The 57,671-nt window shown below is 60.7% G+C and carries 47 protein-coding genes, 1 tRNA gene and 2 pseudogenes (1 of these 50 running past the window's edge); 34 read left to right on the forward strand and 16 right to left on the reverse strand.

From position 1 onward, the window contains the following. Nucleotides 1-56 precede the first annotated feature (56 nt). The gene (locus tag BW14_RS08655) at nt 57-890 is read left to right on the forward strand and encodes an ABC transporter ATP-binding protein (protein WP_140490282.1); all 834 of its coding nucleotides are present in this window, start codon (nt 57-59) and stop codon (nt 888-890) included. Nucleotides 891-1,191: 301 nt separating this feature from the next. Here BW14_RS08655 and BW14_RS08665 read toward each other — a convergent pair whose 3' ends face one another. Next, the gene (locus BW14_RS08665) at nt 1,192-2,514 is read right to left on the reverse strand and encodes an O-acetylhomoserine aminocarboxypropyltransferase/cysteine synthase family protein (protein WP_140490284.1); all 1,323 of its coding nucleotides are present in this window, start codon (nt 2,512-2,514) and stop codon (nt 1,192-1,194) included. A gap of 436 nt (nt 2,515-2,950) precedes the next feature. Here BW14_RS08665 and BW14_RS08670 point away from each other — a divergent pair, with 436 nt between their 5' ends. The 4 genes from BW14_RS08670 to BW14_RS08685 all read left to right on the forward strand — a co-directional run bounded on the left by BW14_RS08670 (nt 2,951) and on the right by BW14_RS08685 (nt 7,065). Next, the gene (locus tag BW14_RS08670) at nt 2,951-4,324 is read left to right on the forward strand and encodes a M20/M25/M40 family metallo-hydrolase (RefSeq protein WP_181162358.1); all 1,374 of its coding nucleotides are present in this window, start codon (nt 2,951-2,953) and stop codon (nt 4,322-4,324) included. Between the two features lie 77 nt (nt 4,325-4,401). Next, the gene (metK, locus tag BW14_RS08675) at nt 4,402-5,595 is read left to right on the forward strand and encodes a methionine adenosyltransferase (RefSeq protein ID WP_140490287.1); all 1,194 of its coding nucleotides are present in this window, start codon (nt 4,402-4,404) and stop codon (nt 5,593-5,595) included. Then, complete coding sequence (locus BW14_RS08680) at nt 5,592-6,332, forward strand: methyltransferase domain-containing protein (protein ID WP_140490289.1); 741 nt, start codon at nt 5,592-5,594, stop codon at nt 6,330-6,332. Before metK ends, BW14_RS08680 begins: the two co-directional genes overlap by 4 nt. Nucleotides 6,333-6,336: 4 nt before the next feature. Next, nucleotides 6,337-7,065 (forward strand): bifunctional 2-polyprenyl-6-hydroxyphenol methylase/3-demethylubiquinol 3-O-methyltransferase UbiG, encoded by a 729-nt coding sequence (locus BW14_RS08685; RefSeq protein WP_140490291.1) that lies wholly within the window; start codon nt 6,337-6,339, stop codon nt 7,063-7,065. A 128-nt stretch (nt 7,066-7,193) separates the two neighbouring features. Here BW14_RS08685 and BW14_RS08690 read toward each other — a convergent pair whose 3' ends face one another. From BW14_RS08690 to BW14_RS08720, 7 genes are all read right to left on the reverse strand, one after another. Further along, a complete protein-coding gene (locus tag BW14_RS08690; RefSeq protein ID WP_140490293.1) occupies nt 7,194-8,075 on the reverse strand; it encodes a MetQ/NlpA family ABC transporter substrate-binding protein in 882 nt (293 codons plus the stop codon). Further along, nucleotides 8,065-8,742: a methionine ABC transporter permease gene (locus BW14_RS08695; RefSeq protein ID WP_044090042.1), complete on the reverse strand. Its 678-nt coding sequence runs from the start codon at nt 8,740-8,742 to the stop codon at nt 8,065-8,067. The genes BW14_RS08690 and BW14_RS08695 overlap by 11 nt, the downstream gene beginning before the upstream one ends. Then, the gene (locus tag BW14_RS08700; protein ID WP_181162359.1) at nt 8,739-9,875 is read right to left on the reverse strand and encodes a methionine ABC transporter ATP-binding protein; all 1,137 of its coding nucleotides are present in this window, start codon (nt 9,873-9,875) and stop codon (nt 8,739-8,741) included. The genes BW14_RS08695 and BW14_RS08700 overlap by 4 nt, the downstream gene beginning before the upstream one ends. 160 nt (nt 9,876-10,035) lie before the next feature. Next, the gene (locus BW14_RS08705; RefSeq protein WP_044090041.1) at nt 10,036-10,479 is read right to left on the reverse strand and encodes a GNAT family N-acetyltransferase; all 444 of its coding nucleotides are present in this window, start codon (nt 10,477-10,479) and stop codon (nt 10,036-10,038) included. A gap of 57 nt (nt 10,480-10,536) precedes the next feature. Further along, the gene (locus BW14_RS08710; RefSeq protein ID WP_140490295.1) at nt 10,537-11,562 is read right to left on the reverse strand and encodes a D-2-hydroxyacid dehydrogenase; all 1,026 of its coding nucleotides are present in this window, start codon (nt 11,560-11,562) and stop codon (nt 10,537-10,539) included. Between the two features lie 84 nt (nt 11,563-11,646). Beyond that, nucleotides 11,647-12,840, reverse strand: coding sequence for an aminotransferase class I/II-fold pyridoxal phosphate-dependent enzyme (locus BW14_RS08715; RefSeq protein WP_181162360.1), 1,194 nt, complete (start codon nt 12,838-12,840; stop codon nt 11,647-11,649). Between the two features lie 70 nt (nt 12,841-12,910). After that, nucleotides 12,911-13,999, reverse strand: a complete 1,089-nt coding sequence (locus BW14_RS08720; RefSeq protein WP_181162361.1) for an Ldh family oxidoreductase — start codon at nt 13,997-13,999, stop codon at nt 12,911-12,913. A 424-nt stretch (nt 14,000-14,423) separates the two neighbouring features. On the opposite strand from BW14_RS08720, the gene BW14_RS08725 reads away from it, so the two are divergent. The 16 genes from BW14_RS08725 (at nt 14,424) to BW14_RS08800 (ending at nt 32,945) form a co-directional block, all read left to right on the forward strand. Continuing rightward, entirely contained in the window at nt 14,424-15,182 is a 759-nt protein-coding gene (locus BW14_RS08725; RefSeq protein ID WP_140490302.1) for an amino acid ABC transporter ATP-binding protein, read from the forward strand. A gap of 85 nt (nt 15,183-15,267) precedes the next feature. Beyond that, entirely contained in the window at nt 15,268-16,101 is an 834-nt protein-coding gene (locus tag BW14_RS08730; RefSeq protein WP_140490304.1) for a transporter substrate-binding domain-containing protein, read from the forward strand. Between the two features lie 116 nt (nt 16,102-16,217). Then, entirely contained in the window at nt 16,218-16,880 is a 663-nt protein-coding gene (locus tag BW14_RS08735) for an amino acid ABC transporter permease (RefSeq protein ID WP_140490306.1), read from the forward strand. Between the two features lie 51 nt (nt 16,881-16,931). Continuing rightward, the gene (locus BW14_RS08740) at nt 16,932-17,180 is read left to right on the forward strand and encodes a mycoredoxin (RefSeq protein WP_044090036.1); all 249 of its coding nucleotides are present in this window, start codon (nt 16,932-16,934) and stop codon (nt 17,178-17,180) included. 143 nt (nt 17,181-17,323) lie between these two features. Beyond that, entirely contained in the window at nt 17,324-18,505 is a 1,182-nt protein-coding gene (locus BW14_RS08745; protein WP_140490308.1) for an amidohydrolase, read from the forward strand. 259 nt (nt 18,506-18,764) lie between these two features. Beyond that, nucleotides 18,765-20,471, forward strand: coding sequence for an ABC transporter substrate-binding protein (locus tag BW14_RS08750; protein WP_140490310.1), 1,707 nt, complete (start codon nt 18,765-18,767; stop codon nt 20,469-20,471). Between the two features lie 152 nt (nt 20,472-20,623). Next, nucleotides 20,624-21,589, forward strand: a complete 966-nt coding sequence (locus tag BW14_RS08755) for an ABC transporter permease (RefSeq protein WP_140490312.1) — start codon at nt 20,624-20,626, stop codon at nt 21,587-21,589. Then, complete coding sequence (locus tag BW14_RS08760) at nt 21,586-22,470, forward strand: ABC transporter permease (RefSeq protein ID WP_140490314.1); 885 nt, start codon at nt 21,586-21,588, stop codon at nt 22,468-22,470. The genes BW14_RS08755 and BW14_RS08760 overlap by 4 nt, the downstream gene beginning before the upstream one ends. Then, nucleotides 22,467-24,116, forward strand: coding sequence for an ABC transporter ATP-binding protein (locus tag BW14_RS08765; protein ID WP_140490316.1), 1,650 nt, complete (start codon nt 22,467-22,469; stop codon nt 24,114-24,116). Before BW14_RS08760 ends, BW14_RS08765 begins: the two co-directional genes overlap by 4 nt. Nucleotides 24,117-24,277: 161 nt before the next feature. Further along, a complete protein-coding gene (locus tag BW14_RS08770) occupies nt 24,278-25,714 on the forward strand; it encodes an FAD-binding oxidoreductase (RefSeq protein ID WP_181162362.1) in 1,437 nt (478 codons plus the stop codon). Next, nucleotides 25,711-26,934 (forward strand): PLP-dependent aminotransferase family protein, encoded by a 1,224-nt coding sequence (locus BW14_RS08775; RefSeq protein ID WP_140490321.1) that lies wholly within the window; start codon nt 25,711-25,713, stop codon nt 26,932-26,934. The genes BW14_RS08770 and BW14_RS08775 overlap by 4 nt, the downstream gene beginning before the upstream one ends. Before the next feature lie 271 nt (nt 26,935-27,205). Beyond that, nucleotides 27,206-28,039 (forward strand): DUF1684 domain-containing protein, encoded by an 834-nt coding sequence (locus tag BW14_RS08780; RefSeq protein ID WP_044090030.1) that lies wholly within the window; start codon nt 27,206-27,208, stop codon nt 28,037-28,039. Between the two features lie 76 nt (nt 28,040-28,115). Continuing rightward, nucleotides 28,116-29,564: a lanthionine synthetase LanC family protein gene (locus BW14_RS08785; RefSeq protein ID WP_044090029.1), complete on the forward strand. Its 1,449-nt coding sequence runs from the start codon at nt 28,116-28,118 to the stop codon at nt 29,562-29,564. Nucleotides 29,565-29,720: 156 nt separating this feature from the next. Then, nucleotides 29,721-30,944, forward strand: a complete 1,224-nt coding sequence (locus BW14_RS08790; protein ID WP_052382027.1) for an iron-containing alcohol dehydrogenase — start codon at nt 29,721-29,723, stop codon at nt 30,942-30,944. Between the two features lie 114 nt (nt 30,945-31,058). Then, nucleotides 31,059-31,943, forward strand: a complete 885-nt coding sequence (locus BW14_RS08795) for a GNAT family N-acetyltransferase (protein WP_052382028.1) — start codon at nt 31,059-31,061, stop codon at nt 31,941-31,943. 114 nt (nt 31,944-32,057) lie between these two features. After that, nucleotides 32,058-32,945 carry an SPFH domain-containing protein gene (locus BW14_RS08800; protein ID WP_375138441.1) on the forward strand — a complete coding sequence of 296 codons (888 nt, stop codon included), beginning with the start codon at nt 32,058-32,060 and terminating at the stop codon, nt 32,943-32,945. A 330-nt stretch (nt 32,946-33,275) separates the two neighbouring features. Here the strand turns inward: BW14_RS08800 and BW14_RS08805 are convergent, their stop codons facing one another. After that, nucleotides 33,276-34,118 (reverse strand): patatin family protein, encoded by an 843-nt coding sequence (locus BW14_RS08805; protein ID WP_181161785.1) that lies wholly within the window; start codon nt 34,116-34,118, stop codon nt 33,276-33,278. Between the two features lie 339 nt (nt 34,119-34,457). After that, nucleotides 34,458-35,252, reverse strand: coding sequence for a glutamate racemase (gene murI / locus BW14_RS08810; RefSeq protein ID WP_044090025.1), 795 nt, complete (start codon nt 35,250-35,252; stop codon nt 34,458-34,460). A 159-nt stretch (nt 35,253-35,411) separates the two neighbouring features. Between murI and dapF the strand changes: the two genes are divergently transcribed. Next, nucleotides 35,412-36,308, forward strand: a complete 897-nt coding sequence (gene dapF / locus BW14_RS08815; protein WP_044090024.1) for a diaminopimelate epimerase — start codon at nt 35,412-35,414, stop codon at nt 36,306-36,308. A 134-nt stretch (nt 36,309-36,442) separates the two neighbouring features. Here dapF and BW14_RS08820 read toward each other — a convergent pair. Beyond that, nucleotides 36,443-37,122: pseudogene (locus BW14_RS08820) on the reverse strand (vitamin K epoxide reductase family protein). Nucleotides 37,123-37,293: 171 nt separating this feature from the next. On the opposite strand from BW14_RS08820, the gene BW14_RS08825 reads away from it, so the two are divergent. The 6 genes and pseudogenes from BW14_RS08825 to BW14_RS08855 all read left to right on the forward strand — a co-directional run bounded on the left by BW14_RS08825 (nt 37,294) and on the right by BW14_RS08855 (nt 45,813). Next, nucleotides 37,294-38,187 carry a PHP domain-containing protein gene (locus BW14_RS08825; RefSeq protein WP_081886541.1) on the forward strand — a complete coding sequence of 298 codons (894 nt, stop codon included), beginning with the start codon at nt 37,294-37,296 and terminating at the stop codon, nt 38,185-38,187. A 724-nt stretch (nt 38,188-38,911) separates the two neighbouring features. Further along, a pseudogene (locus BW14_RS08835) lies at nt 38,912-40,260 on the forward strand (ABC transporter substrate-binding protein). A 310-nt stretch (nt 40,261-40,570) separates the two neighbouring features. Next, nucleotides 40,571-41,515 (forward strand): carbohydrate ABC transporter permease, encoded by a 945-nt coding sequence (locus tag BW14_RS08840; RefSeq protein WP_181161792.1) that lies wholly within the window; start codon nt 40,571-40,573, stop codon nt 41,513-41,515. A 1-nt stretch (nt 41,516) separates the two neighbouring features. Next, complete coding sequence (locus BW14_RS08845) at nt 41,517-42,527, forward strand: carbohydrate ABC transporter permease (RefSeq protein ID WP_140490327.1); 1,011 nt, start codon at nt 41,517-41,519, stop codon at nt 42,525-42,527. A gap of 95 nt (nt 42,528-42,622) precedes the next feature. Continuing rightward, the gene (locus BW14_RS08850; protein ID WP_140490329.1) at nt 42,623-44,710 is read left to right on the forward strand and encodes a beta-galactosidase; all 2,088 of its coding nucleotides are present in this window, start codon (nt 42,623-42,625) and stop codon (nt 44,708-44,710) included. Between the two features lie 44 nt (nt 44,711-44,754). Then, a complete protein-coding gene (locus BW14_RS08855; protein ID WP_140490333.1) occupies nt 44,755-45,813 on the forward strand; it encodes a LacI family DNA-binding transcriptional regulator in 1,059 nt (352 codons plus the stop codon). An 8-nt stretch (nt 45,814-45,821) separates the two neighbouring features. Here BW14_RS08855 and BW14_RS08860 read toward each other — a convergent pair whose 3' ends face one another. Further along, nucleotides 45,822-46,046: a DUF3107 domain-containing protein gene (locus BW14_RS08860; RefSeq protein ID WP_140490335.1), complete on the reverse strand. Its 225-nt coding sequence runs from the start codon at nt 46,044-46,046 to the stop codon at nt 45,822-45,824. 83 nt (nt 46,047-46,129) lie between these two features. Continuing rightward, nucleotides 46,130-47,842, reverse strand: a complete 1,713-nt coding sequence (locus BW14_RS08865) for a phosphotransferase (protein WP_140490337.1) — start codon at nt 47,840-47,842, stop codon at nt 46,130-46,132. Between the two features lie 183 nt (nt 47,843-48,025). Here BW14_RS08865 and BW14_RS08870 point away from each other — a divergent pair, with 183 nt between their 5' ends. Further along, nucleotides 48,026-49,606: an ATP-dependent helicase gene (locus tag BW14_RS08870; protein WP_140490339.1), complete on the forward strand. Its 1,581-nt coding sequence runs from the start codon at nt 48,026-48,028 to the stop codon at nt 49,604-49,606. A gap of 46 nt (nt 49,607-49,652) precedes the next feature. Here the strand turns inward: BW14_RS08870 and BW14_RS08875 are convergent, their stop codons facing one another. Beyond that, nucleotides 49,653-51,458 (reverse strand): zinc-dependent metalloprotease, encoded by a 1,806-nt coding sequence (locus tag BW14_RS08875; RefSeq protein WP_044090011.1) that lies wholly within the window; start codon nt 51,456-51,458, stop codon nt 49,653-49,655. A gap of 185 nt (nt 51,459-51,643) precedes the next feature. Between BW14_RS08875 and BW14_RS08880 the strand changes: the two genes are divergently transcribed. From BW14_RS08880 to BW14_RS08890, 3 genes are all read left to right on the forward strand, one after another. Beyond that, nucleotides 51,644-52,495, forward strand: coding sequence for a S16 family serine protease (locus BW14_RS08880; protein WP_044090010.1), 852 nt, complete (start codon nt 51,644-51,646; stop codon nt 52,493-52,495). Nucleotides 52,496-52,573: 78 nt separating this feature from the next. Further along, nucleotides 52,574-52,990, forward strand: a complete 417-nt coding sequence (locus BW14_RS08885; protein ID WP_044090009.1) for a DUF3052 domain-containing protein — start codon at nt 52,574-52,576, stop codon at nt 52,988-52,990. A 1,426-nt stretch (nt 52,991-54,416) separates the two neighbouring features. After that, a tRNA-Val gene (locus BW14_RS08890) sits at nt 54,417-54,490 on the forward strand. A 323-nt stretch (nt 54,491-54,813) separates the two neighbouring features. Here BW14_RS08890 and BW14_RS08895 read toward each other — a convergent pair. Further along, the gene (locus tag BW14_RS08895) at nt 54,814-55,116 is read right to left on the reverse strand and encodes a HigA family addiction module antitoxin (protein WP_044090008.1); all 303 of its coding nucleotides are present in this window, start codon (nt 55,114-55,116) and stop codon (nt 54,814-54,816) included. After that, the gene (locus BW14_RS08900; protein WP_044090007.1) at nt 55,088-55,363 is read right to left on the reverse strand and encodes a type II toxin-antitoxin system RelE/ParE family toxin; all 276 of its coding nucleotides are present in this window, start codon (nt 55,361-55,363) and stop codon (nt 55,088-55,090) included. Before BW14_RS08900 ends, BW14_RS08895 begins: the two co-directional genes overlap by 29 nt. 373 nt (nt 55,364-55,736) lie before the next feature. Here BW14_RS08900 and BW14_RS08905 point away from each other — a divergent pair, with 373 nt between their 5' ends. Further along, on the forward strand, nt 55,737-57,554 hold the full coding sequence (locus BW14_RS08905) for a DivIVA domain-containing protein (RefSeq protein ID WP_140464065.1): 1,818 nt from the start codon (nt 55,737-55,739) through the stop codon (nt 57,552-57,554). Further along, on the forward strand, nt 57,551-57,671 hold the 5' end (the start) of the coding sequence (gene dxr / locus BW14_RS08910; protein ID WP_140464063.1) for a 1-deoxy-D-xylulose-5-phosphate reductoisomerase. It continues 1,070 nt past the right edge of the window; the window shows 121 of its 1,191 coding nt (coding positions 1-121); it begins with the start codon at nt 57,551-57,553; the stop codon falls past the right edge of the window. Before BW14_RS08905 ends, dxr begins: the two co-directional genes overlap by 4 nt.

Consider the following 57,671-nt stretch of genomic DNA (forward strand, 5'->3'; position numbering starts at 1 on the left):
AAACTTGTTGAATTCATCCGCGGCCGTGTGCTGCGTTGGCAGAAGGGACTGGTGAAATGAGCGCTGCAACGGCGACCGAAACTCAGGGGCTCCCCGGGGCTCCGTCGGATACGACGAACGGCACTGCGCCGCTGATTTCCATCTCGCATGTCGAACGTGATTTCGTCGGCGATGACGGCAGCGTCACGACAGCGCTGTCCGACGTGAATCTCGATATCCGCAAAGGCGAGCTGATCTCCATCATCGGCCCTTCCGGCTGCGGCAAGACCACGCTGCTGCGTTTGATTTCCGGATTGGACAAGCCGCAGCGTGGCGAAGTGTCGTTCAAGGGCCGTCGGATTGAGGGGCCGAACCCCGAGCGTGGCTATGTCTTCCAGCAGGGCAGCCTGTTCCCTTGGCTGACCGTGGAGGAGAACATCGCGTTCGGACTCAAGGCTCAGGGCAAGTACAAGGAGCACAAGGACGAGGTCGCCGAATACATCGCCAAAGTAGGCCTGCAAGGATTCGAGAAATCGTATCCGCACCAGATTTCCGGCGGCATGGCGCAGCGCGTGGCCATCGCACGCGCTCTGATCGACCATCCCGAAGTGCTGCTGCTCGACGAGCCGATGGGCGCGTTGGACTCGTTCACCCGCGCCGACCTGCAGGACCGGCTCCTCGATCTGTGGGAGAAGTACCACATGACGATGATCCTGGTGACGCACGATGTGGACGAGGCCATCTACCTCGGCAACCGTGTGGTCATCATGACGCCGCGGCCGGGCCGTATCAAGGAGATCGTGCCGATTGAGCTGGCCCAGCGCGACCGTGTATCCGACGATTTCACCGCATACCGCAAGCAGCTGCTCACCAAGCTGCATTTCAACGTGCACGCCGCCCACAACGACTGATTCCCATTCGGCACTTACTTCGGCTCCCCTCCATTCGATATGGAGGGGAGCCGAAGCCGTATCGGAACAAAGTCCGTAAGCATATGGAAAAGGCGACCCATGCAGGTCGCCTTTTCCATATCGCCTGGTATGCCGCGTCAGCAATTCGTCATATTATGGCTCCCCTTGTCAGGGGAGCTGTCGGCAAAGCCGACTGAGGGGTAGTCGAACATACGTTACAGCTGTCTGAACAAAGCTGGTGACTACCCCTCAGTCCCTACGGGGCCAGCTCCCCTGAGGGGAGCCGAAACAAGTACAGGAATCAGGCATAGACTTTCTGGAACGCCTGTTCCAGGTCGGCGATGATGTCGTCCGGATTCTCCAGGCCTATCGACAGGCGGATGGTGGTGGCGTCCACGCCGTTGATGGTGCGCGCCTCCTGCGTGAACTCGCGGTGCGTGGTGTTCACCGGATCGACGATCAGCGAACGGGCGTCGCCGATATTCGCCAGATAGCTGAACAGTCTCACACCGTTGATGAATGCGGCGGTCTGCTCGGCACCGCCCTCAAGCTCGAAGGACAGCACCGATCCGATGCCCAGCGGATAATGCTCGGCGACCAGATCCGCCTGTGCGCTGGAGGGCAGGGCGGAATAATTCACTTTGGTGACATGCGGCTGTTGCGACAGATACTTCGCCACTGCGGTGGCGGACGCCGTCTCCTTCGATACGCGCTCGCTGAGCGTCTCCAGGCCGATCAACTGCAGATACGCCTCGAACGGGCCCAAAACCGCACCGGTCAGACGCAGGTACTTCAACCGCAGACGGCGGATGAACGCCAGCGGCCCGGCCGCTTCGATGAAGCTGCGCGGAGTGCGGCCCGCCGCCTCGCCGAGGATGTACTCAGGCGTGGTGAATTGCGGATATCGGCCGTTCGCCCAATCGAACGAGTCGCCGGAGGTCACCACACCGCCGATGGCGTTGCCGTGGCCGCTCAGTGCCTTGGTGGTGGAATACACGACGATATCAGCGCCATGTTCGAGCGGGCGATAGAGATACGGTGTCGGCAGCGTATTGTCGATGATGAGCGGGATGCCATGGCGATGTGCCAGTTCGGCCAGCGCCTCGACGTCGGTGATCACTGTGGTGGGGTTGGATACCGATTCAGCGAAGATCGCCTTGACGTCGGTGTCGCCGGTGCCGTTCGGATCGCCGATCAGCGATTCGATGTGGTCGGTATCATTGATGTCCTCCACGAAGTCCGTATGCACGCCGAACTGCGGCAGCAAGGTACGCAGCGAGTCGAACGTGCCGCCATATACATCGTAGGGTGCGATGATGCGTCCGCCGCCTTCAGCCGCGTTCAGGATCGCATAGGTGATCGCAGCCATGCCGGAGGCGACCGCCACCGCCTCTTTGGCGCCGTCGAGCTCGGCGATCCTCTTCTCCAGGAACGACACCGTGGGATTGGAGACCCGGGAGTACAGGAATCCGGGAATGTCACCGTTGGCCACATCATGGCCGCGCTGTGAATTCTCCAACCAGAACGCCGCGTTCGAATAGATGACCGGCGTCACGGAATCGGCGTTGGAGCCGGGATCGAATCCCGCATGCACCTGCGATGTCGCGAATTGATGATCAGACATGAAACCCCTTCTTTGCAATGGTCGTACCGACGAATTCGGCAAGTACGTAGACGCTTCCCGACATCCCCGGCCGGAAAGCCATGGCACACAATCTAGCAGCTTCCAAGGTATGCCGTTCCGAGTCTCCAATCGGTAAAACTTATGATGTCATCAATGAAATGATTATGGACGTCATCGCTGTGTGATTGGCCTATATCCATTGCTTATGGCGCACGCATGGGCGCTGCTTATAGCGCGTGCGGAGAGCTGCGCCGTCAGCGTTGCAATCATGCCGAATGTGAGCCGATTCTATATTTCTCTTATACCTTCATGTCCGAGGACACGGGGAATCCGTCGTTTGACGCGGCTACGGAACAGCCCATACGATGCAATCAATTCAGCGTCTCGCATGTCTCGGGGAAGCACATGCGGGCGGACTCGTGGAAGGGAATATGCCGTGACGGCAATCAACGAATCGAATGTCATCGCAACCGCAGCCGGAGATGAGGCCATCGGTTTTCTTCAGGACCTGATCCGCTTCGATACGCGCAACAACGGTGACGGCACCTGCAACGAGCGTCCGGCGGCCGATTGGGCGGCGGAACGGCTGCGCGAGGCGGGCATCGAGTCGACCATCATCGAAAGCGCCCCAGGGCGGGCGATTCTCGTGGCTGAAATCCCGGGTGAGGACGCCACGCTGCCGACACTGCTGGTGCATGGGCATCTTGACACCGTGCCGGCCAATCCCGATGATTGGTCGGTCGATCCGCTTTCCGGGCTGATCGCCCCCGATGAGGCGGGCGTCGAATGCGTCTGGGGCCGCGGCGCCGTGGATATGAAGGACATGGTGGCGATGTCGCTTGCCGCCATCCGTGCGCTGGCCAAGCGTGGGGTCAGGCCCCGTCGCAATGTGCGATTCGTATTGCTTCCCGACGAGGAGGCCGGCGGGCATATCGGTTCGGATTGGGTGGCCGAGCACCGCCCGGACATCTTCGCAAACATCGGATATGTCATCAGCGAGACCGGAGGCTTCTCCGACTATGTCAACGGCAGGCGCGTCTACTATGTGCAAGTCGGTGAAAAAGGCACGCAATGGTTCAGGCTCGAGGCGCAGGGCACCCAGTCCCATGGGTCGCAGATCAACCATGACAATGCCGTGGTGCGCGTCGCCGAAGCCGCAGTGCGCGTCGCCGAATACGAGTGGCCCGTCGAACTCAGCCCGGTGACACGCGCGTTGTTGGACGGTCTGAGTGAGGTCAATGGTCGTACGGCCGATGCCAATGCGGCAGACGCCTCCTATGTGCCTGCCGACATCCAGCGGTTGGTGCAGTCGGCCGGGGCGACCACGCCGTGGGTGGCATCTTCGTTACGTAATACGTTCAATGTCAGCTCCATCGACGCCGGAAGCACGGTCAACATCGTGCCGGCCAAAGCGACGGCACTGGTGGATGGCCGCGCGCTGCCCGGTCAGGAGGATCTTCTGGTCGACACCCTGAAACGACTCGCCGGACCGGACATCACCGTCACCCCGATCCACCGCAGCAGCGGGTACCTCACCGAGCCGGATGCCGAGCTGTTCACCGGCATCACCGCGGTATTGCATGATCTGGACCCCGATGCCGTGGTGCTGCCGTTCCTCTCGTCCGGCGGCACCGACAGCAAGGAAGTCAAGCAGGTCAGCCCCGAGGCTCAGGCGTGTGGGTTCATGCCATTGCAGGTGCCCGAGGGATTCAGCTATATCGCCCAATTCCATGGCATCGACGAGCGCGTGCCGGTGCAGGCGCTGCGCTTCGGCGAGCAGGCCCTGGAACGTTTCATCGCGGAATTCTAGTCAAATCCGTCGCAATCATCATCCGTGCGCACATACAGGCGCAACTACGACAACCACAACACAGAAGGGAACACACCATGACCAGACTGCTCACCTCCGAATCGGTGACCGAAGGGCACCCTGACAAGGTCTGCGACATCATCTCGGATTCCATCCTCGACGCCTATCTGACACTCGATCCTGATTCGCGCGTCGCTGTGGAGACCTCCGCCAAAGACGGCCTCGTCGTCGTGGAGGGTGAGGTGTCCGCGCCCCGCACGCTGGACCATGTGGCCATCGTGCGCAAAGCCATCGCCGACATCGGTTACACGGATGCCGCCAGCGGTCTCGACCCCGAAGGCGCAGGCGTGATCAACAACATCCGGCCCCGTGAATTCGACAGCAACGACGGCGGCGCATGGGGCAACTACGGCGATGACAAGCAGATCAGCAAGGAGGAGGCCTACAACACGTTCGGCGGCGATCAGGGACTGATGGTCGGCTATGCGTCCGACGACACGAAAGCGTTGCTGCCGCTGCCGATCTACGCCGCCAGCCGTCTGGCCGAGCGCCTCGCCTACGTACGCAAGAACGGCATCATCCCGCTGCTGCGCCCCGACGGCAAGACGCTGGTCTCCGTGGAATACGCGAACGACGACATCACCGATCCCCGTGCAATCCGCCATATCCTGATCTCCACCCAGCACTCCGACAGGATCGCCGTCGAGGACGTGAGGGAGCAGGTGCGCAAGGAGGTGCTCGAACCGGTGCTCGCCACTTTGGATGTCGACGCCTCCGAGGCGGAAGTGGTCATCAACCGTTCGCCGTTCATCAACGGCGGCCCCAAGGCGGACGCCGGTCTGACCGGGCGCAAGATCATCGTCGACACCTATGGCGGCATCGCCGGCCACGGTGGCGGAGCGTTCTCCGGCAAGGACCCGCGCAAGCCCGACCGCTCCGCCGCTTATGCCGCGCGCTGGGCGGCGAAGAACATCGTCGCCGCCGGCCTCGCGCGCCGCGCGCAGGTTCAGCTCGGGTACTTCAACCGTGTGGCCAAGCCCATCACCATCGACGTGGAGACGTTCGGCACCGAGACCGTGGATCGCGAGAAGATCCAGCGCGCGGTTGCCGCCACCTTCGATTTCCGCCAGCTGGCCATCATCGACGAGCTTGACCTGCGTCGTCCTATCTACCGCAAGACCGCGGCATACGGGCACTTCGGCCGCGATGACGCCGACTTTACGTGGGAGCGCACCGACAAGGTGGAGGAACTTCAGAGGAACATCAAATGACCGATGCGTTCAGACACGAGTACTTCGACGACTTCGAACGCGATCATCCGAACATCTTCGCGGCGAAGCTTGGCCTGCTCCGAACGGCGATCACGCTCGACGGTACGCGGGATATCGGCTATACGGTGTCGGTGGGAGCCGGCACCGGTTCATACGAGACCGCCCTGCGAAGCGATGGCCTCGTCGTCGATCGCATCATAGAACCGTCCGCGAACCTTGCCGCCGAGGCTCGCGGACGCGGATTCGACGTCACCGAGGCGCTCGCCCAGGATGTGCCGTTCTCCGATGAGTCGATTGACACGATCTTCTACAACGGCAGCGCCTTCGGATTCATCGACGAAGCCACCCTGCGCGACCTGTTCCGAGCCCACTGGCGGCAGCTCAAACCGGGCGGCGTGCTCGCCCTGCTCGACGTGCCGCCCGCCAGCGCGCTGGGACTTGCGGTGCAGGCGTCATTCCACATCACAGGGGAGTCGTATATCGACGAAGTGCTGCGGTCCAGCTGGTACAGCGCCGACACCCCGCACAAGGAGTATTGGCGCACCACGGAGGAATACCGTGCGTTCCTCGAGGACGGCGGTTTCACCCGATTCTTCACCTGGCAGACCCTGCGCAGACATCTGATCTACCAGAACGACGCCGTCGAACCGGTCGTCGAAGGGTACCAGGAAGGCAGCTACGTGGCCTTGGTGGCACGTAAAGACATCGAATCAGACCATCACATCGATCGGAGGTAACACCATGGGAGAACCATTCATCGACCGATATCAGGACAACGGACGGATTCTGGACGAGACGTGGCAGGCCCGCCCGAACATCTACGAATCACGGCTGCGTCTGCTGCATCGCGCGTTGACCACCAAGGAGCCGGGCAAGATCCTGTCCATAGGCATCGGATCAGGCATCTTCGAGACGCTGCTGCGCGAGCGCTACGGCATCACAGTGGCGGAGGCCGTGGAGCCTTCCGCAAGCCTCGGTGCAGAGGCGAAGGCCAAAGGGATCAACGTTGTGCAGAGCACCGCCCAGGAATACGACTATGCGGGCGCCCCCTACGACACCATCGTCTACAACGGGTCAAGCTTCGGCTTCATCCCGGACGACGAGATCGAGGCGACGTTCTCCCGCAACCGTGAGGCGCTCGCCGAAGGGGGGCGCCTGGTGCTCACCGATGTACCGGAGGAGAGCGCGCTCGGCATCCTCCTGCAGTTCGCCCAGAAGTATGAGATAAACCGCAACGATCTTGACGATCTGCTGGCGGGGACCACGTTCTTCAACCTTGATACGCATGCCTATAAGCCGAATTGGCATCCGATCAGCTGGTATGCCGCATTGCTGGAACGCATCGGATATCACGATCTCCGGTTCTTCCAGACCGTGCTCGCCAATCCTCCCTATCAGAAGGACACCGTCGAGGATCCGATCGAGGGGTACACCAAGGGCAACTACGTGGCCATCGTGGCCGAACGCTGAACCATTTTGGCTCCCCTTGTCAGGGGAGCTGTCGGCGAAGCCGACTGAGGGGTAGTCTGCAAAATACAGTTACACTACGCAGAAAAGCCTCTCCGTAAGGAGAGGCTTTTCTGTGCAGTTGTTGACCATCACCACGTCGGGATTTCAGCGCCCTTGGACTCGTTCTCCATGAGCTCGCGGACATTGTCCTGATGATAGGCCTTGATGATGTCCTTGTAGGCCTGATTGTCCTTATCCTTGGTGCGGGCCACGATGACGTTGATCCACGGCTTGTTGACATCCTTCGTGGGGTCGGGGTCGATCTTGAAGATGGAGTCCTTCTCGGGGCTCTTGCCGTAATCGACCACAGCGTTGGCATTGGCGATGCCGGCTGCCGCATCGTCTAGCGAGCTCATGATCATGTTGCGGTCAGTGGGCACGATCTCGATGTTCTTCGGATTGCTGGTGATGTCTTCCTGTGCCGGGTAGACGCCCTTGGCCGGGTCGTTCTTGTCAGGGTCGACCTTGATGACGCCTGCTTCCTGCAGCACGATCGGTGCGCGGCCTCCATTGGTCACATCGTTGGGGATGAGGACCTTGTCGCCCTTCTTCAGTTCGGAGACTTTCTTGATCTTGTTCGAATAGATGTTCAACGGGCTGATGTATGCCTCGCCGATCACCGTGAAGTCATAGCCCTTCTCTTTGATCTCACCGTTCAGGAACGCGTAATGCTGCTGCGCGCTCAGATCGACGTCGCCGGCTTCAAGGGCCTGGTTGCCGAGCACGGCGCTTTTCATGGCAACGGTCTTGACCCTGACCTTGGATCCCTCGGATTCCAGGTTCTTGTTGACCTGGTCCCATAGCGGGTCATCGGTCGATGTGGTCAACGCGACCTTGACGGTGGTGACGCCGGAAGCAGAGGACGATCCGCATGCAGCTGCCGTAAGCAGCACACCCATTGCGGAGACGATGGCGAGTCCTGTCCGGATGCCGGCGAACACGCGTGAGCGAGTCGATGGTTTAATGTTCATTCTTCCTCCCAACTAAGGTTCCAATGGTTTGGATGATGGTGATGAAAATCAGCAGGGCAATGACCGCCGCGACCGTAACGTCGAGCTGGTTGCGCTCGAATCCGTAACGGTTCGCGTAATCGCCGAGGCCTCCGGCTCCGATGGCGCCGATGACGGCGATTTCGGAGTTGAAGCTGATGCAGGTGATCGTGGTCACTCGCGCCAGCCCCGCGATGCTCTCGCGCAGGTACACGTGCCAGATGATTGACAGTGGCCCGAAGCCCATGGATTGCGCCGATTCGATGAGCGTCGGGTTCAGCCCGTTGAACACGGATTCGACCTGACGAGAGAAGAACGGCGTGATGCCCACGATCAGCGGGAAGATCGCGCCTTCCACACCAATGGCCGTGCCGGCGATGAGACGGGTCAGCGGGAACAGCAACGCGATCATGATGACGAACGGAATCGAACGGCACAGGTTGACGAGCTTGTCGAGGAATTCGAATACAGGCCGGTTCTCCAGCAGACCGCCCTTCTTCGTCACGGCGAGCACCAGGCCGAAGAAGATGCCGAAGACGAACCAGAACGGTGATGCGATGAAGAACATCTGCAACGTCTCGATCAGCGACTCGACGAAGACGTCGGGGTTCTCCATCACATGCGGGAACAAAGTCTCGAGAACACTCATCGTGCATCCTCCTTGTCATGGTCGTGGTTCGCGGCCGTGGCCTCGACCGCGGTAGTCTCGTCGGCGTCGCTTTCTGCTGCCGCCACGTCACCGGGTTCGATCAATGTGGTGCGGATGCCTTTGCCTTTCAGGAACTCGAGCGCCTGATCGATCTGCTCGTCGCTGCCCTTGTATGTGGCGACGATGCTGCCCAGTGGGTAGCCGTCGACGATGTCGAGCGAAGCGAACAGGATATTGACGGTCAGGCCGTAGCGCGTCGAAATGATCGACACGAGTCCTTCCGAGACGGTCTTGTCCACGTACTGCATATGGATCAATCGCTCGCCCGGTGCAGCGGCAAGCAGCGGCGAACGCTTGGCGATGAGCTCGTAGATGCGGCTCAGGCCAGTCGAATTCGAGACGAATCGACGGGTCAGGTCGGCCTGCGGATCCGAGAACACGTCGAACGAGTCCCCTTGTTCGACGATCGTGCCTTTGTCGATGACGGCGACATCCGTGCAGATCTGCTTGACCACATCCATCTGATGCGTGACCACGATGATGGTCAGATGAAGCTGCCGGTTCAGACGTTCCACCAGTTCGAGGATCGTCTTGGTGGTGTCCGGGTCAAGTGCGCTTGTCGCCTCATCCAGCAACAGAATTCGCGGATGGTTGGCCAGCGCGCGGGCGATGGCCACGCGCTGCTGCTGGCCGCCGGACAGCTGCGACGGATAGGACCGCGCATGGCTTTCCAGTCCGACGAGCTGCAGCAGCTCCTTGACACGGGCCTTTTTCTGTTCGCGGCTGAGACGCGACTTGCGCAACGGCAATGCGACGTTGTTCTCCACGGTCCGCGACGGCATGAGGTTGTACTGCTGGAACACCATGCCGATGGATTTGCGCAGTTCGCGCAGCTCAGCCGGTTTGAGCTTGGGAACATCCTTGCCCAATACGGTGAGTTGGCCGCCGGTGATGGGTTCCAGGCCGTTGAGGCATCGGACCAACGTGGACTTGCCTGCACCGCTCAGTCCGATGATGCCGAAGATGGAGCCTTCCCGGATGGTCAGGCTGACATCCTTGAGCGCCGTGTACGGACCGTTTGCCGTGTTGTAGGTCTTGCTGAGATTGTTGATCTCGATGATGGTGTCCGCCATCTGGCAATGTCCCTTCTGTCTGGCTGATCGCTGTTTCCGGATGGCATGTCCGGGCAACATATGCGAGCCTAACCGATGGGACAAGGTGACTTGGCCTGTTCTTTATCGGTGTTGGTTATGGCCGGTTACAGGCGAGGGTGCGCATACGGACTGCGGAACTTCACAGATCGTGGTCGAAGTAGATCACGTCGGGGCGGGTGTTCCAGCCCTGCTTCTTCCAGAATTCCTGTCCTTCGATGTTGTCGGCCACCACCAGGATGCCGATTTTGACGATGCCGATGGCCTTGAACACATCGTAGATGCGGTTGATCAGCGTGGTGCCGATGCCGTGGCCGCGCCACTGTTCATCGACCGCCACGTGATACAGGTAGCCTTTGCGGCCGTCCGTGGCGCCCAGCGCGGTGGCGATCACCTTGCCTTCCGGATCGGTGGCCACGAAACAGGAATCCGGATTCTTGGACAGCAGCAGCGCGATGCCGCCATACGTGTTGTTCAACGATTGCAGATGCATGCCGGGAGTGTGCTCCCAGAGCGCATAGGCCTCCTCGTAATCCTCGGGTGCCATGCGGCGGATGTGGACGTGCTCGTCCTGCCAAGTAGCCATAGTGTGTCCTCTCTGTCGAAGGTGTTGCATGCCGTTGCCGTAATGATATGGCGTTGCCTATCTGGTGTGAGCCAGATTGTCATATGGTGCGATTTCGTGTGGGCTGGTGCCGCCATTGAGGATCGCCAGGGCGTCGTCCAATGATTGGCAGACCATGTTCTTGACCGCCACGTCGGTGAAGAATGCGATATGCGGGGTGATGACGACGTTCGGCATGGCGTTGAGAGCATCATAGTACGGGTGCCCGGTCGGTTGGTCGGCGGGCAGGGTGTGGCCGAATAGCGTCGCCTCGCCTTCGAGCACGTCGATTGCAGCCCCGGCGATCACATGATTGTCGAGCGCATCGATGAGCGCCGGGGTGTCGACCACGCCGCCGCGCGAATTGTTCACGAAATACGCGGTCGGTTTCATTTGCGCGAATCGGGAGGCGTCCATGAGATGCCGTGTGCTCGCGTCGAGATACGTGTGCATGGTGATTACGTCGGCCCGCGCCAGCAGCTCGTCCTTGCTCACCCAGGTGAGGATGCCGTCCAGCTCATGGTTCGGGGCGATGTCGTTGCCGAGCACCTGCGCGCCGAGCGCATGGAAGATGCGCGCCACTGTGGAGCCGATGCGGCCGACGCCGATGATGCCGACTGTCAGTTCGCTGATCTCCCGTGAGATCAGGCCCTTGACCGAGAAATCATGGTTGGTGGCGCGTTCGTCGAACTGCGGTACATGGCGGATGAGTCGCATGATATGCGTGAGCGTCAGTTCGGCGACGGCGCTGGGGGAGTAGGACGGCACGTTGGTGACGCGGATGCCGTTCTCTGCTGCCGTCTTGAGGTCGATGGTGTCGTATCCGGCGGAGCGGATCGCGATCTGGCGGATACCGTAGGCGCTCAGGCGGCGGTAGAAATCCGGGTCGTTGCTTGGCGCGCTGCGCTGCTTGTAGGAGATGCCGTCGAATCCTTCGACGGTGTGCAGCGTATCCTCATGCAGCTCGAACGGGAAGCATTCCACATGGACGTCGTGTTCGGCGGCCCACTGCTCGGCGAACGGACGCTCCTCGTCAATGCAGTGATAGAACGCGATGGAAGTCATGGCGGTGGCCTTTCTAATGGATTGGGTTGGTGCGAACGGAATGATGCGCCATTGACGATGCGACGGGTGCATGCGCATGCGAGGTCAATGCGATTGCCTGAATGCGCTGATGCGTCTGACGGCCTCATGCAGCGTATCGAGTCCTGCGGCATAGCTGAATCGGACATACCGTGATGGCCCGCTGGCGAACGCCTCGCCCGGGATGCCTGCGACCTTCGCCTCTCTCGCCAATAGTCGGGCATAGTCATAGCCGGTGCCCTCATAGTCTTCGGGGATACGCACGTACAGGTAGAACGCGCCGGAAGGCCTGGCCATCGAGAATCCGAGCTCGGTGAGCGCATGCACCAGATAATCACGGCGCTCGCGGTATTCCCCGACCATGAGATCGATTGATGTGTCGCCTTGTTCGTAGGCGGCCTGCGCGGCGTCCATGGTGAAGGTGGCCGCCGTGGACACATGAATCTGGTGGACCTTGGCCAGTTGCGCGGACAAGGTGTGCGGTGCGGCGAAGAACCCAAGTCGCCAGCCGGTCATCGCATAGCTTTTCGACGTGCTGTCCACCACGACGGTGCGGTCGGGCGCGAACTGCGCGATGGAGGGTGCCGGGCGGGTCTCGTAGCTGACCTCTGCGTACACTTCGTCGCTGAGCACCGTCACGTCATACCGCTCCAAGACCTCGGCAAGCGCTTGCAGCTGGCTGGCGGACAGCGTCACACCGGTGGGATTGTTCGGCGAATTGATGACCAGCACCGTGTCGCGTCCCTTGAGGGAGTCCAGGGTGCGTTCCAACGCGTCCGGCGTGAGTATGAAACCGGTGCCGCTGGTGTCGATCGCCACCGATTCGGTGCCGGTGAGTCTGGCCATGCTCTCGTACAGGCCGAACGCCGGCGTGGGATACACCAGTACCGCGCCAGGGTGCAGCAAGGCGGTCAAGGCGCTGCTGATCGCCTCGCTGGCGCCTTCGGTGACGACGATGTCAGCAGTGTCGAAGTGCAGGTTGCGGCGGCGTGCAAGATAGTCGGCGATGGCCTGACGTAGGCCGGGTGTACCGGCGTTCGGCGCGTAATGCGTACGATTGCGCGCAAGGCTCGCCGCTGCCGCATCCTTGATGAAATCAGGGGTCGCGAAATCCGGTTCGCCCAATGTGAGTTTCAGTATTCCCGGAATATCGGATACTTCGGCATCGAACGATCGGATGACCGATGTCGTGAGATTGGAAAGCTGGGGGATGACGGCGTCTGTCGGATTGAACTGGTGCGACGGTGATGGCTGATTCACTGGTGACTGCCTTGCTGGGTTCATGGGTGGTGGATAGTGTGTTCGTTGCGATGATTGGTTGTATCGGCGTTCATCGGTGTTCGCTGAGTGCGATGGCGGGCGGTGCCGCGACGCCGGTGCGCTCGCCGATCTTCGCCAGTTGCCGGAATGTGGCCTCATCGACCGTCACCGTGGTGGTGTTGATTCGGGAAGCCGCGTTTTCCTTGTCTCCCGGAACCAGCACGTCGTGTCCGTCCACCGATGGCATGGACCGGAGTCGGTGCGACAGCTCGGCGACACGGTTGCCGACCAGCGGGGCGCCGCCGAACGCCTCCAAGCTGATGGCGGCGAAACAATGGCAGATGTGCTGTCCCCGCATATCGAGGGACAGCAGCCCGCCGGAAAGGATGCCGGTGAATGTTTCGACCATCAGTGCCAGGCCGTATCCCTTATAACCGGCATTCGTCTCACCGGCTCCGCCCAGCGGCGTCAGACCGCCGATCCGCGGAGTCGCCTTGATATTGTCCATCACGTCGGCGGAATCGTGGTTGATGCGGCCCTGCCCGTCTACGGCCCAATCGCCTTCAATGGGCTGGCCGAGCTTGACCAGCACCTCGATCTTGCCAAGGGACACTGTGCTGGTGGCGGCGTCATAGACCAGCTGGTCCTCGCCTTGCCCCACTGCGAACGCTATGGGATTGCTGCCCAGCGCCGGCAGGCCGGCATGAGTCGGTACGGTGAGCGGATTGCTGTTGGTGCTGGCCAGGCCAATCAGGCCCTGATCGGCCGCCATGCGCGCATAGAAACCGGCGGTGCCGAAATGATTGGAGTCGCGGACGGCGACGATGCCGATGCCATGGCTCTGGGCTTTGGAGATCGCAAGCTCCATCGCAGCGCGCGAGATGAGCTGTCCCATGCCGCTGTGGCCATCCAATACGGCGCATGCTTTCACATCACTGACCACAGTGGTGTGCGCATGCGGGTCGATCATGCCATGGCGCAGCTTGTGATCGTACATGGCAAGACGCTGCACGCCGTGCGAACTGATGCCCCGGCGGTCGGCATCGATAAGCGTATCGGCGATGAACGAGGCGTCTGCGTCACTGAAGCCGCGCGCCACGAAGACCCGCGAAAGGAAGGTGCGCAGAGTCTCGATGCTGATCTGGACGTATTCGGTCACGATGGGTCAGTCGCCTCCCTGATTCTTCGGACGTTTCCGCTGTCTGCATTCGTCCGGCTCGTTGCCTCCGGATCCGCTGTGCCGAAAACAGGTCGGGCGGGGGAATGACGTGCGGACACTGTGCATGAACCTAGCACGGTGCGAGGCGTATGACAGTGGCGTGGCAATCGGGAAAACCGATAGCGCGTTACAAACCACGGCTGTACCGGACGCGACACCGGGCGCGGCCCATCCCATTCCCGTGATTTCGGCGCAGGGCGGAATATGAGGGGATGGGTTTTCCGGTCCGGATACCATATGGAATCCGCGTGGATAGCACCTCATAGGTAATGCCTATAGCAATGCCGACGTATCGGCATTGCGCCCGAGGTATCGTAGTCCGTGCGTAACGGAAAGTACGGCACAGGAACATGAGAGGAAACCGATGATCGAGATCAGGGGAGTACGTAAGAGCTTCGACGGCACCGTCGTGCTGGATGGGCTCGATCTTGACATCCCCCGCAAAAGCGTCGTGACGGTGATCGGTCCCTCCGGTTCGGGTAAATCTACACTGCTGCGGATCCTTGATTTTCTGGAAAGGGCGGATGCCGGCACCGTGGATTTCGGAGATGGTCCGGTCGATCTGACCAGCACCAAAGCGTCCGACATTCGTGCGGTGCGTGCTCGGATCGGGTTCGTATTCCAGAACTACAACCTGTTCCTCAACAAAACCGCATTGCAGAACGTCGCCGAGCCGCTGATCTATGCCAAGGGCGTCAAGCCGGCGGAAGCACGTAGGATCGCCGCCGAACAGCTTGACCGGGTGGGTCTTGCGGATTTCGCAGATCGTCACCCCAGCACGCTGTCCGGAGGCCAGCAGCAGCGCGTGGGCATCGCCCGCGCGGTGGCGCTGAACCCGGAGCTGCTGGTGCTCGACGAGCCGACATCCGCGTTGGACCCCGAAATGGTCTCCGGTGTGCTTGAGGTCATCAAGCAGCTGGGCCGTGACGGCATGACTATGCTGATGGTGACCCATGAGATGCGCTTCGCCTATGAGGCTTCGGACAAGGTGGTGTTCATCGAACATGGACATGTGGTCGAGCAGGGGGATCCCAAGCGGATCTTTGAGCACCCCCAGCAGCAGCGGACCGCCGAGTTCCTGTCGTCCACCAACAATGTGCTGGTGATTCCGGCAGCGCAGTGAGGCCGAGATTCCGATTGACGCCGACTACGTCGATCAATGTATACGCAATGATGTATCCGCAATGACAAGAAGAGAGGAAATTGTCATGTCCACCAATCATGTGATTCGCAAGGCCGTGGCCTTGCTGTCCGGCGTCGCCGTGCTGTTCTCGCTGGCCGCCTGCGGTTCGTCTTCCGCCGGTTCCGCTGACAGCGGCTCCACCAGCGCCAGCGCCCTGGAGCAGGTCAAGCAGGCCGGCAAGATCGTCTTCGCCACCGAAGGCACCTACGCACCGTTCAGCTACCACGATTCCGAGACCAACGAGCTGACCGGCTACGACGTCGAAGTGGCCAAGGCCATCGCCAAGGAAGTCGGCGTCAAGGCCGAATTTGCCGAAGGCAGCTTCGATTCGCTGCTCGCCGGCGTGGACGCCAAGAAGTACGATACCGTGGCCGACCAGATCAGCGCCACCGACGAGCGCAAGGCCAAGTATGACTTCACCGAACCGTACACCTATTCCTATGGTGTGGTGGTGACCACCAAGGACAACCCGAAGGGTGTCAAGTCGTTCGATGACGTCAAGGGCCTCAAGGCCGCGGAGACCGGCACCTCCAACTGGAACAAGACCGCCCAGGAGAAGGGCGCCACCATCGTGCAGGTCAACGACTTCGGCCAGGCCGTAGATGCGCTGACCACCGGTCGCGCCGATGTGACCCTGAACGACGGTCTCGCCGTGCTCGACTACCTCAAGCAGAAGCCCGACGCGAACATCAAGATCGCCGCCAAGACCGAGAAGACGCCGGCCGCACAGCTGCCGTTCCGCAAGGGCAGCGACGATCTGGTCAAGGCCGTTGATGACGCCATCGCCAAGCTGCAGAAGGACGGTACGCTGACGAAGATCTCCGAGAAGTACTTCGGCGAGGACTTCTCCCAGGAGTGATGCATCGCTTCCAACCGCTGTTCCGGCTCCCTTCGCTCTGAAGGGGGCCGCCGGCATGAGCCGGCCCGGTGAACGGCGACAAGCGGGATACCCGACCAATACGCAAAGGATGATCAATGGACGCACGAGTATGGGGAATAGTCGTTGATTCCTTCACCAAGCTGCTGATTCCCGGCATCACCGTGACCATTCCGCTCACGTTGATATCGTTCGCCATCGGATTGCTTCTGGCGATTCTCGTGGCGCTGGTCCGCGTGGCCAAAGTGCCGGTGGCATCGCAGATCGCATGGGTCTATGTCTGGGTGTTCCGAGGCACGCCGTTGCTGGTGCAGCTGTTCGTGATCTTCTTCGGCCTGCCGTCCGTGGGCATCACGATTCCCGCACTGCCGTCCGCAGTGATTGCATTCTCGCTGAACGTGGGTGCGTATGCGTCCGAGACCTTGCGCGGCGCGATTCTCGCCGTGCCCAAGGGGCAGCTTGAGGCCGGTCTGGCCGCCAATATGCCGTATGTGACCATCATGCGGCGCATCATCCTGCCGCAGGCGTTCCGTTCGGCGTTCCCGGCATTGTTCAATTCGTTCATCGCGTTGGTGAAGGACACCTCATTGGCCGCGAACATCACTGTGGTGGAGATGTTTATGTCCGCCCAGCGCGTAGTGGCGATCTATTACGAGCCGCTGGCGCTGTACATTGAGGTGGGTCTCATCTACCTGCTGTTCTGCACCGTGCTGACATGGTTGCAGAACTACTGCGAGAAGAAGCTCAACGAACACTTCTGATATATCATCGGATACCGTTCACGACGATTACGAAACAAAGGAGAAGCTCAAATGGCCATTGACGTCTATGGGGCAAGCTGGTGCGGCGACTGCCATCGCGCAAAGCAGGCTCTGAACGATTTCGGAGCGCCGTTCAACTGGCATGACATCGAAACCGAGGAGGGTGCCAAGGATCGTGCCGTGGCCATCAGCGGCCAGCAGCACATTCCCGTCGTCGTCTATTCCGACGGCGCGTTCCAGGTGGAGCCTTCCGCTCTGGACATCAAGCACAAGCTCGAGGAGCTTGGCGAACTCAAGTGATTCGGCGTTCGCCGGATCGCGGCCGCTGCACTTCGGCTCCCCTGAAACAGGGGAGCCGAACGCATAGATGGGCATCATGCCCAAGGCAGGCGGTTGCAGGCAATCGATCAACCCACAGGGTCATGACTGGATAGAGGGTACCCATGGCCGACAACACATTGCAGCAGGAACTGGAAACCTATTACCGCTGGTTCCACCAACATCCCGAACCTTCATACGGGGAAGTCGAAACCACCACGCGCATCGCGGCCATTCTCGCCGATCACGGCATCGAGATTCTCGATACCGGCCTGAAGACCGGTCTGGTCGCAAAGGTCACAGGACAGGGGCGGCAAGCGGGTACCGGCCATGTGGTGGCGGTGCGCGGAGACATCGACGCGCTGCCGATCGTGGAAAACACCGGTCTGCCGTATGCCTCGCTCAACAAGGGGTATCTGCATGGATGCGGCCATGACTACAATCTCACGGTCGCCTTGGGGGCGGCGCTGCTGCTCAACGCGCGTCGGGAGGAATTCGCCGGCGAAGTCAAGGTCATCTTCCAGCCGGCCGAGGAGGTGGGAGCCACCAAGGAAACCCCTACCGGTGCGGTGACCGTGCTCAACACCGGTGCTCTGGATGACGTGGAGGCGTATTTCGGCACCCATGACACGAACATCGGAGAGCCTGGCGAGGTGCTCATCTCCGCCGGTCCCGACAGTGGTGCGGTCGACAAGTTCCGCATCACCATCCATGGCAAAGGCACGCATGCGGCACGGCCCAACGGCGGAGCCAGTCCCATCCGCGTGGCCGCCGCGCTGATCGAGGGCATCCAATCCATCGCCGGACAGGACGTCAACCCGATTCATCCGAGAGTCGTCACCGTCACCAACGTCGAAGCGGGAAACACGTGGAACGTGGTGCCGGACACCGCGTTCCTGCAAGGAACGGCGCGCACGTCATATCCAGAGGACCGCACGGTCATCCATGACCGCCTGCAGGCCTTGGTGCAGGGCATATCGGCGGCTTATGGCGTCACCGGCGATTTCACATGGGAATTCGGCGCGCCATCGGTGATTAACGACGCCGAATGGGCGGCATTGGCCACCGATACCGCCACAGAGCTCGGCCTGACCGTCAAACCATCCAAGCCCACGCTTGGCGGCGAGGACTTCTCCTACTATCAGGCCCAGGCGCCCGGCGTGTTCATCCACTTGGGCGTCGGCAACGCCGACCGTCCTATGCACGGCCCGACGTTCTATGCGAAGACCGATGCCATCGCAGCCGGCGCCGATCTGCTGGCCACTGTGGCCGAACGTGCGCTGCAACGGCTGGGCGGCGACAACTGACGGCCGGCGATTGAGGGATCGAGCGCCGTTGCTGCCGTAAGGATGGCGGTCACGCGGCCGGTCATGCGAAGTGCCCTTCACCATATATAGGTGAAGGGCACTTCGCATGTTTTGAGCGGCATATAGATAACGCATATAGGCACGAGGGTGTGCGAACTGCCGGAATACTGTACGGTTGTCGCTAACGGCGGACGCATGGGGATGCGTAGGGCCGGGGCCGGATGGCCTGAACCATCGCAATATCAGGGGGAATTATCTTATGGGGGACAATCGTATCTCGAGGCGGGCAGGCGTTGGCCGATCCAAAGCCGCACGAACCAAAGCTGTGGCGCTGGCGGTCGCAGGACTGCTGGTCTTCTCCGGCTGTGGTAGCGCCGCAAACGCGGCGACGAATGGCGCCGAGGAGACGGCCGGCGATCCGGTCTCGGGTGGCACTTTGCGCATCGCCGAACCGACTGAGATCCTTAACTGCATCGACCCGTTCCAGACATCATGGACCGCATCACGTACGCTGGTGCGCCAGTTCGCGGAATCCCTGACCGATCAGGATCCGAAGACCGGCGAGATCAAGCCGTGGCTCGCCACCGACTGGACGCTCAGCGAGGATGGCAAGACCTATACGTTCAATCTCAAGCACGACGTGACCTTCTCCAACGGGGAGACATTCAACGCAGGCGCCGTGGTGAAGAACTTCGAAACCGATCTGCAAGGCGTCAAGGAAGGCTGGGGCACCGCCGGCGGCAACTACATCCAAGGCCTCGAATCCGTGAACAAGGTGGATGACGACACTGTAGAGTTCCATTTCTCCAAGTTCAATGCCGCGTTCCTGCAGGCCACGGCCACCACCACGTTGGCGATCATCGCGCCTGCCTCGCTCGATCAGACTCCGCAGCAGCGCTGCCACGGCGAGAACCTGTATGGCACCGGTCCGTTCGTGCTGGAGCAGTGGGACATCACCAGCAAGACCACGTTCACCAAGCGCAAGGGGTACACGACACCCTCACCGTTCGAAAAGAGGCAGAAGGGCGACGCCTACCTCGACCGTATCGAAGTCTCATATATTCCCGAAACTTCCGTACGCACCGGAAACTTCGTCGGCGGACAGACCGACCTGATCCTCGCCTCGTCGGCGGTGCCGATCCTCGAGAACGACGCAAACCAGATCAAGGCGGCCGGCGGGCGCATCGAAACCCGGGCCTTCCCGGGCACCTCATACGACATCTATCCGAACACGCGCACCGAGGGACGTCCGCTGACGGACATCAACGTGCGCAAGGCGGTGTCACTGGCGATCGACCGCACCTCGTATGCGCAGACGATCTTCCGCAAGGACTACCCACTGGTGCAAGGCGTGCTCGGCGCCACGACACCGAGCTTCCAAGCCACGCCCGAAGCGGTGAAGTACGATCCGGAGCAGGCCGGCAAACTGCTGGACAAGGCCGGCTGGAAGCTCAAGGATGACGGCTACCGGTACAAGGACGGCAAGAAGCTGACCTTGATATGGCTGGACTACAACAAGAACGCCGGCCAGGATCTTCTGGTCGACCAGTTCCGCCAAGTCGGCATCGACCTGCAGATCGAAATCGGCACCTATGCGGATTCGGTGAACAAGGAGAAGACCAACGATTACGACCTGTCGATGCTCTGGACCTACACGCGAAGCGACCCTTCGGCCATCGGCAATCTGATTGATATCCGCAGCGAGAAGGGCAACCGCGGCGGATGGAACATCGCCGATGACGAGCAGCGTGCCAAACTCAACGAACTGTTCGATGCCGGCATCGCCGAACGCGACACCGCGAAACGCACCAAGATCTATCAGGAACTGCAGCAGTATCTCGCCGACCAGTACCTCCAGATTCCGTTCTACGAGCGCACCGGCGACCTCGCCCTCGCCAAGAACGTGCACGGCGTGCGCTACACCGCCGAGTCCTTCATCTCCCTGTACGACACCTGGCTGAGCTAGTACCCTGCATCAGAATTCGTTGATTTATTGACGGCTCCCCTTGTCGGGGGGCTGTCCCGCGAAGCGGGACTGAAGGGCAGTGAATTCGTCAACGAACTTCTGGCGAAAGATATTGGCCGGCATACCGCATATAACACCCGGATTGGAACAATATGAAAGATCAACTTCTCTATATCGCCGGCAGGGTGGTGCAGGCGGTGGTGGTGCTGTGGGCCTCCTATACGGTGACCTTCATCATCCTGAACCTCCTGCCAGCAAACCCCATCGACCTGATCCTGCACGCCAGAGGCATCCCCGACGGTACCATCAGCGGACCCGAGCTGGAAGCGGTCAAACATCAGTACGGCCTGGACCAGACACCATTGCAGCAGTACTTCACCATGCTGGTCAACGCCTTGCACGGCGATTTCGGCACCTCATACATGCAGGGGCTTCCGGTCAGCCAGCTCATCGCCCAGCGTCTGTCAAACACGCTGGTCATCAGCGGACTGTCCATCGTGGTGTCGTTCATTGGTGCGTTCCTGCTGGCCTTCTTCGCCGCGTACACCAGGCATGACTGGATCCGCAACCTCATCAACATGCTGCCCACGCTCGGCGTGTCCGTGCCATCGTTCTGGATCGGTCTGCTGCTCATGCAGGTGTTCAGCTTCGGACTCGGACTGCTGCCGGCAGTGGGAACCGAAGGCTGGCAGACCCTGATATTGCCGACTATCACCATGTCCATCCCCATGATGGCGTTGCTTTCCCGACTGCTCATCACCGGCTTCGAGGAAGTGCTGCATGAGGAGTTCATCACCACTGCGAAAGCGCATGGTCTGAACTACCGCACCATCATCGTCACCCATGTGCTGCGCAACGGCGCATTGCCCGCGTTCACCATGCTCGGTCTGGTCGTCGGGCATACGGTGACCGGCGCGATCGTCGCCGAAACCGTGTTCTCCCGCCAAGGCGTGGGCATGCTGGTGCAGCAGTCCGTGGAAAACCAGGACATCCCGGTGGTGCAAGGCGTGGTCTTGCTCGCGGCCGCAGCGTTCGTCGTCATCAATCTCATCGTGGATCTGATCTACCCCGTGCTCGATCCGCGCATTTCGCACATTCGCAAAGGAGGGGCACAATGAGCATCAGCATCACGGAGGCGCCGGTATTGGGCGTCGCCATACCGCAGCCCAGACACCATGTGGCCAATCGCATCACCGGCTTCATCACCAAACGGTTCTTCGTCGTATTGTCGTCGGTCTTCCTGGCCTTCGTCATCGTCTCGTCGGCTTTCCCCCAGTTGTTCACGCGGATAGATCCGTATAAGACCAATCCCGCGGACAAGCTGCTCGCGCCTTCGGCCGAGCATTGGTTCGGCACCGATCAGGTGGGGCGTGACCTGTTCACCCGCGTGCTCTACGGCGGCAGGGCCACCATCCTGGCGAGTCTCGTATCGCTGTCCATCGCATTCTTCGGCGGCCTTCTGCTGGGCGTCATCGCCGGCTATTTCGGCGGAGTGCTAGACGCCCTCTTCATGCGCGGGGTGGATGTGCTGCTGTCCATTCCTGGATTGCTGCTGGCCATCACCATCGTCACCGCCATCGGGTTCGGCACCACTCCGGTCGCCATAGCCATTGGCATCGGCATCCTGCCCGGATTCGCGCGCACCACACGGTCCCAGGTGCTCAAAGTGCGGGAACGGTCGTATATCGAAGCGGCGAAAGTCAACGGAGTGCCGGTGGCCTCCATTGTGTTCAGGCATGTGATCCCCAATGCCATCGGACCGGTGTCCGTGCTGGCGTTGCTTGAATTCGGCAGCGTGATCATGGCGGTCGCCACGTTGAGCTTCCTTGGATTCGGTGCGAGACCGCCGGCTGCGGAATGGGGTTCGCTCATCAACGACGGCCGCAGCTATCTCGTCACCAGCCCGTGGGTGCCGCTGCTGCCCGGCCTGACCGTGGTGCTCACGGTGCTGTCCATCACCGTCATCGCACAATCATTGAAGAAGAAAGGCAACCTATGAGCGAGGCAACAACAGGCGAACTGGTCGGCGAGATCTCACACCTGAGCGTCACCTACCATGCGCATGGGCGAGCCCATACGGCCGTGGATGACATCTCATTGCAGCTGAAGGCAGGCCGCACGCTGGCCATCGTGGGCGAATCGGGGTCCGGGAAATCCACAGTGGTCAAAGCATTGCTGGGCATCCTTCCTGCGAGCGCGGAAGTGACCGGATCCCTCAACCTTCTCGGGCATGCGCTCGAGCATGCCGGGCCGAAGGAATGGGCCCAGGTGCGTGGCCGCATCGTTGGATTCGTACCGCAGGACCCCCAGAGCAACCTCGATCCGACCATGCGTATCGGCGAGCAGGTCGCACAGATCGTCCGTCTGCACCATAGCGGCCTCGACAGGAAAGCGCAGCAGGCTCGTGTCCTTGACCTGTTGGAGGAGGTGGGCATCGATGAACCCGCCTTGCGCGCACGCCAGTACCCCTATGAGCTGTCCGGCGGATTGAAGCAGCGTGTGCTGATCGCGCAGGCATTGGCCAGCGATCCCGAGGTGATCGTGGCCGACGAGCCCACCAGTGCGCTTGACGTCACCGTGCAGAAGAAGATCCTCGACGTCCTCGAGACATTGGGCAAGGCGCGCAACATCGCCACCCTGATGGTGACCCATGATCTGGCTGTGGTGTCGGACCGGGCCGATGACGTGCTGGTTATGCACAACGGCGAGCTCGTGGAAACCGGCGAAACCGGACATGTGCTTGGGAATCCGGGGAGAACCTACACCAAGGCGTTGCTCGCTGCATCGCCGTCATTCCGCAGTGAGGACGTCCCGACGAAAACCGGCCGTGAGCATCTGACCGACGGAGCCGCACCGGAACCTGAGGCTGCGGTCCGATGGAAGGACGTCACCAAGACTTACCGCACCGGGTATACGCCGGCGGGGGTGTTCAAGGCGGTCGATGGCGTTACGCTCACTGCCCGCAAAGGTGAGACCCTGGCGATCGTCGGCGAATCCGGATCCGGAAAGACCACGCTGCTGCGACTGGCTTTGGCTCTCACCTCGCCCACCAACGGTTCTGTGGAAGTCAACGGAAACGACCTTTCCACGCTGCGTGGAGCAAGGTTGCGCAACGCGAGAAGGGATTTCCAGCTCGTACAGCAGAATCCCTTCGATTCGCTCGACCCGAAATACTCCATCGCCGATTGCATCAGCGAGCCGTTGAAGGCCTTCCATGTGGGAGATGGCCGTTCGCGCGCCAACCGAGTGCGTGAACTGCTGGACCTGGTCGCACTGCCGCAATCCGTGCTGACCGCGAAACCCACGGAGCTTTCCGGCGGTCAATGCCAGCGCGTGGCCATCGCCCGCGCCCTCGCCGTCGAACCCAAGGTGCTGTTCCTCGATGAGCCGGTGTCCGCGCTGGATGTCATCGTCCAGGCGCAGATCGTCGATCTGCTCGCGACGCTGCAACAGGATCTGAAACTCACCTATGTGTTCGTCTCCCATGATCTGGCGGTGGTGTCCAATATCGCCGACCGTATCGCCGTCATCGGCAAAGGCCATCTCGTCGAGGAGGGTGCGGCGTCTCACGTGCTGCATCATCCCACGGCGGACTATACGCGCAAACTGCTGGCCGCGATACCGGGCGGGCGGCTCGGGCGCTGATTATCGCGGATTCCAGGCGTGGAATCCGGGTGTGGATTCCAGTGTGCTCGGTAACGGCGTGGGAAACGGCGAGGCGGACCGGAAAGGGCGGTCGCCTCGACTCGGACCAGATCGATTCCATCGGGCATCGTGCCTTCATTATGGATGTATTGGGGAACATCATGACGAATATCCAAGAGCAAGTGATTCAGGCAGCGGAGACTGCCGATCTCCTGGCATTCGATTCGAAAAGAGTCGTGGAGCTTCTGGCTGAAATACTGCCGGAGGGGCAATTGGTCGTCGATCCCGCGCGGATTGACGCCATCCAGCGGCGTTCTCGGCAGGATGGCGTGGGGGAAATCTACGCCGTCGCGCTGCCGGACAGCGTCGAAGGTGTCAGCGCCGTGCTCCGCTTGGCATCATCGCTTGGCGTGCCGGTGTATACCAGGGGCGAGGGCTCCGGTATCGGCGGCCTGTCCACGCCATCACAGCCGGGTATCCTGCTGCTGACCGCCAATCTCAAGCGCATTGTGGACTTTGATGCGGTCAGCCGCACCATAACCGTTCAGGCTGGAGTGGTCACGGCGGACATCAACCGGTATCTGGAGGGGAGCGGACTGTTCTATGCACCGGATCCCGCCAGCGCCGGTTTCTCCAGCATCGGCGGCAACATCGCTACGAACGCAGGGGGATTCCACTGCGTCAAATACGGCACCACCCGCCAGTCGCTGCTGTCATTGAAGGTGGTGCTGGCGGACGGTTCCGTCATCGACACCGGGCATGGCGTGGCGAAGAATGTGGCCGGGCTGGACCTGACTTCGCTGTTCACCGGCTCGGAAGGCCTGTTGGGCGTCGTGGTCGAGGCCACTCTCAAGCTTCTCCCCAAGCCGATTTCGACGTCGGCGGTAATCGCGTTCCTCGATGATCTGTCCGAAGTGGGCGAAGCGGTCGACGCGGTGCAGGGCGTCGCCGTGCAGGTGTCCACGTTTGACCTGATGGGCGTGCCGTACATACAGACGTATCCGGATGCCTACATCCCCGCCGTGGGTGATGCGCAATGGATGCTGGTCGTCGAAACCGATGGGCTGGCGAGCGCGCAGGAACGCGATCTGGTGTGCGAAGCGTTGCGCGGCACGGGTGCCAGCGTCATCTCCCCAAGCGAGGATGAGGTCGCCTCATTCTTGGAACTGCGCACCAGCGGACGGGCCATCCCGCCCTCTGATCATCCACGTTGGCTGGTGGAGGTGGATGCCGCGGTTCCCCTTTCGGTTGCCGCCAGGTATCTGCGGGACATCGAATCGGAGGCCGTGAACCATCAGTCGCAGGGTGTGGGGTTCTCGCTGGCGGCGCATATCGGCGACGGCAACGTTCACGCCGTGTTCCTTGCGAGACGGAGGGAAGGGGAGAGTGAGCCCCCGGCGGTGCTGTCCGAAATACGCCGTCGGCTGCTGATCCGTGCGCTCGAACTTGGTGGCACCATCACGGGCGAGCATGGCATAGGCCTGGGGCTGAAGGACTATCTTCCCCTACAGCTGGGCGCGCGCAATCTGGAACTGCAGCGGGCCATCAAGCACACGCTCGATCCCCAAGGCATTCTCAACCCGGGGAAGTGGCTATGAGCGTGTATGCAGCATATTCGCATATCGCCAACAATCTGGGCGCGCCGCCGTTCCTTCCGCTGAATCGGGACCACGTGGGTGATACGCCTCTGGTCAATCTGACCGGAGGCGTGCCTGCAACCGACATACTGCCCTATGAGTCGTATAGTCAAGCAGTCGGGCGGGTGCTGGGCAATCCCGCCACCGCGTTCTCCTCGGTGTCGTATGTCTCGCCGTTCGGCATCCAGGAGCTACGCGAACATGTGGCGCATTGGCGAGGGGTTCCGGTGGAGAATGTATTGGTCACCAATGGCGCGATGAACGGCATATTCCTCGCAGCGCAGACACTGATCGACCCCGGGGACACCGTGTTGGTGGAGAGTCCTACTTTTCCGTTCGCGCTCAACATCTTCCGCAGGGCCGGGGCGCGTCTGGAAAGCATCGCACTGCATGCGGGCGGCATCGATCTGGACGAGCTTGAGCAGCGGTTGCGCGAAGGCAGACGGTACAAACTGTTCTACACGATTCCCGATTTCCAGAACCCTGCCGGGACCCTCACCTCAGCCGAGCACAAGGGCAGACTGCTTGCGCTCGCCGATCGATACGGATTCGCGGTGATCGCGGACAATCCATACCGAGAGTTGTGGTTCGACCATGAGCCGGACGGTTTCCCGGATGACTACCGCCACGCGGAACGGTATTCGCCGCTCTACGAAATCGGCACGTTCTCGAAGACGCTGGGGCCTGGATGGCGTGTAGGGTGGACGATCGCCTCAAGCGACGCGGTACGGCGAATGAGTGTCATCCGCGCCTGCGTGGACGGCAACAGCACGGCACTCGGACAGTATGCCATCTCCAGTCTGCTGCAGGAGCCGTATTGGTTTGATCGATTGCTTGAGACTGAACGTGCTCTCTACCGTGGCCGTGCACAGGCATTGGTTTCGGCGTTGCGAACCGGATTCGGCGATGCCGTTGCGTTCGACGAACCTCGAGGCGGGTTCTTCCTCTGGCTGGGATTGCCTCAAGGCATACGGATTGATGATCCGCATGTGCAAGACGCTCTGGCGCGCCAGAATGTGCTGGTGACCCGAGGCGATTCGTTCGCTCCGGAACAACCGGGCCGGGACCCTGCGCATCGCGATTATGCGGACCATGTGCGGATCGGATTCTCCGCGCTGCCCGAACGGGATCTGCGCGAGGGTGCGGACCGTTTGGTTGCGGCATTGATTGGTCTGGCGTAGCTGTTTCCCGGCGGTTTCGCGAGGGGCTTCACGTGTGTGAAGCCCCTCGTTGTGTTTGCTGCCAGGCGACTGCTGCGCATGACATATGCTGGCTGGCTGCCGGCATTCGGCAGTGTAACAGAGCATAAGTTTTTCATATGGCGTCGTGGTGTTTTCCTGGTGAAGTATGGCGTAGAGTACAAACCATCAGAAGTTGGGGCTTCTGATTCTCTCAACAATCATCCGGCATCTCCATGAAGAGCATTGCCAAACGAGAAGGGGAACTCATTCCATGAGCACATACCAGCAGATCGAGGAGCTTGGCGACGACCAGTTCGTCCAAGAGTGGCGCCAGTGGCACCAGGACAAGGACGAACGGTTCGCCTCGGAATACGGTTTTCTGTCCATCACCAGCCTCAATTGGCTGAAGGACGGCAATACCATCGAAGTCTCGGACTTCCCGGGGTCATGGTCACAGGCCGGTGACACGGTCACCTACACGCCAGCCGCAGGCAAAGTCGTCACCGTCAACAACCTTCCGTTGGGCGGTCCTCGCGGGTTCATCACGGAACCTGCCGAGGACGCGAATGTGGTTGTCGTGGTCTACCGCGACGTGCATGCCGAACTCATCAAGCGACTCGGTGGCCCAAACCAATACGCCGTGCGCGTGCGCAACCCGCAGGCGGCCAAGCGCGTGAACTTCAAGGGCACTCCGGCCTTCGAGCCAAGCAAACGCTGGGTGGTTCCCGCAACCTACAAGCCATACACCGAAGTCAGCGATGTGACCGTGGACGCCTCGCTCGACTACCTCAACCATGTGGAGCAGGCCATCGGCGAGTTGGAATTCGAACTTGAGGGCAAGCCGCAGCGGCTCGTCGTGTTCCAAGGTCATGGGGATGGCCAGGGACTCGTACTGTTCCGCGACGGAACCTCCGGCAAGGAAAGCTATGGCGGCGCCAGGGTGCTGACGTTTGACGTGAGCGAACCGGAGAGCATTGACCATATCGACTTCAACCGCGCCACCAACCTGCCATGCGCCTACAGCGAATACGCCACCTGCCCGCTGGCTCCGGCATCGAACAGGCTCGACGTGGCGGTGACCGCGGGGGAGAAGCTGCCGGCGTAGCACGATTTCTAAACGGAATCCGCATCGTTTGCCAAAACTGAACTTACACAACGATCACAATCTTGGGGGAAGATTCATGACCGAACAACAACATAACGAACCGCAACACAGCGAACCGGCACTGACCATCGCGAATCTCAGGCCCACCTATGACGGCAAGCCGTTCCCGGGCAGCGAACTGCCCACCATCGAACAGGCGGTAGCGGAAGCGCAGCAGTACGTGGACCGCTCATGGAAGGAGGACGGCAGCTTCGTCACCTGGCCGGAACACGAGGAATGGGGAGCCAATTACGGCCCGCTTTCCCTGTACACCGGCGCAGCGGGCGTCGCCTGGTTCCAACTGGCGAAGCTGAACAGCGAACTCGCCGAAGACGGCGATCTCGACCGACTGAACAAGGCGCTCTCGTATCTGGAGACGCATTGGAGCATCCTGACCGAGCCCGACCATGAATTCATCTCGGTCGACCCGGACACCGGATACTGCGGCGGGCTTGCAGGCATCGCCGCAGTGGTGGCTGAAGCGGCGGCCCGTTACGAACGTTGGCGTCTGTTGGCGGTGAACATCGCCGACGCGCTCGCTGAACGGTATCGTCCCGGTGAAGGATGGACCGGCCTGTCGCCGCTCTGGGGCGATGCCGGAATCCTCAACGCGCTGCTTGCCATCGGCAAAGCGCTCGGCGAACAGCGTTACACCGATGTCGCCGTTCAGGCGGGCGAGGACCTGCTCGCCAAGGAGATCCGTGACGACGACGGTTCGCATTGGCCATACATGCATCTGCATGACATGAGCGAGCGATACGCCTCATTCCCGGATAAGGCCATGATCGACGGATTCCTCGAAGGCGGCGACGGCATCGCCCTGGCGTTCTCGAACCTTGCGCTGGCCACCGGCCGCGATGATTTCAAAGAAGCCGCGTTGCGTGCATTGGACACCGTCAAGACCAAGGCCATCGTGGTGGGGGACAGTGCCATCTCACGCAACCTCAACGAATCCGGTCAGGCGCGTTTCGGCCTGTGCTCCGGCTCCTCCGGATACATCCGCATCTACACGGCGGTGGCCCGCATCAGCGATGACCCCGCAGACACAATCGGCTGGGCACGTCGATTCGGACGCGGACTCATCCGCAGCGGTGTTCCCGGTCGTCTCGCCCAGGACAACTACTGGCTGCTGTCCCAATGCTGCGGCGGTGCCGCGGTATTGGAGGCGTTCACCGCATTGTGGTTGGAAACCGGCGAAGAGCTGTGGTTCCAAGCCGCAAGCGCACAGGCCGACGATCTGCTGATCCGCTCCTGGTCCGACAAGCTCGGACGCCGCTGGTACACGGAATCCTACGCGCTGCGCGATGTGGGACGTCTGAAGGCGGAAGTCGGCTATCAGGTCGGTGCTGCAGGCGTGGCCTTGAGCCTGATTCACTTCCATCAGGCCAAGCGCAGCCATGACGACGGCGTGCACTTCTCCACGCCGCGTCTGCCCGACGAGCCATACGTCACCAATGACGACGGCTTCCCGTTCGCCGGCGTGTGACCGCCAGTACCACGCGACAATCCGAATCATCATCCATCGCCGTAATCCAGCGGCATCCATCACTGCAACCGCAGTCCTGCACAGTCAGGCGCCGTCATTTCTCGACGGGCGCATCATCGACATCATCGATACATACTCATTCGCAAAGGAACCATCATGTCCAACAATCCCGCAGACCAGCAGTACACCACCCGAATCGCCGACCTTCCCGGCACTGAAGTCGTCTTCGGTGTCGGAGCCGAGGAGAAGCTGCCATACCTGCTGAAGAAGAACCATGTGAAGTCACTGCTGTTCGTATACAGCGGCGACTACGTCAACGAGCTCGGCATCCGGCAGAAGGTGCTCGACACCGCCAAGGAACTGGGAATCAGCGTCATCGAAAACGGCGAAGTGCAGGTCAACCCCCGGCTGGAGCTGGTGCACACGCTCATCGAACAGGCACGCGAACATGACGTGGACTTCGTCATCGCCGCAGGCGGCGGCAGCGCATTCGACACCGGCAAGGCCGTGGCCCTCGGCAAGAACTATGACGGCGACGTCTGGGATTTCTACACCCATAAGCGTACGGAGCCGGAACACCAGGTGCTCGGAGTCGGCACCATCTCCACCATCCCCGGCACCAGCTCCGAAGTCTCCTTCGCTTCGGTGATCACCAACGGTCACATCAAGGGCGGGGCCGCTCCCATCGCCATCAAGCCGACCTTCACCATCATCAACCCCGAATACTCGCGCACCGCGCCATACCGGTACCTTGCGGCGGCCACCGTCGACATGATCGTGCACAACCTCGAGAAGTACTTCACGCCGAATGCGCCGCTCGCGCTCGTCGACCAGCTTGAGGAGAACGTGTTCCGAGCCGAATACGACGCGGCCATCCGGTTCGCCAAGAATCCGGAAAGCCTGCAGGCGCGTACCGATCTGCACTGGCTGTCCGCATACGTCAACCCGCAGCTGCGCTCGGCCGATGCCACCGGCCCGCGGTACTCCATCCATGAAGGCGTGATCCACGCCATCGAGCACGCGCTGAGCGGCGTCTACGATATCATCCACGGCGAAGGCAACGCGGCGGTGCTGATCGCGCTGGTGCGGTATGAAGCGAGCCGCAATCCCGAGAAATTCGCCAAACTCGCGGTACGAGTCTTCGGTGCCGACCCTTATCTCAATACCGAAGAAGAGAACGCGCTGCTGCTGGCGGACAAGCTCGAGGATCTCATCGTGAACCACCTGCACGTGCCGATCCGTCTGTCCGAACAGGGCGTGCCCAACGACGATTTCGAGGAGGTGCTCGACCAGATCGGCGGCGGCATCGGATATCCGCTGGGTCACTACACCAACCTGAGCCGTGAGGACGTCAAGGCGCTGCTCAAGAGCGCATACTGACAGGGGTGTCGGGCCTGCGGCGGTCGTCGCGGGCCCGGGCTGACCGTCGAAAGCCGACAACGGCAACAAGACCAAGACAGATCCAGACAACCAAGCCAACGAGGAGCGAGCATCATGGCCGCATCGCAGCTGCAGACCGAAGACGGCATCATCATCCGCGAAGCCGAGCCACATGAATATGACACGGTGGGCGAAGTGCTGTATCGCGCGTATTCCAGTGTGATCGACGTGTCCGAACGGTATGAGCGGGACATGCGTGACATCGCCGGCCATGCCAAGGCATGGCACATCTGGGTCGCCGATGACACGCGTGCACATCGTCTGCTGGGCGTGGTGCTCACCCCGTTGTCGGCATTCGGCCCTGCCGACCAGCTATGGCATTTCCATCAAGGTGAGCGCATGTTCCGTCTGCTCGCCGTCGATCCGGACGCCCGCCGGCGTGGGCTCGGACATCGGCTTGTGGATTTCGCGGTCGCGCAGATCGGCGGGCTTGGCTTCTCCACAGTGGGTATCAACTCCGGACTGAATCTCACCCAGGCCGTTCACCTGTATCTCCACTATGGTTTCGTGCGTCGTCCGGAACGGGAGCTGATGCTGTACGGGCCGGGCAGGGTGTTGGAGCTCACCTATGACATCCCGGCGGACCTGGTCCGTCATGACGCGCGCGTGGACGAGTTCGAACGACGGCGTGGGGAGCCGGCCGTCCCCGATACCGTGGGGTCCATCCCGGCGTTCCTCCGCCGTGTCGGCGGTTTCATCGAGCGAGACCGCATCGTATCCGAGCGCCAGGCCATCGATTCGTATGTTAAATCGTTGTCTATTGATTTCGATGCGGACGACCAGCCGGTGGCATTCGTCCGCGTCAAGGGGGACGAGGAGGAGCGTTTGGTCGCCGATGCCGCCAAGCGCTACGGCATCCCGGTGTTCCACTATGTCGGAGCGGGCCCGCTGGCCGGGCGGACCTTGCCGCATGAGACGGGCGTGGTGCTTCTCCGGTAGCCGGCCGACTGATAGGATGGTGACTGTCAGGTCGACGGCATAATGGTATGCCGCGCAGAAACCTTGTACGAAAGGGGGCTGTGCATGACCATCGCAGCCATGTTGGGAGGAAGCATGCTGTTGCTGCTGATTGTATTGATAGTCATCATCGCATTGCTGTTCGCCGCGATTTTCGTGGTGCCGCAGCAGCAGGCGTATATCATCGAACGATTCGGCAAATTCCAGAAGGTGCAGTTCGCCGGCATCCACATGCGCATTCCATTCGTTGACCGCATCGCCATGAAGACGAACATGCGCGTCAACCAGCTCAATGTGCAATTGGAGACCAAGACGCTCGACAACGTGTTCGTCACTGTGGTGGCCTCCACGCAGTTCCGCGTCAACCCGAATGATGTGGCCACCGCGTACTACGAGTTGCGTGATCCTGCCGGACAGCTGCGCAGCTACATGGAGGACGCGCTGCGCTCAGCCATCCCGGCGCTGAGCCTGGATGATGCGTTCGCCCGCAAGGATGATGTGGCATTCGACGTGCAGAAGACCGTGGGCAACGAGATGAGCCGCTTCGGTTTCACCGTGGTCAAGACCCTGATCACGGCGATCGACCCGAGTGCTCAGGTCAAGAACGCGATGGACTCCATCAACGCCGCGCAGCGTGAAAAGGAAGCCACCCGCCAGCGCGCCGAGGCCCAGCGCATCCAGATCGAGACCCAAGCCGCCGCCGAGGCCGAGAAGACCCGCCTGCAGGGTGAAGGTCAGGCCAACTACCGTCGTGAGATCGCCAACGGTATCGTCGACCAAATCAAGAGTCTGCAGGCAGTGGGCATGAACATCAACGACGTGAACAACGTCGTGCTGTTCAACCAATACCTCGATGTGATGCGTTCGCTGTCCGAATCCAACAACGCCAAGACCGTGGTGCTGCCCGCCTCCACGCCCGGCGGCTACCAGGATCTCTACGAGCAGGTCACCAAGGCCATGCTCACCGCCTCCGGAACCAGATAACCCGGTATGTACAGCTGATTCGCATCAGCTGTGCGATCAGGGCATCGGGCATCGCCTGTTAGGCTCCCCTTGTCAGGGGAGCTGTCGGCGCAGTCGACTGAGGGGTAGTCCCGTGCTTGTTATTGGTTCTGTGAACTTTGGCATCGCCTGTTTGGCTCCCCTTGTCAGGGGAGCTGTCGGCGCAGTCGACTGAGGGGTAGTCCGCGACTACATACCAAAGTTGGAGTGGCAGAGTCTGTGTATTCGCTGATATGCCTGTTTGCCTGACTGTCAGCCAGGTCGGTGATTGGGGTTCCGGACGGATATGTGGATGGAATTCGAGGTGTTCTCCTATTTGCCGAGGAACTCCGGAATCGTCTCGGCTGCGGCATAGCCCTTGCGGTACATCATTTCCAGACCTTCGAAGTTCTTCTTCAGCGTATTGAGGCCGTACAACTCTTCGGGGGCGAGGATGAGTACGCGTCCCTCGGCCTCGTATCGTTTGGCCAGTTCGATCTCATCGTTGTAGGTCCGGTAGCGCTCGCGAAGCCGCTCGGCCGCCGCCGGATACGTGCGCTCCAGAATGCGTGCCGGCGCCAGATCCTTGCGCTGCTGGCGCACCTCATCGCGCAGACGGGAAAGGATAAGAACCACGCGATCATAGCCATCGTCCAGTGCCTTCTGTACCGGTACCGGGTCGGCGATGCCGCCATCGAAGTATGGCACACCATCCACCACATACGGTTCGCACGCCACCGGCACCGCGGACGATGCCTTGACGACGTCGAAGTCGTCGAAGTGAATGCGTGATTTATCGAAGTACTTCGCAGAACCGTCCTCGGCATTGCATGCCACCACGGTGAATCCGGTGGGGTTCGCCTCAAAAGCCTCGAAATCCACCGGATACTCGCCGTCGTGATTGCTCAATGTGCCGTAAATGTAGTCGAGATTGGCGAAATTATGGTTCTTGAAGAAGCTCTCGGCGCTCGCGTATTCCTTGCGGAATGCGTATTTGGTATAGAACGTGTGATTGCGTCCATGCTGGCGGGCGATGAACGAGGTCATGTTCGCGGCTCCAGCCGATACGCCGTAGCACATGTCCACGTCGATGCCGTCCTCAAGCATGCGGTCCATCACGCCGCAACCGAAAATCGCGCGGAATCCGCCGCCCACGTCGATCATCGCGGTTTTCATAGCTTTATTCCTCCCCTGAAAAGCCCCTATCGATATTCATAACCAATTTCAGAGCTTACGCGGTTTTGTCGGACAATTGGATAGGCATTGAAAGGCACATTGCATGGTTATCGCTAGGCCTCCAGTCGTTTCGCCAGCCTACATCGTGCAGCGAACTCTCCACGATGTAGGGAAACCCCATCATGTAGGGAAAACCCCATGATGTAGGGAAAATCCCATGATGCAGGGATAAGAAATGGCGGAATTCCGCCATTTCTGTATTTTGCATCCCTACACGGTGGGAATTTCCCTACACGGTGGGAATTTCCCTACACGGTGGGAAACCGACTGCATTGCGAGTCAGCGGGTCAGCAAGGAGTGCGAGAGTGCGGCGATTCGTTCGGAGGGATCGGAATTGGCGAGCTTCACGCCGCCGGCCGCGCCTTCGGGGGCCAGTGCGCCCAGTGATTCCAGCACGACGCGCAGATGCCGCACCGTGCCTTCGTTGCCGTCGATGATCGCAGCGCGATCCGGCAGCAATTCACGGAAATAGTCGCGGTAGAACACGAAATGCGTGCAACCCAGCACCACCGAATCGATACGGTTCAGATCATACCGGTCGAAGTAATGGTGCAGCGTATCCATCACCAGCTGATGATTGTCCAGTTGCCCGGATTCCACGATCTCCACCAAATCGGGGCAGGGCTCCTTGAATATCTCGTTGTCCGAGTCGAAACGCTCCATCAGCTTGGCGAATTTCCGTTCGCGCAAGGTCAGTGGAGTCGCGGCGACGATCACGCGCTGGGGGATATGATGCGGATCCGAAGGCACGTCGCCTCTGTCGCAGGCCACCTTCAGTGCCGGCTCCATGCCGATGATCGGGATATCGTATTGTTCGCGCAGGTCATTCACTGCGGCGGAAGTCGCGGTATTGCAGGCGATGACCACCGCCTTGACACCCTGGACGACAAACCGCTCCATGATAGCGAAGCTCAGCGCCCTCACCTGTTCGGGTGTTTTCGTGCCATATGGCGCATTGGCGGAATCACCGAAGTACAGTACCTGTTCGTCCGGCATGTCCTTCACAATCTGACGGACGACCGAAATGCCGCCAAGCCCGGAATCGAATACGCCGATCGGCGCCGAGGAGCTCATGACACAATCCTTCCCGATGAATGGACTCGATGGGCCAAGGCATGGTGTCGCGGATTCCGCAGACCTCGGAGCGAACCGGAGTGCACCGGAGTGCACCGGAGTGCACCGGAATGGAATCGGCACTGTCGCCTTGCCATTACCAGAGTACTCTTAACAGACATGAGTTTTCCGAACCGAGTAACCAAAGCACACGCCACCGGCAATGATTTCGTGGTGTATCTTGACCGGTCCGGCGAATATGAGCCCACTGCCGACGAAGTGCGATTCCTGTGCGACCGCCACTTCGGCATTGGCGGCGACGGCCTGATTCGTCTGACGCGGCCCGATCACGTATCCGACCTCACCGATGAGCAACTCTCCCGAACCCTCGCAGGAGGCGCCCGCTGGTTCATGGATTATCGCAATGCGGATGGTTCCCTGGCGGAGATGTGCGGCAATGGCACGCGCGCCATCACACTGTTCGCCCAACGCGAAGGCGTCGCCGACTCCACCGAGCCGTTCCGCCTGGGCACTCGTGCCGGCGTCAAGATTCTCACACCGAAGGGCAATATGAAGCCCTATGGGGCTGACGTGTTCCAAGTCGACATGGGGGAGTGGGCGATTGGTGCTTTGGATGCTTACGAAGTGACCATCCCCGGTACTCCGGGTTCGGCGCGCGGCACGTTCGTGGACATGGGCAATCCGCACGTCGTGGCGGTGATCGAGGACGCATTCGCGTCGTTGCCGGTGGTCGAGGAGCTCGACTTGGCGACCAAGCCGGAAGTGAACCCGAAGATCGAATCCGACCAGAACGTGGAATTCGTGCGCGTCGATGACATTGACGACACCGCCGGCTCGGGAGAGGCCACCATGCGCGTCAACGAGCGGGGATGCGGCGAGACCCTGTCCTGCGGTACCGGATTATGCGCCACGGGCATCGTCCTCAGGGCCAAGACCGGCATCGACCACTGGGATATCACCGTGCGGGGCGGCACGTTGCGCGTGGACGTCTCCGACCATGATGTCAAGCTCACCGGTGCCGCCACCCTGGTGGCGGATATCGATGTGCTGCGATAGCCGTACGCCGGCTGATACGGCACCCTCAGGGAGACAAGACCCCCGCAGGATTCCGACAAGGACATCCTGCGGGGGTTCGATTGTCATGTCATGCAATGGCGGCCGACAGCGTCAAAGAACCGCCAAGGGAGGGGTCAGGCGAACAGTGCCGCACCTTCGGTCACGAGATCAGCGCGACGATGGCCACGATCCAGAGCACATCGATCATGAGGTCGAAATTGAGACGGTAATACTTGTTCAGCCCGTTGGGAATCGTTCCCGTCGTCTTCGATGCGGGCATCTTCTGCACGGCCACCGTCGCATGGCTCAAGGCCATGAACTGGATTGTAGTGGAGAACATGAGGGTCAGGCACCACGGGCACAGCGCATGGATCACGAACAGCGACTGCGTGCTCAGCCAATACGAATAAGCCAGTGCAGCAAGTCCGCCTAGCCAGGTGCATGCCGCGAACCAGCGCGGCACCCGTACGCGCGCCAAGCCGATGACCGCAATGGTGATGAACACCGATTCGGCGGCGATGCCGAAGAACGCGTTCGGGTAGCTCAGGCCTCCGAACTTCACGATCTCCGCCTGCCAGGATTGCGCCACTGTAGTGCAGGAGATGACCGAATTCACGTCACAGCCGAGTTGCGCGTCGGGATGGCGGGCCAATTGCAGTGTTTCCGCCGACAGGATGAACGATGTGCCCAGTGCGATCGCCGAAGCGATCAGCATGATCAGATACGTCCAGGTGGCGCTATGACGCCATCCGGTCAGTGGATTGACAATAGAGGAATCCGGGTTTTCGTCGACGTTGCTGGAAGCGAGGTCGATGGGCGAGTCGGTGTATTCGTCGTTGTTCGTGCGAGCCATGGTATTCCCCCTGTTTTTCGGTATCGTCCACCACGATAGCTGTGGGTGTCGCCGGAATCCGTGCCGTTGCGCGGTTAACTCGCCCAGAGCGAAGCGTCGATCTGGCTGTGGTATGGCGTGCATGCGGTTACGATGGAACGTATGACTGGATATGTGATGCCTGATTCGCCGCCGAGCACCGGGTGGGATATTCATTGTCACACTGTGTTTTCGGATGGTACGGAGACTCCCGCGACCCTGGCTGCGCAGTGCATGGCACGTGGGTTGAGCGGGGTTGCCATTTCCGATCATGACACGACGGCAGGCTGGACCGAAGCCGAGGCCGCGGCTCGTCGCGTGCAGCTGCCATTGCTGCGGGGCACGGAGATTACGGCCACCGACGACGATGTGTCGGTGCATATGCTCGGCTACCAATACGATCCGAACAATCCGCATATCGTACGGCTGTTTGCCTCCACGCGCGAGGCCCGTCTGCGCCGCACCCAGCGCATGGTCGCATTGATGTCCCGCGATCTGCCTATTTCCTGGGAGTCGGTGCTGGCGCAAGTCAAGGAGGGGGACAACACCACCATCGGCCGCCCGCACATCGCTGACGCCTTGGTCAGTGCGGGTGTGTACAGGAATCGTTCGGAGGCGTTCGCCGACGCTGTCAATTCGGCATCGAAATACTATATTCCGACGCCTTCTCCCACGACGCATGAGGTGGTGAAGGCCATCAAGGAAGCCGGAGGGGTGATCATCATCGCCCATCCCGGCGACAGAAGCCGCAATCCCGGATTGTTGAGCGATGCGCAGATAGAGTACCTGGTGGATGAAGGTTTGGACGGTCTTGAGGTGTGGCATCGCGGCAACCTGCCCGATCAGCGCGTCAGGCTGCTGGACATATGCAGGCGATGCCATTTGCTGGTCACCGGCGGTTCCGATTGGCATGGCAAAGGCAAGCCGAACCTCTTGGGCGAGAACCTTACCGATGAGGCCACGGTCGCCGAGATCGTACGCCGGGGCGTACTGCCGCTGTATCGTTAGCAAGCGCCTTCCGGCGTGTGTGTCCCTCATGCGCTTCCTGATGGTACCGGTTGGGTGGTGCCGACTGTGTGGTATCGATTGAGTGGTTCCGGTTGTGTGGCGTCGACTGTGTGGTGTTGATTGGGTGGCGCAGGCTATTGACATGAATTGATTTCTGCCGGCATAATTCACAACACTGCTTTCGGATACGGAGCCTGTTTTACCTGCAACTGCCGGCGCAAAGCCGTTCTGATTACTCTTCTGCAGGTGAAACAGACACAATTACGAGGCCAACATGGTCGGTTCTGATGGTGCGGCGCGGCACTGCAGGTGGAACAGGTACAAATAAGACGACTCTGTGCAGGTGGAACAGGTACAAATAAAGGGGCTGCAGGTAAAACAGTACTAGTTATGAGGATTATTGGCCTCTAACTGGCACTGTTCTACCTGCAGTCCCTATTTACGATGCCTGTTTTACCTGCACGCGGCAGGATTGGGATCTCTGTTCCGGGGTCCAGGGTTCGCAGGATTCAGATCCTGGCGCTAGTGGTCTGTTCCCCGCCAAGTATCGTGATTCGGCGTTGTGTTCGGCATTGCGGCATGCGGAGGCTCCCGTGGTTTGGGAAGGAAAATGAGGCGTGTCGCGCGGTTTGACATATTGATACACAGGTGTATCATCATAGGTGTTGGTACACGGATGTACCAAAGACATAACCCGAAACAATGGGGTAGGAGGAGAAATAACATGCGCAACGTCAAGAAGGTCATTGCGGCAACCGCAGCGGTTGCCACCCTCGTCGGTCTCGCGGCCTGCGGCGACAGCGGGGACGCCAATGCCAACAAGGGCGACGCCGACAAGGCCGAACTGGTGTTCTGGGGCTGGGATTCCGGCAACTCGATGAAGGACATCATCGCCAACTTCGAGAAGGCCAACCCCGGCATCACCGTCAAGTTCAACAACACCGGCACCGCCGAGAAGACCTCCACCGCGCTCTCCAACGCCATCGCCGCAGGTAACGGCGCTCCGGATGTGGTGATGCTCGAAGACCCGACCGTCACCCAGTTCGCCGTCACCGATGGTCTCGTGGACCTGAGCGAATTCGGTGCCGACAAGCTCGCCGATGATTTCGCGGCCGGCCCGTGGAACAAACTCCAGTACAACAGCAAGCCCTACGCGTTGCCCATCGATTCCGGCCCGGAGATGTTCTTCTACAACAAGGCCGTATTTGACAAGGCCGGCGTCGACGGCGAATCCATCAAGACGTGGGACGACTACTACGAGGCCGCCAAGAAGATTCGCGCCACCGGCTCCTACATCACCAACCTCGCCGGCACCTCGAACGACTACCAGCCGTTCACCGCCCAGATCTGGCAGGCCGGCGCCAAGCCATGGACCGTCGATGGCGAGAACATCACCATCAACATGACCAAGGACGAAGGCATGCAACGCTACATCGAGTTCGTCCAGACGCTCATCGACGAGGACCTGGTCGATACCAAGACCCCGAATTGGTCCGACGATTGGAACCGCGAGCTCAACGACGGCACCATCGCCTCGCTGACCATCGGCGCATGGATGCCGATCAATCTCATGTCCGGTGCACCCGACCAGGCCGGCAATTGGCGCGTCGCCCAGCTGCGCAGTGGGAGGAGGGCCAGGAGGTTTCCGCCGAGGATGGCGGCTCCGCACTCGCCGTCGTCAAGCTCTCCAAGAACCAGGCCGCAGCCTACAAGTTCGTCGAGTACATGACCCATGGCGACGGTGCCCAGGAGATGGCGGACACCGGCACCTTCCCGTCCCTCAAGAAGATTCTCCAGTCCGATTCCTTCGTCGATCCGACCACCGAGGGCAACAAGAAGACCAACGACTACTTCGGCGGACAGAACGTGAACGAGGTCCTTTCTGCAGCAGCTCAGCGCCCGACCGAAAAGTTCCAGTACCTGCCGTACAACCCGTTCGCCCAGTCTTCCTACGGTGATGAGGTCTCCAAGGCTTACTCCAAGGAGATTACCCTTGAGCAGGCGCTCGAGAACTACGGCAAGAAACTGGCTGAGCAGGGTGAACAGCAGGGCTACACCGTGACCGTCAAGTAGGCGGTCCGATACATCCAACGGTTCGGATTCCACAGCCTGCTCTCCTTCCGCTCAACTGTCAGACAGGAATCCGAACCGCAAAGGCCAGCGCTTTCACTCCTTCAAGCCAGGCCGCTGACTCAAGGGCGGGGATGCTCCCCAAGAGTATCCCCGCCTTGTCATGTCTCGATCCATGCCATGCCCGTGCAGCACTCCTATGCGACGATGCGGGAAGCGGGCTCCCCTTGTGCCCATTCTCTGGAAAGCATGGATGCATTTCATAGTGACATATTGATAAGAAAGTAGATTCATCATGTCAGAAGAACACACAATGGCCACAGCGCCGCAAGCTGTGGGCATTTTGCCCGAGCAGGCGGGGCTGCATACTGCCCAGGCGCGCGTGAATAAGCATAAGGCGGATTGGCGTGGTTGGAAGTTCATGTGGCCGTTCGCGGTGGTGTTCGTGTTCGTGTTCATCATCCCGATCGTGTACGCGGTTTATATTTCGTTCTTCAAGAAGCAGATGATCGGTGGAACTCGGTTCGTGGGGTTGGAGAACTATGCGCGTCTGCTGCAGGACGGCCAGTTCTGGTCGTCGGTTGGCCGTGTGGCCTTGTTCACGGTGGTGCAGGTGCCGATCATGCTGTTCCTGGCGGCGGCGATGGCCCTGGCGATCGATTCGATGAAGCTGCATGGGACGAAGTTCTTCCGCATCTCCACGTTCCTGCCGTATGCGGTGCCGGCGGTGGTGTCGACCCTGATCTGGGGTTTCGTGTATGGCGCGAAGTACGGTCTGGTGGGTTCCCTGAACGGCTTCCTGGGCACGGACATCGACATGTTCAGCCCGGGCATGCTGCTGGCGTCGATCGGCAACATCAACACGTGGGAGTTCACGGGCTACAACATGCTGATCTTCTACAGCTCGCTGTCGACGATCCCGCACTCCCTGTACGAGGCGGCCTCGATCGACGGCGCCTCGGAGTGGCAGATCGTCAAGTCGATCAAGCTGCCGGAGTTGAAGGGCTCTTTGGCGATCACGGTGATCTTCTCGATCATCGGCTCGTTCCAGCTGTTCAACGAGCCCAGCATTTTGCAGAACATGGTGCCGGGCAACGCGATCACGACGTATTACACGCCGAACATGTACGCGTACAACCTGAGCTTCAGCGGCAACCAGAGCAATTATGCCGCCGCCTTGGCCATCGTCATGGCCGTGATCACGATGGCCATCGCATACATCGTGCAGCTCAAGAGCATGAAGGAGCAGATGAAGTAACATGAGTGCCGCAACAATGACTTCGGAATCCACTCGCCTCACCGAGGCGCAGCTCAAGGCACAGGAGAAGGCCGCCAAGGCCGCCGAGAAGGCGCGTCAGAAGCGCATCGCCGCCGATGAGAAGGCCGAGCGCAAACGCGCCGCCAAGACAGGCTTCTCCAACCCGGCGAATCCTACCCGTTCCATCGCGTTGACCGTGGTATGCGCGATCTTTGCCGTGTACTGCCTGTTCCCGTTCGTATATCTCATGATCAACGCCACCAAGACGCAGTCCGACTTCACGAGTACGTTCGGCCTGGGCTTCGGCAAGTCGTTCGCCCTGTGGGACAACATCGTGACGGTGTTCACCTACCAGGAGGGGATCTTCGGCCGCTGGCTGGTCAACACGCTCCTGTACGTGGTGGTGGGCGCGGGCGGTGCGACCCTGCTGGCGATCATGGGCGGCTACGCCTTGGCGAAGTTCCGCTTCCCGGGCCGCAAGGCCGTGTTCGCGGTGATCATCGGCTCGATCAGCGTGCCGGGCATCGCGCTGGCGGTCCCGCAGTTCCTCCTGTTCGCCAAGCTGGGCCTGACGAACACGCCGTGGTCCATGATCATCCCATCCTTGGTGTCCACGTTCGGGCTCTATCTGATGTGGATCTTCAGCGAGCAGGCGGTGCCGGATGAGCTTCTGGAGGCCGCTCGCGTGGATGGTGCCGGCGAGTTCCGCACCTTCTTCCAGATCTCGCTGCCGCTGCTGGCTCCTGGCATTGTGACGACCGCATTGTTCGCGATCGTGGCGACGTGGAACAACTACTTCCTGCCGTTGATCATGCTGAAGGACTCGAACTGGTATCCGCTGACCATCGGCCTGAACCAGTGGAAGGACCAGGCCAGCACGGCCGGCGGCCAGGCGATCCAGAACCTCGTGATCACCGGCTCGCTGATCACGATCATCCCCTTGGTCATCGCGTTCCTCATGCTCCAGAAGTACTGGCAGTCCGGCCTTGCCGCCGGCGCAGTCAAGGAATAAGGTAAGCGCATCACACAGCCGGCTCCCATTGCCGAACCGTTACGGACGTTCGCATAATAGGGGGCCGGCATTGATTACATACACGAGGAATCATCATGGCAACACGCAGATCGAACAAGTGGCCGTCACTGCTCACGAACAATGGGCGCGGCATCGCTTTCGGCGGCGACTACAATCCCGATCAATGGCCGGAAGTCGTAGTCGATGAGGACATTCGGCTCATGCGCCAGGCGCACGTCAACACCGTGGCCCTTGCCATCTTCAGTTGGGACAAGATCGAACCGAGAGAGGGCGCATTCACATTCGAATGGCTTGACCGCGTCATCGACAAGCTCGGCGAGGCCAACATCGCCGTCGATCTCGCCACCGCCACAGCCTCCGCGCCGATGTGGCTGTACATCAAGCATCCGGAGGTGCTGCCCATCGACAAGTACGGGCATACCATCAACCCCGGTTCGCGCCAATCGTGGCAGCCCACCAGCCCGGTGTTCAAAACATACGCGCTCACCTTATGCCGCAAACTCGCCGAGCACTACAGGGACAACCCGTACGTCACCGCCTGGCATGTGGGCAATGAATACGGCTGGAATAACCGCTACGACTACTCGGACAACGCCCTTGACGCGTTCCGCGCATGGTGCAGGGCACGATACGGCGACATCGATGCGTTGAACGAAGCATGGGACACTGCGTTCTGGTCCCAGCACGTCAACGATTGGGACGAAGTGCTGCTGCCGCGCCACATGGGCGGCGATGCGATGGTGAACCCCGCACAGCAGCTCGACTATGAGCGGTTCGGCAACGACATGCTGCTCGATTTCTTTAAGGCCGAGCGTGACGCCATCGCCGAAATATGCCCGGATAAGCCGTTCACCACGAACTTCATGGTCTCCACCGACCAGTGCACGATGGATTACGCCCAATGGGCCGACGAGGTGGACTTCGTCTCCAACGACCATTACTTCCACGAGGGCGAATCCCATCTGGATGAACTGCTCTGCTCGGATGCGTTGATGGATTCGCTCGCCCTCGGCAAACCGTGGTATGTGATGGAGCATTCCACATCCGCAGTGCAATGGAAGCCGCTCAACACGCGCAAGCGCCACGGCGAACTCATGCGTGACGCACTGGCTCATGTGGCCATGGGCGCGGACGCCATCAATTTCTTCCAATGGCGGCAATCCGCATCCGGAGCCGAAGCATTCCACTCGGCCATGCTGCCGCACGCCGGTGCCGACTCGACAATCTACCGAGATGTCTGCACACTCGGGGAAGCCTTGCATGCGCTTGGCGAAGCGGGCATGCAAGGCAGTGAACTCGAACGCTCGGATACAGCCATCCTGTTCAGCGCCGAATCAGAATGGGCCACACGCAGCCAGACCCTGCCCAGTATGAAACTCAGTCATTGGCATGACGTGCGCGACTGGTATCGGGGGCTTCTGGACGCCGGCCGACGTGCGGACATCGTGCCGCTGACATACGACTGGAGCGGATACCAGACGGTCATCCTGCCCACGGTATTGATTCTGTCCGATCAGGACGTACGCCGCATCGCCGATTTCGTGCGCAAGGGTGGCAGTGTCATCATCGGCTACGCCACGGGGCTGATCGACGATCATTTCCACGTCGGCCTCGGCGGCTACCCAGGTGCCGGACACGGACTGTTGCGCGAAATGCTCGGCGTGCGCAGCGAGGAATTCACCATTCTCGGAAGCGAAGCGGAAGGCGAGCCTTTCGAGATCCGACTGTGCGATGGTTCGGTGAGCAGGCTTTGGCAGAACGTGGTGACAGGGCTTGCCGAAGGTACCAAGGTGATCGCCGAATATGTCGGTGCCGAAGCGTCCGATTGGGAGCTTGCCGACGTGCCCGCCATCACCCGTCATCCGTACGGCGAGGGAGCGGCGCTGTATGTCGGTTGCGATTTGGATCGCAGCGGCATCGCGTCATTGATGCGCGCGCTGTACCCCGCAGCAGTTGTCGATCAGCGTATCGTCCATACGATTCGTCGTTCGGCGGACGGTAATGCGATCTTCGACTGCTACCTCAACCGGGACAGGCAACCGGTACATGTGCAGAACGTTATGGGCGAGCCCATTGTCGCCCATCGCTGCAACCCCGGCGCGCGCGCACATGAATATGTGATGGACCGCAATTCGGCGCTGATCGTGAAGCGGGTAGAATGACGACGTACTTCACTCCATGCCGATGATGTAAAAGGAGATATGCCGTGAGCGAGCATCCTGGGACAAGACGACGCGTCACTTTGCGCGATGTGGCCGAAGCGGCCGGGGTCTCGCTCAAAACCGCATCGAACGTGATCAATGGATCTGGGCGCATGAGCAAAGACACCCGTACCAAAGTGGAATCGGTCATCAAGGAGCTCGGTTATCAGGTCAACGTGGCAGCACGCAACCTGAGCCGCAACCACACCGGTTTCATCACGCTCGCGGTTCCTTCGCTCACCCCGCCGTATCTGGCCGAGCTTGCCAACCGCACCATCGATGCGGCGCGCCAACACGATTACTCCGTCTATGTCATCACCTATGCGGAAGGCTCCGCCAAGGGTGCACGCGATCTGCTGAGGAAATTCAACTCCACTGTCTCAGATGGCATGATCCTGTCCATGAGCGAGGTGGAGAACATTAGCAAAGAGGATCTGGAGGTTGGTTTTCCGCTTGTAGTGGTCGGTGCCCGCACCACATGGGGCGTCGCCGACCATGTGACGCCGGATGATGTGGACGCGGCGGCTCAGGCAGCGGGTTACCTGTATGCACATGGGTCAAGCCGGCTGGCGGTCGTCGGTGCTCGTGGCAGCTATGATGAAGACGCCTTGCTTCAATCGGTCGAAGGCAATGCGCAGTTGCGTTTGCGTGGCGTGATCGAGGAGGCGCATCGTCGAGGATGCGCCATCGATCCGAGGCTGGTGGGCACCACCGATCTGGATTGGACCATCGGTGCCGGGGCGCGCGTCACGCAGCGGCTGATTGATTCCGGCGTCCCGTTCGACGGGGTGGTGGCATTAAACGACCAACTGGCCATCGGTGCCCTGACGGCATTGCGGATTTCCGGGTATGCGGTGCCCGAGCAGGTGCAGGTGATTGGCTTCGACAACATCGAGGAGGCCGCGTATCTGCAGATTCCGCTGACCACGATGGACTCCCGGCTGGAGTGGACCGCGCCGACTGCGGTGGAACGCATCCTGGCGCGCATTCGGGGAGAAAACGTCATGCCGGAAAAGCTGACCTGCTCATCTCAAGTCATTGTGCGCGCCTCCACGCGCCGGTGAATCCGCGGTCACAGGGCGCCGAAGCCCACCGCGTGCTTGGTGTCCGAACCGATGATGGCATAGCCGAGCGCGCCCGCGGGAACGATGATGCGGCGGCCCTTGTCGTCGGTCAGATCGATGGTGGTGCCATTCGAGACGGATTGCGCGATAGTCTTGCTGACCTCATCCGCGGACTGTTCGGTGCTGAAGTTGACCGGACGGGCCACATTCTGAATGCCCAGTTCGATATCCATGATGCTCCTTGATGATTGGGATACTCGTTAACCTAAACCTATTGTGCCGTATCCGGAATGGACGGACACGCGGATTCGCCCGTTTACGCCTTCGGCGTGGAGACCTGATGACTGACGATGGTGTTGCCGTTCTGGTCATACCCTTCCAGACCGGCCCTGGCATCGCGCAGCGCTCGCTCCTCTCGCTCCAGCAGCGGGATCACCGTGGTCTCCGCCGCGTAGGAGGCTTGGGGCTCGTGCTCGCCGGTGTCGTCGTCATCCTCCTCGGTGGCAGCCGTCGTATTTCCGTTGTCGACGGCCTTGACGGATGATGCCGCTGCCTGCCGCTCTTCCTGCTCATGCATGTCGATGAGCTCTCTGAGCGTAATGGTGGATGCCGAGGACGGCTGTGCGTTGGGCGTAGGCTGAGGCTTGGTCGAGCCTGTGGCGGTCACCGGCCGGTTCGCCGTCTGATCGTCATTGTCCGCTGCGGGCTTGTCCGTGACGCTTCTGTCGGCGGCTGCGACCTTCGGCGTGACGTCGATGCTGCCGGCCGCGATGATATCCGCGCTTCCTGTACGGTCGGGGTCGTTCGTATCATTGGGATTCTGCGCAACATGATTCTGTGCGTCGGGATTACGTACAGTGTCGCCGGCCGCGTTCGCAGTGCGTTTATCCTGCTGCGCGGCATCCTGCTGCCCGTCATTGTTCAACAAGGTGCCCACCGTGATGGTGGAAGGGTTATGGGATGGCTTGCCGGTGGCTTTTGCCGCGGATGGCGTAGTGGCCGTGGATCGGCTGATGACCCCGAGCTGATGGGCGAGACGCTCCACTTGGGCCTTGAATTGGATGATGCGGTCGTTGTCCGCGCGGTTCAGCGCCTGGATGAACTCGCCGACCTGTTCCATCTGCAGCCACAGATTGGCGCGGAGCATGATGAGGTCATCGAGTCGCGCGCCCATCATGCGGCCGTATGCGGAAAGTACGGCATTGCGATGGGACTCATCCAGTTTGCCGAAGATCCACGCCAGATCGCGGGCGGGATCATTGACCTGCATATCCTGCCAATTGGTGATTGCGGCGATGGTGGATCCGGAGAACAGCATATCGCCATCGGAGAAGCCACCGTGCACCGTGCAGGTGGAAAACGACCAGAGTCCCTCGGTTTCGATGACTTGCGCCCAGCTGTTGGTGATCTCCTGCGGCACATGGCCTGCCGCGCGCAGTCGTCTGATCCAGGCGATGAGTTGGGCGCGAATCTGACCGGTGGTGAATACCGGATACTTGGCGGCTTTCAGGAATGCGGGAGGCAGGCGGTGGATGGCTCCCAATGCCGTGCCTACCGAAGCGCAGTCGTCCAGCGTCAGCAGATCGAGCGAGCGCGCCTGTCCTTCATTGTGGGTGGCGATCATCACCGCCGTCTGGCCGGTCGGGCCTGGTTTGGTTTTCGGTTTCGGCGCGGCAGCGACCGCTGCCTGATCCAGGGCCTGGGCGGTCGAGGTGGCGCCCGGCTGCGGTACTTTGCCCGGAGCGAATGCAATCACATGGTCCAGATTGAACCCGAGGCCACCGGGCTCCCGCGCTGCAAACAACGTCTGCGCGGCCTGCACACGGCGTGTCAGACGCGTGCGACCTTCCTTGGTGTCGGTGGCGTACACGTCATACAGTTTGCCCGAGGCGTCCTGTATGACTGCCTGATCGATGCCTTTGGCCAGATCAGTCGCGCTCTGCTGAGCGGTCTGACGAACTCCTGCAACGGCCAGATTCGGCAGGACGGCTGAGGCCAATGCCGCCAACATGTAATTGCTTCGTCTCATCACCCTTCCACACTAATACATGTCTGGTGTTTCAGTGGTGCGGCACGGGGCGAAAAGTCCGTGAATCGGACGTCTGCGGCTATGAGACGCCATTCGTCCGCTTTCTTGGAGGGGTCGACGAAGGAATCGACGAAAGCATCGATGAGGGGATTGGCGAAGGGATTGACGTGCCACAATGGAGATATGGAACATGCGCAGCGGATTCTTGAAGGACTTGACGAGCGGCAACGTATGGCGGCCACGACGCTCAACGGTCCAGTGCGCATCATCGCCGGGGCGGGCGCAGGCAAGACGCGAACCGTCACCCGTCGTATCGCCTATGCCTGCGCCACAGGAGCGTGGCGGCCCGAAAGGACGCTTGCGGTCACGTTCTCGGTAAAGGCGGCGGCGGAAATGCGTGCCCGTCTGCATCAGCTGGGGCTCGCCGGCGCATCGGCCCATGGCGGACGACCGGGATCACCGGATGCGGCAGGCGTGACGGCTGCGACCTTCCATTCCGCCGCACTGCATCAGCTCAACAGTGTGTGGGCCGACGTGTGCGAGGCGCCGTTCCCGCACCTGATCGAGGACCAGCGTGATGTGGCATCACGCGCCATCACGCGGGTGACGGCCAACGCGGACACCGATCCCATCACCGTCAGGGATGTTCTGGCTGAAATCAACTGGGCGAAGGTGTCCTTGGTCGCTCCTGAGGATTACGGGCGTGTGATCGTTGCGGCCAAGCGCATGCCTCCGGCAGGGCTGTCCCCTCAACGGTTCGTCGACATCTATGCCGCCTATGAGCGGGAGAAGACCTCTAGGGGGGAGATCGATTTCGACGATATCCTGCTGCTGGTATGCCATATCATGGACGATTTTCCGGAAGCGGCGGCGCAGATCCGATCCACCATCGGATGGCTGACGGTCGATGAGTACCAGGATGTGTCGCCATTGCAGCATCGGCTCATGATGCTGTGGCTCGGCGGCGGGGGAGCTGAGGGGAAGGCCGCGCTGAACCGGAATGTGTGCGTCGTCGGTGATCCGGCACAGACCATCTACTCGTTCGCCGGGGCCTCAAGCTGGGATCTGCTTCGTTTCTCCGATGAATTCGGGCCGCTTGCCGCGGACGTCGATCTCAACACGGATTATCGTTCGACGCCCGAAGTCGTGTCCTTGGCCAATGCGGTGCTTGCCGCGGCGCCAAATCGTCAGGACTATCTGAGACTCGTGTCCGCTCGTGATTCAGGCGCCAAAGTGTCGAGGACCGCCTACGACACCGATCTTGAGGAAGCACAGGGGGTGGCGGCGCGTATCGACCGGCTGGTGCGCAACGGGGCCAAGCCATCGGATTGCGCGATTCTGACGCGCATCAATGCGCAACAGCCGGTGTTCGGCGCCGCCCTCCGTCAATACGGTCTGCGGTTCCGGGTCCGCAAGGATTCGGGATGGCAGACCTCGGCGCTGTCCACTGATGCGGCATCGCGTCAGGCCTTGCTGGAGGCTATGGGGCTGGATGGTGCCGGAGACGTGGCCAAGGATGATCCAGGGGTCACCATCTCCACCATTCACGCGGCCAAAGGTCTGGAATTCGACCACGTGTTCCTTGTCGGATGTTCGGAAGGGCTGCTGCCATATGGTGCGCCCGATTGGGGCGAGCTGCTGGAGGAGGAGCGTCGTTTGATGTACGTCGCCATCACGCGCGCCCAGGATTCGCTGCATCTGTCATTTGCGAGGACCAAGGACGGATACGGCGCCCAACAGCGCCGCCCGTCCCGGTTCCTCTAGCGCCGAAGCCGCAATCGCCTGACCGGTATCGATTGCAGCTTGTCAGCTACTTGGTGCCGTTGGTGCCGCTGGTAGTACCGTCTGTTTGGTCCGTGCCGTCCGTATGGTCGGTGTTGTCGTTGTTTCCGCCCTTATCACCGTCCTCATCGAGCAGTTTCGACAGCTCGGCATCCCAGTCGATATCTGCTGATTTGCCCTCGGCGGCTGGATGACCGGCAGATGAGGCCTGTGACGCGCCGGTGCCGGAACCAGCGCCGGCGCCATCGTCCTGCCGGCCGGCACCCTGTTCGGCGGGCAGCGTCGGCAGCAGATCGGGATGCGACCATTTGGCGTCGCGGCCTTCGGGGCCTTCGGCTGCAGTGATCATCTCCCACAATCCCGCTGCTTCGCGCATGCGCTTCGGACGCAGCTGCATGCCGAGCAGACTCTCGAAGGTGCGTTCGGCGGGGCCTCCCATGGCGCGTTCGCGACGCATCATCTCACGCAGCTGCTCGATATGCGGTAGATGCGCCATGCCGGCGCGCCACACGACGCAGTCCACCCAGCCTTCGACCATCGCCAGCAGCGATTCCAGCGAAGCCAGTGCCTCGCGTTGCTCCGGGGTGTCGGGAATGCCGACTTTGGTGAGGTTCACAGCCCCAGAGATCGACTCCGGATCCATCGACGTGGCGTCGCGCAGCTGCTCCTCCATGGCATCCAGATCGATGGAAATGCCACGGGCGTATTTGCCGATCAGCGCCTCAAACCGGGGCATCAGCCATGGTACTGAGGCGTACAGCCGGGCATGTGCCATCTCCTGCAGGGCAAGGAAGGACAGCACTTCGGATTCCGGAATGTGTTCGGTCATGTTGAAATCGGCGAATGCCGCCGCAAACTGGGCGTCGAGATCGTCGGCGTCTGATGCGTCATCTCCGCTGCCGGCCTCTGATGGTGTCTGCGGGCCGGCATCCGAATCGGTGTTGGTGTCAGAATTGTGAGATTGCGCTGAGGTGAAGCCAGCCGGATAGTGGGAGTCTGCGTCATTCGACCCATCACCCGCAGTGTCCTGCTGGATTGGATCCTGCTGAGCCTGGCCGTTCAGCATGGCCGCATACTCGGTGGCGTTCTGTGCGATCAGACCGCCGGCCGGATTCTGCAACAGGGCGATGCCCTGATCGAAACTGCCATGCACCTCATGGCTGAGATTGCCTGCAGCATGTCCGAGCTGCATGGCGAACGAGGTGTTGCCCAAGAGTTTCATCAGCTGAGCCGGGTCCTTCATGCCATCAGGAATCGGAATGGGGACAGGACCGGCGAACATGCCGGCGATTTCCCCGGTGCCGTCGCCGAACATGCCGCCCAGACGCTCCGAGATAACCGAAGCCAGCGCGTCGTTCATCGACTCGGCCACCGGGGAGGCGAACTTAGCCCACTGGTCGATGGTGCCTTCCACCCATCCGGCGCGGGTCAGCACATCCGGCTCTCCCGGGGCTGGATTGAATTCGCATGCGGTGTCTAGCCACAGGTTGGCCTCGCTCATCGCACGACGTGCGGCCTCGCCGTCCACGGCAGACACGCTGGACTCGGAGCCCGAGGCATTGGCCTGCTGCAATGCGATGGACTTGGCGAGCTTCACATTGATGGGCCCTTCCTCCACCGTGCGCTGCATGTCGGACATGGTGTTGAGCCCGCCCGCGCTGAACGCGGCCATCATCTGCTGCACTTCGGAGGGGTCTGGCAGGCGGCTGGGATCCTGGCTCATCAATTGTTCCCGTATCTCCTCCGGCAGCTGACTGATCTGCTGCCATGCCATCTCACCTTGGATAGGGCCGAAGCATTTGATCAACCATTCGTGAATCGCGTTGTCGTCCATGCGTGTCCTTCTGTTGCTGCGGCATACGTCTCGCACACCCCGAGATTGGATTACCTCAAGTGTAGGCGGTGCCCGCGCCCGTTCGCCTGAGGCGAGCGGATGCCGGGCATCCCGGTGACGGTTTGCGGCGCCGGAGTGGTGCGGCCCGTTGTCCGCGCTGCCGCCCATTGCCTACACTGTTGCTTATGTTTGCACGATGGTTCGCACGATTCAGGTCGTATGTCGCCGGCCGTTCGCCAAGGTATTTCACGGGTGCCGTGGCGGTGGCGCTCGCTGTGGTGGTGTTGCTGCTGCCCAGCCCCTACGTTATCGAGATGCCCGGTCCAACCCAGGATGTGCTGGGCAAGGTAGATGAGGGCGATGTGATTGATGTCTCCGGCGAAGGTGTGGCGACGTACAAGGATTCAGGCAAGTTGCTCCTGGTCACGGTGAGCGCGTCGGGTGTGCCCGGGTATCCGATCGTCAACGCGCAGGCGGTTTGGGGATGGGCGAATCCACATGTGGAGGTCATGCCCCGTGAGGCGGTGGTCCCGGTCGGACAGACCGCAGACGAATACCAGCAGGAGGTCGATGCCGATATGTCCGGTTCGCAGGACACGGCCGGAGAAGTGGGGATCGCATATGCGAAAAACCACGCAAGCGAGCTGGGAATCGACGTATCCGCGCTGGACAAGGTCAGCGTGACCATGCATGTCGACAAAATCGGCGGTCCTTCGGCCGGCATGATGTATGCCTTGGGTCTCATCGACAAGCTCACGGCAGCGGAGGAAAGCGGCGGACACGTCATCGCCGGCACCGGCACGATCGACTCTAAAGGCAAGGTCGGCAGAATCGGCGGCGTTCGTCTGAAGATGCTCGCCGCCAAACGCGATGGCGCCACATGGTTCCTTACGCCGTCCGGCAACTGCGACGAGGCCGTAGGGCATGTGCCGCAAGGGGTGCGGGACGTCAAGGTCGCAACCTTGGATGAGGCGTACCAAGCTTTGGTAGCCATCGGGCAAGGTAGGGGTGACAGTCTGCCGCATTGCTCGGCATAATCGCAAACATGGTCACTGAGCGAGATGTTTCGGTGAAATTAACGCGTTTGTTCCCCGAGACTTGCTAATGTTGCCTCTGTGAATCAAACGGCATCACAGAACGCTGAAGAATTTGGATTTAAGCCTGGAGACATCGTCCAGGAGTGGCTCTGGGACGACGACGTGGATGATTCCATCCGCGCCAAGATCGAAGAGCGTACTGGCGAGGAACTCGTGGATGAGGATTACAATTCCTCCGTGGATGGCGTCATTCTGTGGTGGCGCGATGGCGATGACGAAGACGAGCTGTCCGACACCATCGTCGACGCATGCGCCGTGCTCGATGACGATGGTCCGCTGTGGGTGCTGACTCCCAAGCCGGGGCGCCCCGGTGCCGCAAGCTCCTCCACTGTGCAGTCCGCGGCGCAGACTGCAGGCATGAATGCAGCCACCCCGCTTACCGTCAGCAAGGATTGGAACGGCATCCGACTGCGCGCCTTCGGCAAAGGACGCTGACCGATGGTCTCGGGCTTAGTGGCCCGTCACGTCATTGTCTGAGTGGTGCTTGCCCATTACCCCCCTCTGATGGACGTTGCCGTGAAGCAGACAGCGGAGCTGTTTGTAGGCAACGTGCGAGCCGGCAGGCGAGCCAGTTGGATGCCGCGCGTAGCACGTCCGTAATTGCAGGACGGGCTGTCAGCGAAGCTGACTGGGGGAGAGATGGAAGCCGGATCCCTCGGTTATTGGTGAGACGGACCACTAGGTTTGGTGCCGAACGGGTGAATCGATTGCATGGATCATCCGTATCCTCGGCCGATTGCCTGGCTGATCCGTCCTGATACCTGAACATGGCCTTGAACATGGGTTCAGAGACGGATTCTCGTGTCTCTGAAGAGCGGTTCAGCCGTTTTCGGGCTTCAGGGACTGGTTTTCGTGTCCTGGAAATGCGATTCTGCCGTTTTCGCACTTCCGGGACGGGTTTCGTGTGCCTGCGCCTGTGACGTGTGTGCGGCGGGGGTTGGGAATCCTTGGAATTCCGCCATTCCTTCCGGGCGGCGATCGACGTGGCGCGGGAGGATCCGTCCCCGGAACGACGAAACGGGCCGAATTAGGCTTCCGGGACGGGTTTTCGTGTCCCTGAAGTGCGATTCAGCAGTTTTCAGGCTTTCCGGGACGGATTCGGTGCGTTTGCGCCGTTCCTATGCGGCAAATTGGTGTATGGGATGCCGCCGTGAGCGCGTATCGTATGCCATGCGTATGTTCCGTGTGCCATGGTAGTGCGATTCGAGCCGTTTGGGGCTCGCGTGACGGACCGGCCTTGTTCTCTTCTCATGCGCGGATCAGATGATCCTTGGAATTCCGCCATTCTTGTTTGCGGTACGGGTGATGAATCATCGCGGATCATCGTGGATGCCGCCGCGCCAGCGCGATATCGCATTATTTGCGGCGCTGTGGCACAAGGTGCAGCACAAGCACCCGCTATGTCGTCTCACTTAACGTGCGTTGAGTGTCCGTCAAGTACGTTGAGTGAGAAAAGACCTGGAGAGAAGTGTGGGGCGTCGAACCGCGAAAGCGCCTGTCGGCGCAAGGGCCGCTCTCGGCGGCAAAAAATGGAGCCCGGGGCTTAAGCACGGCCCGACGCGGGCATCAGTACAGCGTGCGGTATCACCCGCCGCTTGCTGGCAAAAGATGATTCATGATGTGCCTTGCGCGAAGTGGCTGATACCGATTGTCGCCCGATGAGTCCCCAGTCTGCCCTTGCGAGATTGTTGAATCCCTCAATTGTTTACGAGACAGACCACTAGAGGATCACCTGAAAAACCAAGTTCACGATATTCCGGTGCCGGGATAGCGGAAGCGGGCGTGCCGCAATCACTGCGGCACGCCGGTAGACATCGGGGTTGACACGCTGTGCCGGTAATGCGCTATTGTGGACAGTTGCGGGCAATTAGCTCAGTTGGTTAGAGCGCCACCTTTACACGGTGGATGTCGGGGGTTCGAGTCCCTCATTGCCCACCTTGTCGAAAATGCATTAAAAGCCGCTTCCGCCTTATGGGAGTAGGGCTGAGCGGCTTTTCTGTTTTCACTGGATATCACGCGAAATCACTGGTGTAATGTCTCGGGGCCTAAATGACGCATGTGTCGGAGCATGGTTGACGGCATGTCCTGGGGTATGGTTGACACATGCGTCGTGTCGATGTCATGCGGCTGCCGGTTTGTCTCTTGGCCCGAGCGGGTAGTCGCGTGTGATGTCAAGCGGCTGGTCTGTTTTGTTTCAATGTTTGTTCAGCAGGGTTTGGCAGTGTTTTTCCGCAGTGCCAAGGTGGTACCGGTCATGTTCAGACTTCGGCGAGCGGGCGGATGTCTCCAAGGGTGCTGGGGTCGAAGGTCAGGAGGTCGTAGTCGGTCTGGAGGTTCGCCCAGAAGTCGGGCGTGGTGCCGAGCGCCTTGCCGAGACGCCACGCCATGGGGGTGGAGATGCGGCGCTTGCCATTGACGATCTCGCCGATGGCGGTCTCGCTCACGCCGATGCTCTTGGCGAGCCGGTATCGGCTGATGCCGAGCGGCTGGAGGAACTCCTCGTCGAGGATTTCGCCGGGGGTGCTGTAGTAGTCATTTGTGGTAGTCGTCGAAGTAGACATCGGTGGCCTCCTTGTTGTCGTCGTCCCATTGGAACACGAGACGCCATTGCTGGTTGACGCGAATACTCCAGTCGCCCTTCAGGGGTTCGAGCCGGTTGCCGGGCGGCACTTTGAGGTCGTGCAGCTCGCGGGATGCCTTGAGTATCTGGAGCTTCCGCATGAGGGCGCGCTCGAGTCCCGCCGGATACTTCTTGGGGTAGCGGCCACCGTAGAGGAAGTCGTTGAGCTCCCCGTCTCTCGTTCTCACACAACGATACTAACACGGTGCGTTAGTATCGTCAAGTGGTGGCAGTGGATACCGTGACGCGACCTTAAGTATGCGTGACCCATTCCTATGACATTTTCAGGCTCAATGGGCAGTGGGACTTTTTCGTTGGATGCTTTGTGGCGGGTGCTTCCCATTGCTGGTTTCTGCGTCCGGCGGTCGGGGCGGCGATAATCGCCAGCTTGTTGCTGCGTGATTGTGAGACGCCGTTTGCCTGCCTGCGATTTGGCGGCCGGGGTTCGAGTCCCTCATTGCCCACCTTTTGTGTCGATTCCGTCCGCCTTCATCACTGAGTCGTAACGCTCACGTACAGTTGTGAGCAGAGTGTTTTATTCAGCAGGAGGTTGATCTGGCGATGGCGAAGAAACTTCGTGAAGGGGATGGCAAAGCCGGAATCGCACGTGCGGGCAAGCGCAAGCTGGGATACGACACCGCACAGGTGGATGCTTTCCTGGAACGCGCCCACACCTTGTATGACAGCGAAGGCATCAACCTTACGCAGCAGGACATTCAATCCGTCTCCTTTGAATTGGCCAAGGATGGATATGTCATCAGCCAAGTCGACGCGGCGCTGCACCGTCTTGAACAGGCCGTGGTCGATAAGCAGACTGCTTGGGAGATTGGGCAGCAGGGTCGTGTGGCATGGAAGGCGCAGACGGAAAAGCTGTATCAGAAGGTCGCATCCCATGTGGAGCGCGCCCCACGGGAGCGATTCAAGCCAGGTGCTCCCAAGCAACCGTCCTATGACAAGAAACAGGTCGACCGCATTGCCGATCAGGTGGTGGACAAGGCAGCCGCAGCTCTTGGCGTCGATGGCGTCACCCAGAACGATGTCAAAGGTCTTGCCGACCTGAATGCCGATGCCGTGAACAATGTCATTTTCACGCAGCGCAAGGGCAAAAAAGGATACGATGAACGTCAGGTCGATTACTTCCTCAATGTGTGCGTCCAACTGCTGAGCAGGATCGAATCCTACGCGCGCATCAGCGATTATGTCGCCAACGGCGGTGCTTCGGCAAACCAGTCGACAGGTGCCTCCCATGAAGCCTCCGGTCAGGTGACCCCGCTTATTGCGAATGACGCACAGCGGTCCACGGTTGCCGCGCCTCAGGCGGCTGCGGCCGTGACGGGGGAGTCGTTTGACGCGCTTCGTCAGGCCGAACAGAATCTGTTCCCTGCTCCCGCAACAGCCCAGGCCGAGGGACAGACGGGCGCATCCGGCTCAGCGCCCTCCGCTTATACGCCGAAGACCGTCAATCAGGTGCCGGTCACCCCGAGTGCATCTGCTGTGCCGGTTCAGGCACCTTTGTCAGCGCAGTCGGTTGTTCAGTCCCCGACTGTGCAGCCCACGGCTGTATCGTCCCCGTCGATTCAGCGGTATCGTCAGGCGTTGCCGGTGCCGTCCCCGTCTCCTGACGCACCTGCGGTCGTCCCGACAACCGTGCGCCATGACTCTGCGGAATTGGCAAATCAGGTTCCTCCGTCCTTTGCGCCGGAGCCCAAGCCCGCTGCAACCGTCGTCGAACCTGCTGCTCAGGCTGGCTCACAGCCCATGAACAGGAATCTGACAGACAGCAACCCTTCGCTCGCCGCATTGGCGCACATGGCCGAGGTCTCCCAGGAGCTGCCCGCTGTGGATGCCTCTTCGTTCACGCCGAAGATGCCCAGCCTCAATACTCCGAGCGCATTGAAACTGAGCACTGAGCCCGCAGCGAATGTCGCGAACGCCGTGAATACGTTCACGCCGGCCGAACAGCCGGCGCCACAGGCGCAATCGGCTGCGGCATCACACGCGGCATCACCTGTGGCTCCTGCCGTGCAGCCGGCGACTCCGGCACCGTCTGCTATGCCGGTGTCCTTCGCTCCCGCCGTCAAGCCTGAGCGCAATACCGGGTCCGTTGCGGTGCCGGTCGTCGCACAGTTCGCAGCACAGTCCGCTCCACAGAGCGCTCCTGCAACGCATGTCGGAACCCAGTCTCCGGTGGAACCACAATCACCAACCGGCCAGCCCGCATCCGAGCTGCCGGCTGCGGAGAAGCCGGACAATCAACACGAGACGAAATACAGCACGTTATTCCCATTGATCCCGAACTTTGACGATGATCTGGGAGTCTCCATCCCCGATTTGTCATTCCCCACTCTGAACGACGACGATACTAAGAAGGAACAGTGAGCGAGGTCTCCATTCGCAGCGTCGTGCTTCTGGGATCCACTGGATCCATAGGCACGCAAGGTCTAGATGTCATTGCACGCCACCCGGAACGTTTCACCGTTACCGGTCTGGCTGCCG

Origin of the sequence: Bifidobacterium sp. UTBIF-68, assembly GCF_006408855.1 — a bacterium.
Classification (GTDB): Bacteria; Actinomycetota; Actinomycetes; order Actinomycetales; family Bifidobacteriaceae; genus Bifidobacterium; species Bifidobacterium reuteri.

Bases quoted from the DNA above. Each gene is read 5' to 3' on its own strand.
- BW14_RS08750 (WP_140490310.1), top strand. From the start codon at position 18,765: ATGGGGGACAATCGTATCTCGAGGCGGGCAGGCGTTGGCCGATCCAAA.
- BW14_RS08895 (WP_044090008.1), bottom strand. From the start codon at position 55,116: ATGTCTACTTCGACGACTACCACAAATGACTACTACAGCACCCCCGGC.
- metK (WP_140490287.1), top strand. From the start codon at position 4,402: ATGACCAGACTGCTCACCTCCGAATCGGTGACCGAAGGGCACCCTGAC.
- BW14_RS08780 (WP_044090030.1), top strand. From the start codon at position 27,206: ATGAGCACATACCAGCAGATCGAGGAGCTTGGCGACGACCAGTTCGTC.
- BW14_RS08765 (WP_140490316.1), top strand. From the start codon at position 22,467: ATGAGCGAGGCAACAACAGGCGAACTGGTCGGCGAGATCTCACACCTG.
- BW14_RS08705 (WP_044090041.1), bottom strand. From the start codon at position 10,479: ATGGCTACTTGGCAGGACGAGCACGTCCACATCCGCCGCATGGCACCC.
- BW14_RS08760 (WP_140490314.1), top strand. From the start codon at position 21,586: ATGAGCATCAGCATCACGGAGGCGCCGGTATTGGGCGTCGCCATACCG.
- BW14_RS08770 (WP_181162362.1), top strand. From the start codon at position 24,278: ATGACGAATATCCAAGAGCAAGTGATTCAGGCAGCGGAGACTGCCGAT.
- BW14_RS08840 (WP_181161792.1), top strand. From the start codon at position 40,571: ATGGCCACAGCGCCGCAAGCTGTGGGCATTTTGCCCGAGCAGGCGGGG.
- dapF (WP_044090024.1), top strand. From the start codon at position 35,412: ATGAGTTTTCCGAACCGAGTAACCAAAGCACACGCCACCGGCAATGAT.
- BW14_RS08735 (WP_140490306.1), top strand. From the start codon at position 16,218: ATGGACGCACGAGTATGGGGAATAGTCGTTGATTCCTTCACCAAGCTG.
- BW14_RS08825 (WP_081886541.1), top strand. From the start codon at position 37,294: ATGGAACGTATGACTGGATATGTGATGCCTGATTCGCCGCCGAGCACC.
- BW14_RS08845 (WP_140490327.1), top strand. From the start codon at position 41,517: ATGAGTGCCGCAACAATGACTTCGGAATCCACTCGCCTCACCGAGGCG.
- BW14_RS08850 (WP_140490329.1), top strand. From the start codon at position 42,623: ATGGCAACACGCAGATCGAACAAGTGGCCGTCACTGCTCACGAACAAT.
- BW14_RS08860 (WP_140490335.1), bottom strand. From the start codon at position 46,046: ATGGATATCGAACTGGGCATTCAGAATGTGGCCCGTCCGGTCAACTTC.
- BW14_RS08805 (WP_181161785.1), bottom strand. From the start codon at position 34,118: ATGAAAACCGCGATGATCGACGTGGGCGGCGGATTCCGCGCGATTTTC.
- BW14_RS08700 (WP_181162359.1), bottom strand. From the start codon at position 9,875: ATGGCGGACACCATCATCGAGATCAACAATCTCAGCAAGACCTACAAC.
- BW14_RS08745 (WP_140490308.1), top strand. From the start codon at position 17,324: ATGGCCGACAACACATTGCAGCAGGAACTGGAAACCTATTACCGCTGG.
- BW14_RS08725 (WP_140490302.1), top strand. From the start codon at position 14,424: ATGATCGAGATCAGGGGAGTACGTAAGAGCTTCGACGGCACCGTCGTG.
- BW14_RS08755 (WP_140490312.1), top strand. From the start codon at position 20,624: ATGAAAGATCAACTTCTCTATATCGCCGGCAGGGTGGTGCAGGCGGTG.
- BW14_RS08655 (WP_140490282.1), top strand. From the start codon at position 57: ATGAGCGCTGCAACGGCGACCGAAACTCAGGGGCTCCCCGGGGCTCCG.
- BW14_RS08795 (WP_052382028.1), top strand. From the start codon at position 31,059: ATGGCCGCATCGCAGCTGCAGACCGAAGACGGCATCATCATCCGCGAA.
- BW14_RS08740 (WP_044090036.1), top strand. From the start codon at position 16,932: ATGGCCATTGACGTCTATGGGGCAAGCTGGTGCGGCGACTGCCATCGC.
- BW14_RS08680 (WP_140490289.1), top strand. From the start codon at position 5,592: ATGACCGATGCGTTCAGACACGAGTACTTCGACGACTTCGAACGCGAT.
- BW14_RS08665 (WP_140490284.1), bottom strand. From the start codon at position 2,514: ATGTCTGATCATCAATTCGCGACATCGCAGGTGCATGCGGGATTCGAT.
- BW14_RS08685 (WP_140490291.1), top strand. From the start codon at position 6,337: ATGGGAGAACCATTCATCGACCGATATCAGGACAACGGACGGATTCTG.
- BW14_RS08865 (WP_140490337.1), bottom strand. From the start codon at position 47,842: ATGAGACGAAGCAATTACATGTTGGCGGCATTGGCCTCAGCCGTCCTG.
- BW14_RS08875 (WP_044090011.1), bottom strand. From the start codon at position 51,458: ATGGACGACAACGCGATTCACGAATGGTTGATCAAATGCTTCGGCCCT.
- BW14_RS08880 (WP_044090010.1), top strand. From the start codon at position 51,644: ATGTTTGCACGATGGTTCGCACGATTCAGGTCGTATGTCGCCGGCCGT.
- BW14_RS08690 (WP_140490293.1), bottom strand. From the start codon at position 8,075: ATGAACATTAAACCATCGACTCGCTCACGCGTGTTCGCCGGCATCCGG.
- murI (WP_044090025.1), bottom strand. From the start codon at position 35,252: ATGAGCTCCTCGGCGCCGATCGGCGTATTCGATTCCGGGCTTGGCGGC.
- BW14_RS08800 (WP_375138441.1), top strand. From the start codon at position 32,058: ATGCTGTTGCTGCTGATTGTATTGATAGTCATCATCGCATTGCTGTTC.
- BW14_RS08905 (WP_140464065.1), top strand. From the start codon at position 55,737: ATGGCGAAGAAACTTCGTGAAGGGGATGGCAAAGCCGGAATCGCACGT.
- BW14_RS08870 (WP_140490339.1), top strand. From the start codon at position 48,026: ATGGAACATGCGCAGCGGATTCTTGAAGGACTTGACGAGCGGCAACGT.
- BW14_RS08785 (WP_044090029.1), top strand. From the start codon at position 28,116: ATGACCGAACAACAACATAACGAACCGCAACACAGCGAACCGGCACTG.
- BW14_RS08710 (WP_140490295.1), bottom strand. From the start codon at position 11,562: ATGACTTCCATCGCGTTCTATCACTGCATTGACGAGGAGCGTCCGTTC.
- BW14_RS08790 (WP_052382027.1), top strand. From the start codon at position 29,721: ATGTCCAACAATCCCGCAGACCAGCAGTACACCACCCGAATCGCCGAC.
- BW14_RS08695 (WP_044090042.1), bottom strand. From the start codon at position 8,742: ATGAGTGTTCTCGAGACTTTGTTCCCGCATGTGATGGAGAACCCCGAC.
- BW14_RS08730 (WP_140490304.1), top strand. From the start codon at position 15,268: ATGTCCACCAATCATGTGATTCGCAAGGCCGTGGCCTTGCTGTCCGGC.
- BW14_RS08775 (WP_140490321.1), top strand. From the start codon at position 25,711: ATGAGCGTGTATGCAGCATATTCGCATATCGCCAACAATCTGGGCGCG.